At 31.9% G+C, this 56,119-nt stretch carries 60 protein-coding genes and 2 tRNA genes (1 of these 62 cut by a window edge); 44 read left to right on the top strand and 18 right to left on the bottom strand.

Annotated features, from left to right (window positions below; all coding sequences use genetic code 11):
* The 8 genes from EBF09_RS05405 to EBF09_RS05370 all read right to left on the bottom strand — a co-directional run.
* Positions 1-498 carry the 5' portion of an A/G-specific adenine glycosylase gene (locus tag EBF09_RS05405; RefSeq protein ID WP_121764116.1) on the bottom strand. It extends 480 nt beyond the left edge of the window, so 498 of the gene's 978 nt are visible here — the first part of the coding sequence; it begins with the start codon at positions 496-498; its stop codon lies off the left edge, out of view.
* Positions 492-1,496: an LLM class flavin-dependent oxidoreductase gene (locus EBF09_RS05400; protein ID WP_121764115.1), complete on the bottom strand. Its 1,005-nt coding sequence runs from the start codon at positions 1,494-1,496 to the stop codon at positions 492-494. Before EBF09_RS05400 ends, EBF09_RS05405 begins: the two co-directional genes overlap by 7 nt.
* 79 nt (positions 1,497-1,575) lie before the next feature.
* Positions 1,576-2,064, bottom strand: a complete 489-nt coding sequence (locus tag EBF09_RS05395; RefSeq protein ID WP_121764114.1) for an HIT family protein — start codon at positions 2,062-2,064, stop codon at positions 1,576-1,578.
* Between the two features lie 10 nt (positions 2,065-2,074).
* Complete coding sequence (locus EBF09_RS05390; RefSeq protein ID WP_121764113.1) at positions 2,075-3,544, bottom strand: Mur ligase family protein; 1,470 nt, start codon at positions 3,542-3,544, stop codon at positions 2,075-2,077.
* Complete coding sequence (locus EBF09_RS05385; protein ID WP_121764112.1) at positions 3,531-4,286, bottom strand: alpha/beta fold hydrolase; 756 nt, start codon at positions 4,284-4,286, stop codon at positions 3,531-3,533. Before EBF09_RS05385 ends, EBF09_RS05390 begins: the two co-directional genes overlap by 14 nt.
* Entirely contained in the window at positions 4,286-5,323 is a 1,038-nt protein-coding gene (locus EBF09_RS05380) for a D-alanine--D-alanine ligase (RefSeq protein ID WP_121764111.1), read from the bottom strand. The genes EBF09_RS05385 and EBF09_RS05380 overlap by 1 nt, the downstream gene beginning before the upstream one ends.
* A gap of 84 nt (positions 5,324-5,407) precedes the next feature.
* The gene (locus tag EBF09_RS05375; protein ID WP_121764110.1) at positions 5,408-6,478 is read right to left on the bottom strand and encodes an alanine racemase; all 1,071 of its coding nucleotides are present in this window, start codon (positions 6,476-6,478) and stop codon (positions 5,408-5,410) included.
* Between the two features lie 48 nt (positions 6,479-6,526).
* Positions 6,527-6,844 (bottom strand): c-type cytochrome, encoded by a 318-nt coding sequence (locus EBF09_RS05370; RefSeq protein ID WP_121764109.1) that lies wholly within the window; start codon positions 6,842-6,844, stop codon positions 6,527-6,529.
* Positions 6,845-7,028: 184 nt separating this feature from the next.
* Here EBF09_RS05370 and EBF09_RS05365 point away from each other — a divergent pair, with 184 nt between their 5' ends.
* The 5 genes from EBF09_RS05365 to EBF09_RS05345 are packed head-to-tail and all read left to right on the top strand — an operon-like array spanning position 7,029 to position 11,768.
* Positions 7,029-8,603, top strand: coding sequence for a sensor histidine kinase (locus EBF09_RS05365; RefSeq protein WP_121764108.1), 1,575 nt, complete (start codon positions 7,029-7,031; stop codon positions 8,601-8,603).
* A gap of 16 nt (positions 8,604-8,619) precedes the next feature.
* On the top strand, positions 8,620-9,297 hold the full coding sequence (locus EBF09_RS05360) for a response regulator (protein WP_121764107.1): 678 nt from the start codon (positions 8,620-8,622) through the stop codon (positions 9,295-9,297).
* Positions 9,297-9,908 (top strand): thiamine phosphate synthase, encoded by a 612-nt coding sequence (locus tag EBF09_RS05355; RefSeq protein ID WP_121764106.1) that lies wholly within the window; start codon positions 9,297-9,299, stop codon positions 9,906-9,908. The genes EBF09_RS05360 and EBF09_RS05355 overlap by 1 nt, the downstream gene beginning before the upstream one ends.
* A gap of 52 nt (positions 9,909-9,960) precedes the next feature.
* The gene (locus EBF09_RS05350; protein ID WP_121764105.1) at positions 9,961-11,475 is read left to right on the top strand and encodes a Na+/H+ antiporter NhaC family protein; all 1,515 of its coding nucleotides are present in this window, start codon (positions 9,961-9,963) and stop codon (positions 11,473-11,475) included.
* Entirely contained in the window at positions 11,472-11,768 is a 297-nt protein-coding gene (locus EBF09_RS05345; RefSeq protein WP_121764104.1) for a YciI family protein, read from the top strand. Before EBF09_RS05350 ends, EBF09_RS05345 begins: the two co-directional genes overlap by 4 nt.
* A 109-nt stretch (positions 11,769-11,877) precedes the next feature.
* Here the strand turns inward: EBF09_RS05345 and EBF09_RS05340 are convergent, their stop codons facing one another.
* The gene (locus tag EBF09_RS05340) at positions 11,878-12,165 is read right to left on the bottom strand and encodes a hypothetical protein (RefSeq protein ID WP_121764103.1); all 288 of its coding nucleotides are present in this window, start codon (positions 12,163-12,165) and stop codon (positions 11,878-11,880) included.
* A 96-nt stretch (positions 12,166-12,261) separates the two neighbouring features.
* On the opposite strand from EBF09_RS05340, the gene tatB reads away from it, so the two are divergent.
* The 13 genes from tatB (at position 12,262) to EBF09_RS05275 (ending at position 20,534) form a co-directional block, all read left to right on the top strand.
* Entirely contained in the window at positions 12,262-12,711 is a 450-nt protein-coding gene (tatB, locus tag EBF09_RS05335; protein ID WP_121764102.1) for a Sec-independent protein translocase protein TatB, read from the top strand.
* Positions 12,704-13,435, top strand: a complete 732-nt coding sequence (gene tatC / locus EBF09_RS05330; protein ID WP_121764101.1) for a twin-arginine translocase subunit TatC — start codon at positions 12,704-12,706, stop codon at positions 13,433-13,435. The genes tatB and tatC overlap by 8 nt, the downstream gene beginning before the upstream one ends.
* Positions 13,428-14,459, top strand: a complete 1,032-nt coding sequence (gene queA / locus EBF09_RS05325; protein WP_121764100.1) for a tRNA preQ1(34) S-adenosylmethionine ribosyltransferase-isomerase QueA — start codon at positions 13,428-13,430, stop codon at positions 14,457-14,459. Before tatC ends, queA begins: the two co-directional genes overlap by 8 nt.
* The gene (rsmG, locus tag EBF09_RS05320; RefSeq protein WP_121764099.1) at positions 14,456-15,007 is read left to right on the top strand and encodes a 16S rRNA (guanine(527)-N(7))-methyltransferase RsmG; all 552 of its coding nucleotides are present in this window, start codon (positions 14,456-14,458) and stop codon (positions 15,005-15,007) included. The genes queA and rsmG overlap by 4 nt, the downstream gene beginning before the upstream one ends.
* Entirely contained in the window at positions 14,995-15,210 is a 216-nt protein-coding gene (locus EBF09_RS05315) for a PP0621 family protein (protein WP_121764098.1), read from the top strand. The genes rsmG and EBF09_RS05315 overlap by 13 nt, the downstream gene beginning before the upstream one ends.
* Before the next feature lie 9 nt (positions 15,211-15,219).
* Positions 15,220-15,585: a hypothetical protein gene (locus EBF09_RS05310; RefSeq protein WP_121764097.1), complete on the top strand. Its 366-nt coding sequence runs from the start codon at positions 15,220-15,222 to the stop codon at positions 15,583-15,585.
* Complete coding sequence (locus EBF09_RS05305; RefSeq protein ID WP_121764096.1) at positions 15,573-16,223, top strand: Crp/Fnr family transcriptional regulator; 651 nt, start codon at positions 15,573-15,575, stop codon at positions 16,221-16,223. Before EBF09_RS05310 ends, EBF09_RS05305 begins: the two co-directional genes overlap by 13 nt.
* Complete coding sequence (locus EBF09_RS05300) at positions 16,220-17,497, top strand: type IV pili methyl-accepting chemotaxis transducer N-terminal domain-containing protein (RefSeq protein WP_121764095.1); 1,278 nt, start codon at positions 16,220-16,222, stop codon at positions 17,495-17,497. The genes EBF09_RS05305 and EBF09_RS05300 overlap by 4 nt, the downstream gene beginning before the upstream one ends.
* Positions 17,498-17,526: 29 nt before the next feature.
* Positions 17,527-18,528 carry a dihydroorotase gene (gene pyrC, locus EBF09_RS05295; protein ID WP_121764094.1) on the top strand — a complete coding sequence of 334 codons (1,002 nt, stop codon included), beginning with the start codon at positions 17,527-17,529 and terminating at the stop codon, positions 18,526-18,528.
* A complete protein-coding gene (gene coaD, locus EBF09_RS05290; RefSeq protein ID WP_121764093.1) occupies positions 18,525-19,022 on the top strand; it encodes a pantetheine-phosphate adenylyltransferase in 498 nt (165 codons plus the stop codon). The genes pyrC and coaD overlap by 4 nt, the downstream gene beginning before the upstream one ends.
* Positions 19,013-19,588, top strand: coding sequence for a dTMP kinase (gene tmk, locus EBF09_RS05285; RefSeq protein ID WP_121764092.1), 576 nt, complete (start codon positions 19,013-19,015; stop codon positions 19,586-19,588). The genes coaD and tmk overlap by 10 nt, the downstream gene beginning before the upstream one ends.
* Positions 19,576-20,148: a ComF family protein gene (locus tag EBF09_RS05280; protein WP_121764091.1), complete on the top strand. Its 573-nt coding sequence runs from the start codon at positions 19,576-19,578 to the stop codon at positions 20,146-20,148. Before tmk ends, EBF09_RS05280 begins: the two co-directional genes overlap by 13 nt.
* Positions 20,149-20,276: 128 nt before the next feature.
* Positions 20,277-20,534: a hypothetical protein gene (locus EBF09_RS05275; protein ID WP_121764090.1), complete on the top strand. Its 258-nt coding sequence runs from the start codon at positions 20,277-20,279 to the stop codon at positions 20,532-20,534.
* A gap of 2 nt (positions 20,535-20,536) precedes the next feature.
* On the opposite strand, the gene EBF09_RS05270 is transcribed toward EBF09_RS05275, so the two are convergent.
* The 3 genes from EBF09_RS05270 to gltX are packed head-to-tail and all read right to left on the bottom strand — an operon-like array spanning position 20,537 to position 23,813.
* Entirely contained in the window at positions 20,537-22,180 is a 1,644-nt protein-coding gene (locus EBF09_RS05270) for a lytic transglycosylase domain-containing protein (RefSeq protein WP_121764089.1), read from the bottom strand.
* 9 nt (positions 22,181-22,189) lie between these two features.
* Positions 22,190-22,480: a YggT family protein gene (locus tag EBF09_RS05265; protein WP_121764088.1), complete on the bottom strand. Its 291-nt coding sequence runs from the start codon at positions 22,478-22,480 to the stop codon at positions 22,190-22,192.
* A 1-nt stretch (position 22,481) separates the two neighbouring features.
* Positions 22,482-23,813: a glutamate--tRNA ligase gene (gene gltX / locus EBF09_RS05260; RefSeq protein WP_121764087.1), complete on the bottom strand. Its 1,332-nt coding sequence runs from the start codon at positions 23,811-23,813 to the stop codon at positions 22,482-22,484.
* 163 nt (positions 23,814-23,976) lie between these two features.
* On the opposite strand from gltX, the gene EBF09_RS05255 reads away from it, so the two are divergent.
* From EBF09_RS05255 to EBF09_RS05240, 4 genes are read left to right on the top strand one after another with little or no spacing between them, the layout of a single operon-like run.
* Positions 23,977-24,333: a hypothetical protein gene (locus EBF09_RS05255; protein WP_121764086.1), complete on the top strand. Its 357-nt coding sequence runs from the start codon at positions 23,977-23,979 to the stop codon at positions 24,331-24,333.
* 8 nt (positions 24,334-24,341) lie between these two features.
* Positions 24,342-25,007, top strand: coding sequence for a response regulator transcription factor (locus EBF09_RS05250; protein ID WP_121764085.1), 666 nt, complete (start codon positions 24,342-24,344; stop codon positions 25,005-25,007).
* The gene (locus tag EBF09_RS05245; protein ID WP_232817663.1) at positions 24,998-26,236 is read left to right on the top strand and encodes an ATP-binding protein; all 1,239 of its coding nucleotides are present in this window, start codon (positions 24,998-25,000) and stop codon (positions 26,234-26,236) included. The genes EBF09_RS05250 and EBF09_RS05245 overlap by 10 nt, the downstream gene beginning before the upstream one ends.
* Positions 26,236-27,156, top strand: coding sequence for a Ppx/GppA phosphatase family protein (locus tag EBF09_RS05240; RefSeq protein ID WP_121764084.1), 921 nt, complete (start codon positions 26,236-26,238; stop codon positions 27,154-27,156). The genes EBF09_RS05245 and EBF09_RS05240 overlap by 1 nt, the downstream gene beginning before the upstream one ends.
* Here EBF09_RS05240 and EBF09_RS05235 read toward each other — a convergent pair.
* Positions 27,139-27,354 (bottom strand): autotransporter outer membrane beta-barrel domain-containing protein, encoded by a 216-nt coding sequence (locus EBF09_RS05235; RefSeq protein ID WP_121764083.1) that lies wholly within the window; start codon positions 27,352-27,354, stop codon positions 27,139-27,141. The genes EBF09_RS05240 and EBF09_RS05235 overlap by 18 nt on opposite strands.
* A gap of 485 nt (positions 27,355-27,839) precedes the next feature.
* Between EBF09_RS05235 and EBF09_RS05230 the strand changes: the two genes are divergently transcribed.
* From EBF09_RS05230 to EBF09_RS05220, 3 genes are read left to right on the top strand one after another with little or no spacing between them, the layout of a single operon-like run.
* On the top strand, positions 27,840-29,009 hold the full coding sequence (locus EBF09_RS05230; RefSeq protein WP_121764082.1) for a 1-acyl-sn-glycerol-3-phosphate acyltransferase: 1,170 nt from the start codon (positions 27,840-27,842) through the stop codon (positions 29,007-29,009).
* On the top strand, positions 28,966-29,826 hold the full coding sequence (locus EBF09_RS05225; RefSeq protein ID WP_121764081.1) for a phosphatase PAP2 family protein: 861 nt from the start codon (positions 28,966-28,968) through the stop codon (positions 29,824-29,826). Before EBF09_RS05230 ends, EBF09_RS05225 begins: the two co-directional genes overlap by 44 nt.
* Positions 29,807-32,296 carry a PEP/pyruvate-binding domain-containing protein gene (locus EBF09_RS05220; RefSeq protein WP_121764080.1) on the top strand — a complete coding sequence of 830 codons (2,490 nt, stop codon included), beginning with the start codon at positions 29,807-29,809 and terminating at the stop codon, positions 32,294-32,296. The genes EBF09_RS05225 and EBF09_RS05220 overlap by 20 nt, the downstream gene beginning before the upstream one ends.
* A 27-nt stretch (positions 32,297-32,323) precedes the next feature.
* Here EBF09_RS05220 and EBF09_RS05215 read toward each other — a convergent pair whose 3' ends face one another.
* The 3 genes from EBF09_RS05215 to EBF09_RS05205 all read right to left on the bottom strand — a co-directional run bounded on the left by EBF09_RS05215 (position 32,324) and on the right by EBF09_RS05205 (position 36,631).
* The gene (locus EBF09_RS05215; protein ID WP_198672544.1) at positions 32,324-34,255 is read right to left on the bottom strand and encodes a motility associated factor glycosyltransferase family protein; all 1,932 of its coding nucleotides are present in this window, start codon (positions 34,253-34,255) and stop codon (positions 32,324-32,326) included.
* 61 nt (positions 34,256-34,316) lie between these two features.
* Positions 34,317-35,867 (bottom strand): flagellin B, encoded by a 1,551-nt coding sequence (locus EBF09_RS05210; RefSeq protein ID WP_121764078.1) that lies wholly within the window; start codon positions 35,865-35,867, stop codon positions 34,317-34,319.
* Positions 35,868-35,962: 95 nt separating this feature from the next.
* Positions 35,963-36,631 (bottom strand): MOSC domain-containing protein, encoded by a 669-nt coding sequence (locus EBF09_RS05205; protein WP_121764077.1) that lies wholly within the window; start codon positions 36,629-36,631, stop codon positions 35,963-35,965.
* Positions 36,632-36,788: 157 nt separating this feature from the next.
* Between EBF09_RS05205 and EBF09_RS05200 the strand changes: the two genes are divergently transcribed.
* The 12 genes from EBF09_RS05200 to EBF09_RS05145 all read left to right on the top strand — a co-directional run bounded on the left by EBF09_RS05200 (position 36,789) and on the right by EBF09_RS05145 (position 47,466).
* On the top strand, positions 36,789-37,907 hold the full coding sequence (locus tag EBF09_RS05200) for a pyridoxal-phosphate-dependent aminotransferase family protein (RefSeq protein ID WP_121764076.1): 1,119 nt from the start codon (positions 36,789-36,791) through the stop codon (positions 37,905-37,907).
* A gap of 1 nt (position 37,908) precedes the next feature.
* A complete protein-coding gene (locus EBF09_RS05195; protein ID WP_121764075.1) occupies positions 37,909-38,961 on the top strand; it encodes an NAD-dependent epimerase in 1,053 nt (350 codons plus the stop codon).
* A 13-nt stretch (positions 38,962-38,974) separates the two neighbouring features.
* Positions 38,975-39,259, top strand: coding sequence for a TFIIB-type zinc ribbon-containing protein (locus EBF09_RS05190; protein WP_121764121.1), 285 nt, complete (start codon positions 38,975-38,977; stop codon positions 39,257-39,259).
* Positions 39,260-39,261: 2 nt separating this feature from the next.
* Positions 39,262-39,993: a 3-deoxy-manno-octulosonate cytidylyltransferase gene (gene kdsB / locus EBF09_RS05185; protein ID WP_121764074.1), complete on the top strand. Its 732-nt coding sequence runs from the start codon at positions 39,262-39,264 to the stop codon at positions 39,991-39,993.
* A 15-nt stretch (positions 39,994-40,008) separates the two neighbouring features.
* On the top strand, positions 40,009-40,590 hold the full coding sequence (ribA, locus tag EBF09_RS05180) for a GTP cyclohydrolase II (protein ID WP_121764073.1): 582 nt from the start codon (positions 40,009-40,011) through the stop codon (positions 40,588-40,590).
* On the top strand, positions 40,587-41,807 hold the full coding sequence (locus EBF09_RS05175; RefSeq protein ID WP_121764072.1) for a molybdopterin molybdotransferase MoeA: 1,221 nt from the start codon (positions 40,587-40,589) through the stop codon (positions 41,805-41,807). The genes ribA and EBF09_RS05175 overlap by 4 nt, the downstream gene beginning before the upstream one ends.
* A gap of 63 nt (positions 41,808-41,870) precedes the next feature.
* Entirely contained in the window at positions 41,871-43,409 is a 1,539-nt protein-coding gene (locus EBF09_RS05170) for a phosphoethanolamine transferase (RefSeq protein ID WP_121764071.1), read from the top strand.
* A 3-nt stretch (positions 43,410-43,412) separates the two neighbouring features.
* Positions 43,413-43,772 carry a diacylglycerol kinase gene (locus EBF09_RS05165; protein WP_121764070.1) on the top strand — a complete coding sequence of 120 codons (360 nt, stop codon included), beginning with the start codon at positions 43,413-43,415 and terminating at the stop codon, positions 43,770-43,772.
* A 58-nt stretch (positions 43,773-43,830) separates the two neighbouring features.
* The gene (locus EBF09_RS05160; protein WP_121764069.1) at positions 43,831-45,255 is read left to right on the top strand and encodes an NAD-dependent succinate-semialdehyde dehydrogenase; all 1,425 of its coding nucleotides are present in this window, start codon (positions 43,831-43,833) and stop codon (positions 45,253-45,255) included.
* Positions 45,256-45,304: 49 nt separating this feature from the next.
* Positions 45,305-46,612 (top strand): glutamate-1-semialdehyde 2,1-aminomutase, encoded by a 1,308-nt coding sequence (gene hemL / locus EBF09_RS05155; protein ID WP_121764068.1) that lies wholly within the window; start codon positions 45,305-45,307, stop codon positions 46,610-46,612.
* Positions 46,602-46,919, top strand: a complete 318-nt coding sequence (locus EBF09_RS05150) for an AtpZ/AtpI family protein (RefSeq protein ID WP_121764067.1) — start codon at positions 46,602-46,604, stop codon at positions 46,917-46,919. The genes hemL and EBF09_RS05150 overlap by 11 nt, the downstream gene beginning before the upstream one ends.
* Positions 46,909-47,466: a hypothetical protein gene (locus EBF09_RS05145; RefSeq protein WP_121764066.1), complete on the top strand. Its 558-nt coding sequence runs from the start codon at positions 46,909-46,911 to the stop codon at positions 47,464-47,466. The genes EBF09_RS05150 and EBF09_RS05145 overlap by 11 nt, the downstream gene beginning before the upstream one ends.
* Positions 47,467-47,489: 23 nt before the next feature.
* Here EBF09_RS05145 and rpsU read toward each other — a convergent pair whose 3' ends face one another.
* A complete protein-coding gene (gene rpsU / locus EBF09_RS05140) occupies positions 47,490-47,702 on the bottom strand; it encodes a 30S ribosomal protein S21 (RefSeq protein WP_005020782.1) in 213 nt (70 codons plus the stop codon).
* Positions 47,703-47,814: 112 nt separating this feature from the next.
* On the opposite strand from rpsU, the gene EBF09_RS05135 reads away from it, so the two are divergent.
* From EBF09_RS05135 to EBF09_RS05120, 4 genes are all read left to right on the top strand, one after another.
* Complete coding sequence (locus EBF09_RS05135) at positions 47,815-48,648, top strand: SIR2 family NAD-dependent protein deacylase (protein ID WP_121764065.1); 834 nt, start codon at positions 47,815-47,817, stop codon at positions 48,646-48,648.
* A 119-nt stretch (positions 48,649-48,767) separates the two neighbouring features.
* Positions 48,768-48,845, top strand: a tRNA-Pro gene (locus EBF09_RS05130).
* A gap of 29 nt (positions 48,846-48,874) precedes the next feature.
* Positions 48,875-48,951: transfer RNA gene (locus tag EBF09_RS05125), tRNA-His, on the top strand.
* Positions 48,952-49,118: 167 nt separating this feature from the next.
* Positions 49,119-50,366, top strand: a complete 1,248-nt coding sequence (locus EBF09_RS05120; protein WP_121764064.1) for a Cj0814 family flagellar-dependent secreted protein — start codon at positions 49,119-49,121, stop codon at positions 50,364-50,366.
* A 31-nt stretch (positions 50,367-50,397) separates the two neighbouring features.
* On the opposite strand, the gene htpG is transcribed toward EBF09_RS05120, so the two are convergent.
* Entirely contained in the window at positions 50,398-52,284 is a 1,887-nt protein-coding gene (gene htpG / locus EBF09_RS05115) for a molecular chaperone HtpG (RefSeq protein WP_121764063.1), read from the bottom strand.
* Positions 52,285-52,464: 180 nt separating this feature from the next.
* Here htpG and EBF09_RS05110 point away from each other — a divergent pair, with 180 nt between their 5' ends.
* The 3 genes from EBF09_RS05110 (at position 52,465) to EBF09_RS05100 (ending at position 55,994) form a co-directional block, all read left to right on the top strand.
* The gene (locus EBF09_RS05110) at positions 52,465-53,448 is read left to right on the top strand and encodes a hypothetical protein (RefSeq protein WP_157978169.1); all 984 of its coding nucleotides are present in this window, start codon (positions 52,465-52,467) and stop codon (positions 53,446-53,448) included.
* A gap of 117 nt (positions 53,449-53,565) precedes the next feature.
* A complete protein-coding gene (ccoG, locus tag EBF09_RS05105; RefSeq protein ID WP_121764061.1) occupies positions 53,566-54,939 on the top strand; it encodes a cytochrome c oxidase accessory protein CcoG in 1,374 nt (457 codons plus the stop codon).
* The gene (locus tag EBF09_RS05100; protein WP_121764060.1) at positions 54,936-55,994 is read left to right on the top strand and encodes an AI-2E family transporter; all 1,059 of its coding nucleotides are present in this window, start codon (positions 54,936-54,938) and stop codon (positions 55,992-55,994) included. Before ccoG ends, EBF09_RS05100 begins: the two co-directional genes overlap by 4 nt.
* The last annotated feature ends 125 nt before the right edge of the window (positions 55,995-56,119 follow it).

The following is a 56,119-nucleotide window of genomic DNA, read 5'->3' as shown; positions in this document are numbered from 1 at the left end:
TTGTTCTAGTGTTTTTTGTGTTGTGCTAAGTGGAGGGAGTCCAAAAAGACGCAAGAGGATTCTTTTGATATTGGAATCTACAAAGCTAACAGATTCATCAAATCCAAAACAAGCAATCGCACCAGCAGTGTAAGCACCAATTCCGGGCAATTTTTGGAGTTCTTTTTTGCTTTGCGGGAGTTTGCCTTGTGTGATTTTGGCACATTTTAAAAGATTTCTAGCGCGCGAATAATAGCCTAAACCTCTCCATGCAAGAAGCACTTCTTCTTCACTTGCCTTGCTTAGAGCTAAAAGATTAGGAAATTTTTCTAAAAAAGGAAAATAGAATTTCTCTAATACGGGTTTAACTTGTGTTTGTTGGAGCATAAACTCACTGATTAATACGCGGTATGGCCTTTCTTTGTGTGTAGTGTCTCTCCAAGGAAGAGAGATTCTACCCTCCTTTTCATACCATGAGAGAAGGGTGGTGTGTAGTTTGCAAAGTTCCTCTTTTAGCATTCAATAAAAGGTAAAATTTCTTCTTTGTAAATTTTTAGTTGATTTTTTGCATCTTCTAGGCTTGGCGTAAGCAATTTAAGTGCTAAAGAACTAAAAGAGATGTCTTTTTGTAGGTTTTTAATCTGTTCAATGCAATCTTTTGGAGTTCCTACAATAAGGTTTTCTAAAATTTTATCCTTATTAAAGAAATCTGCTCTAAACTCTTCATAATCGCTCGTCTTAATAATCGATTCAAAAGTGGGATTTTCTTTGTTTGCTTTTAGCATTCTTTGTGTGAAAATATCTATACCTATTTGTGCTTTTTCTTCTGCACTTTTTCTATCTGTATCTACATAAAAAGCTCTTGCTAGTGTAAATTCATAAGATTTTTTATTGTGTGTTTTAAAGAGTGTATGGATTTCTTCTGCTCTTTTTTTGTTTAATGTTAAAGAACCAAGAAAGTTATGTCCTGCTTTGGCTGATTTTATAAGTGTTTCTTCATGATCGCTTGCGACAAAAAATGGAACAATATTGCTAGGGTGCGGACAAATACTGATATTGTTGATTTCAAAATATTTTCCATCATAATTTACTTGATTTTTATATAAAAGCTCATGGATAATCTCTGCACTCTCTAGCATAATCTCACGGTTTGTTTTTGCATTTGCTCCCATAGCAATATCAAAAATAGGAAAAGCCCCTCTAGCAAAGCCAAAAAGAAATCTTCTTTTTCCTAAAATATCTAAAGTAGCGATTTCTTCACTTAGCTTTATGGGGTGATAATGAGGGAGCAAGATAGCAGCACTACCAATTTTAATATTTTTTGTAGTGGCTAATGCATAGCTTAAAAGGGGTATAATAGAAGCACAAGTGGTAAAATTATTAAAATGATGTTCTCCAATCCAAGCTTCTTCTAAACCTATTGCATCGCAATATTTAATAAGCTCAAAAGTGCTATGAATTGCATTTTCTTCATTATTATTCCAATTTTCCATAAGTGTGAAAATACCGCTTTTCATTTTGTTTTCCTTAAGTTTTTGGTTTGGATTATCTTAGCAAGAATTCCTTATAGCTTCGCTTAATTTAAAGGAGAATCCTTTATTTAAAATGCTTTTTTGCTAATGTTTTTATTTTTTGAAAAATTTCTTCAAAATTTACTCCATAAACTCTTCCCTCATTAATTGTGGTAAAAAAGTTTGTATCTCCTATAAAGCGAGGAATAAGATGTAAATGCAAGTGATCTGGGATTCCAGCTCCTCCTGCTTTTTTGATGTTGATGCCATAATTTACTCCTTGAGCCCCAAATTCTTCTAAAAGCAAAACTCCTTTTTGCCCAAAAGTTTGCAAATGTAGCCAAATTTCACTCTCTAAAGTAGCAGGGGAATTGGTGTGAATATGGGGAATAATTAAAAAATGTCCGGGAGTATAGGGATATTTATTCATTACGCAAAAAATTTTGTCATCGCGATAAAATACTCTATTTTTTGTATCGTCTTCTTTGTGTTGTGAAAGATTGCAAAAAATGCAACCTTCTTCTTTGGAGTCACCAAAATAATCTGCCCTCCAAGGTGCATAAAGATATTCCATTGTTTCTCCTTTAAATATAGCTTGGTGCATCGTTGGCAAAAAGTATTAAATCTCCTTCATGTGTGAGTGATTTTAAAAGATTTTCTATATGGTTTTTATCTTTTAGGACAATTTTTTGTGGATTATGGATATTGCTTTGGAGGATTTTAGAGTTTAATTCCCCTGTGATAATTGCAATATCAAAAACTTTATCAATGGCTTGTGCTAGTTTTATGTTAGATTCTTCATTGCTTTCTACAAGCCCTGGTGTTACGATGATTTTTTTATCTTTATGCAAAGAAGAGAGGCGAATGGCCTCTAGCATTCCATCAAGATTGCCATTATAACTATCATCTAGGATAAGTTTATTATTTACATTGATTTTACTTAGGCGATGGCTTGTTGGCTCTAGTTTAGAAACTAATTTCACAATTTCTTTTGTAGGGATTCCTAAGTCTTTTGCGACTGCAATAGCAGCACTAATATTAATTACATTAAAAGCCCCTAAAATCTTTGTGCTAAATTCTACTTGTGTGGAATCTAATTCTAGGCTAAAAGTAGTTCCATCAAGTGTTGCGTTAATGTTTTTAGCATTATGAGGAAAATAGAAAATAGGAGCATTACAAGAAGTAGGAGGGGTATTTTTCTCATAAATATAGGCTTTTTGCAGATAAGGGCTTTGTAAAATTTCATATTTTGTTGCATAGATGGTTTGTATATCTTTAAAGTATTCAATATGTGCTTCGCCAATTTTGCCTACTACTACAATTTGCGGAGAAACTAAATCTACAATTTCTTTGATATTTCCAATAGCTCTTGCGCCTGCTTCTATGATATAAATATCAGTAAGAGGGGATAGGTTTTGGTTAATATCTGCAATAATCCCTGCAAGCGTATTGACACTTCTTGGAGTGGTATAGACTTTAAAATCTTCATGGAGCATTTGGAAAAGAAAGTTTTTAAGGCTTGTTTTGCCATAGCTACCTGTAATTGCAATCACTTTTAGATTTGGCATAATTGCTAATTTTTCTTTAGCTAATTTTTTGTAGCGGTTTAATAAGATTTTTTCTAAAAGATTGGATAAAAACAAAGAAATAGGTAAAGGTAAAAGATAAACACATTCAACTAAAGGGGTATGGGGATTGTCTAAACCTACATTTAAAAATAATAAATCATTAAAAAGGATAAAAGAAATATATATAAAGAAAAATCGTAAAACTCTACCTGTGAAAATTAGCTTTTTGCTAAGATTGAAAGCCCAAATTGCAAGAGCAATCACATAAAGATATAAAACAATGTAAGAATAAACATTATCAGGGATAAAAATAAAATAAATCACAGGCAAAATAAAATAAATAATATGCCATCTAAATTTGTGGTGTTTAAAAACTACTCTTAGAAATTTATAATGATACCATTGAAAGTTTGTGATAACATAATAGCCAAGAGCTACTAAAAAAACCCAATGCGTCAGCATTAAAAAATAATCAAGTGTTTGCATAATTATCCTTTAGAATAGATTTTTGGGAATAGAGTTTAGCGATTTCCTCTCCTTGTTGTAAAAAAAAGAAATGATCTCCCCTTAGTGCATAAAAGTTAGAATCTTTAATTAAAGTTGCGATAGTTTCACCACAAAATAGAGGAGTGGTAGTATCTTCTTTGCCCCAAAAAATATGTGCTTTATGGGGAAAGTTTGCAAAAAGTGGGCTAAAATCTTCATTCACTACATTTTTAAAGGTTTGATACATCATTTCTGGCATATTTTGCACATCTTTAGAACGCAATAAAGTGCGGAACTTTTGTGAGATAAAAGGAAAGGTTTTATTGAGTATTTTTGTAAGTAAAATTTTAGATTTTACTTTAAAACTTTTTTTAGGCACAATTCCTGCACTACTTAGCAAAATAAGTTCTTGTGGTGCAAGTAAAATACTTACTTTACCACCAAAACTATGCCCCATAAGAAGATCTTTGTGAGCTTTAAGTTTATTTAAAAAGATTTCTATGATATTGGCATAATCTTGAGTAGTTAAAGCAATGTTGGGCAAAGAAGAAGCACCAAAACCTGGTAAATCTATGTAAATATGCCTAAAATCTAAAAAATAATTACCAAAAGCTTGTTTCATAAGGTTTTTGTTAGAACCCCAACCATGCAAGATAATGAGATCTTTTGTATTTGTGGGGTGCAAAATCTCATAAGAGATTTCAAAAGGATTGTTTTCATAAATAAGAGATTTTAATGCCACTATTTTCCTTTGGCAAATTGAATTTTGTGTAAAAATTCATAAGCAATTCTTATATCTTTTGGTTTAGGCAATGCTTTGCTTAAGTCTTCTAAAGCACTTTTAAAATCGCTAAAAAGGTAGTTTGCTAAACTTCCTGGAATTGGATTAATTTCGTTTAAATAGCATTCTTCATCTTTTATGAAAAAATCACATCTTATTAATGCACCTTCAAATAAATGGTTATAAATCTTAGCAAAGCTTTCTTTTAGTTTTTCTTCTAAATGTGGGCTAAGAGAGGCTTTTTGAATTTCTTTAGTGCGAGAAAAATCAAGATATTTTTTATCAAAATCTAAAAATTCCTTTTTTTGTGGTTCTTCAATAATTGAAAATACTAAGCCATCTTTGCCTTTAAAACCGGCTAGATTATATTCTTTTATTCCGCTTATAAAGGGTTCTATTAAGACTTTTTCATCAAACTCAAAGGCAACTTCTAGTGCATATTCTAGCTCCTCTTTATTTTTTGCAAGAGAGATACCTATGGAGCTTCCAAGTCGTGCAGGTTTGATGATTAGAGGAAAGCTAAGATTAGTTGGGATTTCTTCATTTTTATAAAGGATAGAGTAGGGGAGGGATTTTACATCTTTATTTTGGCAAAGGAGCTTTGTGAGCTCTTTGTCAAAACTTAGCACACAAGCGGCATTGCGTGGTCCAATAAAAGGAATTTTGAAAAAATCCAAAAGAGAAGCGATTTTACCATCTTCCCCATCTCCTCCATGGACTAAGCAAAGAATTGTTGGGAGTAATAGGGGCTTAAAGCCTAAAAAACTTTTTTGATAAAAACCGCCAGATTGTAAATATAATTTTGTGCATTTTAAATAGTTTTTTTGTGAAAAAAAGGTAGATTGCATTTTATCTTTTGGGATAAGATAAAAATCTCCTTTTTCATCTAAAAAAATAAAATGCTCTAAGTTTGGAAGTAGTTTTTTAAGGGAAATCGCACTTACAATGCTAATTTCGTGTTCATAAGAGTTGCCACCAAATAAAATACAAAAATTCAAAATCTATCCTTTAGTGTTATTTTGTAAAGAGAGTTTAGAATAATACCAAAACTTACAAAACTCTTTACTAAAAGTTTGAAAATTTTAAATAATTTTTTTGGGAATATAAGAATGTAAATGCACTAAGATTTCATAGGGAATGGTGTTAAAAGCTTTTGCAAATTCGCTTACATCTTCAAAGATGCAAACTTCTTCTTGTGTGCTTTGTATGCTGATGCAATCCATAGAAGCACGCGCAAAGATTCTATAACCCTCTTTTGTAAAAAGCTCCATTCCTTCTTTTATTCTAAAAAGCCCATCTCCATAGCCTATATCATAGGTAGAAATTTGCATATCTTCTAGTGCCTTAGAAGTTCCGCTATATCCTATGGTTTGTCCTTTTAGCAGTTTGCAAGTAGAGATTTTTTGCGCCCATAATGATGCTATGGGCTTTAGATTGTGTTGAAAGTTAAAGACAGAATCTGCACATAAATAGCCATAAAAAGCAATTCCAAAGCGGTAAAAACTATCTTCTAAAAAATCTTGTTTGTCTTGTGTGGTATTATCCCTAAAAGCACCTGAAGAGCTAAGAGAATGAAAGCGAGGCAAGGGAAGATTTAGGCTTTTTGTGAAACTTAAAACCTCTTTTTTAATTTGTGAGAAATTTTGGTTTTGACTAAAAAACTCTGCACCCAAATCATCACCATAGCCATTGTGTGTAAAAACACCTATTAATTTTAAATTTTTTTGTGTGATAATGTTAAAAGCTTCTTTTAATTCTTCTTTGCTAATGCCATTGCGATTCATACCACTATTTACTTTGAGTTCAATTTGTGTGCCATTTGGGAGAGTTTTTAAAAATTCTAAACTCGCTACACAAAAAAGAATGTTGGGCGTTTTTAAACATTGTTCAAAATGGTTTTGTAAAAAACAGCTTTGTGGATATAAAATAGAAATATTTTCAAATAGATGTTGGATACAAAGAGCTTCTTGCATATTTTTTACAAAAGCATTTTTGATAGATTTTTGATGTGCTAGTTTTGCGATTTCTAAAATCCCGTGCCCATAAGCATTGTCTTTTAGCACAATGGCAATTTTATTTTCATCTTTGGTGAGATTTTTTAACACTTGATAATTATTAAAGAAATTATTTTGATTGATTTTTAAATAAGGCATTGTTTTTCTAAGAAAGAGAATCTAAAAGCATAAAAGCTTTTAGATAAGTTATTTTTTTGGTAGTTTTGAAATATAATCAGCTACTGCTTCAATATCATCATCTGTTAATTTCCAGTTTTTCATATTTGCATACATAATAGCTTTAGCACCACCATTGTCAGCAGTTCCTGCTCTATAACCTTTAAGTTGTTCCATGATTCTATCTTTAGCCATACCACCGATAGTGATACCACCTACGCTTCCTGGAGCTACTCTTTCACCATTTGCACCATGACAAGCAATACATTTTTTAAAAATTGCTGCACCATCAGCTGCCATTAAACAGCCACTAGCAATTACTAAACTGAAAAGAACTTTCTTTAACATTTTTAAACTCCTAATTTAAATGATATAATTTCATAAGCAATATACCTTGAAAATCATTAAAATATGCTTTAAGGCAAAGAAATTTAATCATTGATAAGAAAAAGTGAGTAAAATTTTGCAATAAATTTTTGATTTTTAAAAGTTTTATGGTTTTAGATAAAAGTTTTTTAGATAAAGGAATAATGTGGCTTTAAGATTTTTTGGTGCGTCTTTAGAGGATAAAGCAAGGATTTTAGTCTTTAATATCGCTTGTGGATTGCTTTCTTTGGCGGTTGTGTCTTATGTGTTTTATTTTAGTCTGAAAAATGATTTTGATATTTTGTTTTCAAGTTATAGTCAAAATACAATCTATTTAGAAAAAATGCGTAAATTTATTGTTTCAGATTCTAAAGAAATGCCAAATAGGGAGAATTTGGATAACAATATAGAGCAAATCAAAAAGCTTTGGGAAAAAGCCGAAGGAATAGAGCTAAAATATCAAGAAAATTTTATTATAGAACAAGTAAGAAAAGCTTATTTGTTTTTTCTAAGTCAAGAAGAAAGTGGTTATTATCATAAAATTTTAGATAAAGAGAGATATTATTACCAAAAGTTACACCAAAAACTCATTTCCTATCTTGATTTTTTAAAAACTTATTCTTTAAAAGATACAGATTTTAATAATCGTTTAAAAAATATTTCTAAAGAATTAAATGTAGAGATTTCTAATGTGATTACAAGCTCCCTTGAAGTGGCAATTTATCAAAAAGAACGCAGTGATTTGTTGTATAATATTTTGCTAGTAGTGGTATTTGTGATTATGTGTTTGATTATGTTAATTACTCTTTTGCTTAGTTTTGTGATTTTAAAGCATATTAAGAATCTCCATGCGGTGCTAGAAATTAAGATTAAAGAAAAGACAAAAGAACTTCAAGAGCTAAATGATTCTTTGCAGGACACTATTGCAAAAGAAGTATTGGAAAGTAGAAAAAAAGATCAAATTATGTATCAGCAAGCAAGACTTGCGAGTATGGGAGAGATGATACAAAATATCGCACATCAATGGCGACAGCCCTTAAATGCTTTAATCTTGCTTATACAAGCCTTTAGGGTAAAATCCCAAAATGGAAAGCTTACACAAGAGTTTGTAGAAATGCAAGTAGAAGATGGTATGAAGATAGCCAAGCAAATGTCAAGAACCATAGAGGATTTTAGAAGCTTTTTTCATCAATCCATTCAAAAAGAGAGATTTAATCTAAAAGAGCTTATGGAAGAAACCATAGCACTCATTAGTCCTCTTTTAAAGCAAAATGAGATAAATATTCAAATTGAATGTTTTAAAGATATTGAAATTTTTGGGCTTAAAAGTTCTTTATCGCAAGTTATTTTAAATCTAGTGAAAAATTCTCAAGATGCTTTAAAAAGCAGAGAGATAAAACCAGCAGAAATTTATATTAATGCCTATGAATTTAAAGAAAATCTCGTTAAAATTGAATGTTTGGATAATGCAGGTGGAATAAAACTAAGCGATATTCATAAAGTTTTTGAGCCTTATTTTACTACCAAGCATAAATCTGTTGGCACAGGAATTGGGCTATATATGTCTAAGCAGATTATTGAAAAACAGATGCAAGGTAGCATAGAAGTGCAGAATATGCAGTGGAAAGGTGGTGAATGTAAGTTTTGTCAAGAGGGAGCTTGTTTGAGAGAATGTGAGAGTGAAGTAGGAGCTTGTGGGGCACAATTTACTATCACAATACCAAAAAATGCTGAAATTTGATGTTTAGGAGTATTGAATGTTGAGTAAAAATGATGAAAAGATGCTCAAAAAAATAAGAGTATTGTATGTAGAAGATGAGGAAGATATTTTAAAATTTGCCAAAATGGTATTAGAAGATTATGTAGGAGAGCTTTATGTTGCAAAAAATGGCAAAGAGGCCTTAGAGATTTTAAAAGAACATAATATTGATGTAGTGATTAGCGATATTTTGATGCCAAAATTAAATGGGATTGAGCTTGTGAGAGAGATTAGGAAAAATACTCTTTTAAATGTAGCAGTAGTGATTGCCACAGCTCATACAGAAACGCAATATTTGCTAGATTGTATAGAGTTAAAAGTAGATGGTTATGTGCTAAAGCCTATTGATGTTAATGAGCTTTTAAACACTCTTTTAAAGGCGGTTTTGCCTAAATTTCAAGCAGTAGAATTGCATTCTAAAAATGTGCTTTTAAATGCGATTTCTGTTTTTGTGGGTGGAAAGAAAATTGAAATTATTAAATATTTAATAGAACACACAGATAAAGAAAATATTTTTTATGGTTCTTATGAAGATATTGTTTTAGAAGTTGGCGTGAGTAAGCCTACTGTGGTAAAGACTTTTAGACAGCTTATTGACACAGGGCTTTTAGTGCGTTTAAAAAACAAGATTTACAAGCTTCAGCCTGATATTTCCCAATATAAAGAAGAATCTTAATGCTAAAAGGTATTTATGCAATTAGTGATGATAGACTAATCCCTTATTCTAAAATCTTTGCTTCTTTAGAAGAAGCTATCAAGGCAGGAATTAGCATTTTTCAATTACGCGATAAAGTAAGCAAAGATATAGAAATTAAAAATTTAGTGCTAGAATTAGAGGATTTTTGTAAAGAAACTGGAGTGCAATTTATCCTAAATGATAGGATAGATTTGGCAATTAGATTAAAAGTAAGTGGTTTGCATATTGGAAAAAAGGAGAATGAAGAGCTTTATAGCAAGGAAGAACTAAGAAAGATTAGACAAGAATTTTTGGGAATTTTGGGAATCTCTTGTTATGATAGTTTAGAAACCGCAAAGAGAGCCTATGAAATAGGGGCAGATTATGTGGCTTTTGGAGCCTGTTTTTCTTCTAGCACAAAACCTCATGCAAAAAAGCTAGATTTAGAAATTTTTAGTAAATTTGAAGCTTTACCAAAATGTGCTATTGGTGGGATTAATGCACAAAATGTTTCGCAAATTAAAAATGCTCAAATGATAGCTTGTATTCAAGGGATTTGGGAAGGAAATATCACGCAAAATATAAAGGCATTAAAGCAAAATTTTGTGTAATTTTGTTAAAATCCCCACTATTTATGAATAATTTAAATAAAGAAAGGTAAAGATGTATAGCGATTCTGCTTTAAGTTTGCTAGTTCCCATTGTTGTAATTGCAATGGTTTTAATTACTAAGCGTGTAGTTTTGTCTTTGTTGGTGGGGATTATCTTAGCTGGGATTATGCTAAAGAGTGATTTGTATTCTATGATGGAGTATGTTTATAATGCAATATCAAGCGTCTTTTATAGTGAAGAGGGGATTAGTCTAAATACTTTTTATATTTTTGGCTTTTTGATATTGCTAGGTATTTTGACACAACTTATGCAGTGTTCTGGTGGGATTAATGCTTTTGTGCATTGGGCTAGACAGAGGATTAAAAGCCCAAAAGGTTCGGAATTTTTAGCTTTTATTGCTGGAATTGTGATTTTTATTGATGATTATTTTAATGCTTTAAGTGTGGGACAAATCGCAAGACCGCTTAATGATGCAAACCATTCTACAAGAGAAAGATTAGCCTATATTATTGATTCAACTTCAGCGCCTGTATGTATTTTAATGCCAATTTCAAGCTGGGGAGCTTATGTTTTGGGTTTAATGAGTGGACTGATTGAGGGGCAATCTGCTTTTAGCGTGTTGGTAGAGAGCATTTTTAGAAACTATTATGCTTGGTTTGCCTTAGCAGGGGTGTTTTTTGTGATTTATTGGCAGATTAATCTACCCATTATGAAGAAAAATCAAAATGTGGGTGCTGAATCTTTTGATGAGATTAAACCCCATACAAGTGGAAGTATGTGGCTACTTATTGTGCCGATTGTATCTTTGATTTTTTTGGTGGCATTTTTTATTTTTTATAGTGGTTATAAAGAAGTGCAGACTTTTGATTTTATTGCAATGCTTGGAGAAGCACAGACGGGATTTTCACTCTTTTGGGGTGGATTTTTTGCGCTTTTGATTGCACTTTTTATCTCTTTTAAGCATATCAATGGAAGAGATTTTTATCTAATTTGTAAAGATGGTTTTTTGTCCATGCTTCCTGCAATTTTAATTTTAATTTTAGCATGGGCGATAGGACCAGTGATTAAAAATGATTTACAAACAGGAGTATATCTTTCTAATCTTAGTAAGGATTTTATTTTAGAGGCAAATTTATCTCCTAATTTAATCGTTCCGCTTGCTTTATTTTTAAGTGCAGGATTTATTGCGTTGTGTATGGGGACAAGTTGGGGAACTTTTGCGATTATGCTTCCTATTAGTGTGAGTGTTGCTAGTGCAAATGGAGCAGATGTTATGCTTGCTATTGCAGCAGTTTTAGGGGGGGCTGTGTATGGAGATCATGCCTCGCCAATTTCTGATACTACGATCCTCTCAGCAACAGGTGCGGGCTGTTCTGTGCAAAGTCACTTTATTACACAATTACCTTATGCTAGTATGATTGCGGTTGTGGCTTTTATAAGTTATGGAGTTGCAGGAGCATTCCAATCTTTTGTGATGGGATATGTGGTGGGTTGGATTTTGCTTTTTAGCTTATTTTTTATATTAAAAAGATATTATGGAGAAAAAATATTAAGGGAAAAAGCATGAGAAATTTGTTTTTAATACTTGTAAATTACACAAAACCTTTGGAGGTAATTGATGAGATTTTACCAGCACATAGGGAATTTTTAAAAGAAAATTATAAAGAGGGAAAATTGCTTACAAGCGGACCTAGAGAGCCACGCGTAGGGGGAATTATTTTAGGGAAATTTAAAGATAAAGAAGAAGCACTTAAATTTACAAGGCAAGATCCTTTTTATCAAAATCAAGCAGCTTCTTATGAGATTATGGAGTTTAATCCTGTGTTACATGATGAGAGTTTGAAAAACTTTTTAGCATAAATAAATGTAGAGTTAAGATCAAAACTCTACATTTAGAGTTTTTGTGAGAGTGTAAGGAGTTTATACTTATAAGAAAATTGTATGAAATTAGGCAATGTAGTTTTTATGATTAATTAAAGCTAGAATTTTGTTCTCTTTTTAAATCTTCTTCAAAATAATACCACTCTAAATCTGCGGGAATGGAAACATCTTTTGGCTTTTGTCTTTGCATTTGTGATTGGATTCCGCTTTTGCTATAACCAAAGATTTTTCCATCATTCATAAAATAATAAGTAGCACCAGCACCGATGCCTGCTCCAAGTAAGAATGCATCTGTTTTGTTGGAAATGCAACCATTAAAAATCAAAGATACACTCATTAAAACAACACCAACTCCTAAGGTTTTTAAGATTTTCATAACATTCCTTTGTTGAATATTTTATAAACTCTAAGCACACTTTATTCCAAAATGGGATAAAATCCTAAAAATTAAAATAAATTTTAAAGGTAACCAATGTTTGGAATGGGTTTTTTTGAGATCTTAGTGATTGCAGTGGTTGCAATTATTTTTTTAGGACCTGAAAAACTACCTAAGGCATTAGTGGATATTGCGAAATTCTTAAAAACTTTAAAAAGAACCATTGATGATGCCAAAGAGAGTTTAGATAGGGAAGTGAATTTAAGTAAAATAAAAGAAGAAGCACTCGCCTATAAAAATAGTCTAACGCAAGGTGTGGATAATATCACAAAAGATTTAAATTTGAAAGAAATAGTTTCTTTAGAAGAAGATTTTACACACACAATGCAAGCTCAAGAGAAAAATGAAACAAAATTGCAAGAAACTAAAAAAGAGCAATTAAGTTTTAAAAATTATTCACTAGAGCAAGAAAAAGTAGAAACTAAAGAGCAACAAGAAGTTTCTTTTAAAAAAGAAGAAGCGATAAAAAAGGAAGTAAATGTTTGAAGATTTAAAACCCCATATTATTGAGTTAAGAAAATGTTTAATTATTATTACACTTGCTTTGATTATTTCTTTTTTGTGTTCTTTTTATTTTTGGGAAGAGATTTTAGGGTGGATGAGTGCGCCTTTGGAGAGTGCTTTGCCTAAGGGCAAAGAGAGTATTATTTTTACACAAGTGGGAGAAGCATTTTTTACTGCATTAAAAGTAGCGTTTTTTAGTGGCTTTATTTTTGCTTTGCCTATTATTTTTTGGCAGATTTGGTCTTTTGTTGCGCCTGGGCTTTATGAAAATGAGAAAAAGCTTGTTTTGCCTTTTGTGATTTTTGGGACATTTTTCTTTATTAGTGGTTGTGCTTTTGCTTATTATGTGGCATTTCCGATAGGCTTTAGTTATTTGATTGGTTTTGGAAGTCAATCTTTTACAGCTTTACCAGCCATTGGGGATTATGTGAGCTTTTTTGCTAAACTTATGGTAGGATTTGGAATCTCTTTTGAACTTCCTGTGATTACATTTTTTTTAGCAAAACTCGGATTAGTGAGCGATAAAACACTAAAAGATTATTTTAAATATGCGATTGTGTTTATTTTCATTTTAGCAGCTATTTTAACGCCTCCTGATATTTTATCGCAGTTTTTAATGGCAGTGCCTTTGACGCTTTTGTATGGTTTATCTATTTTAATTGCTAAAATCATCAATCCTTATAAGGAAGAAAAGCTTGATGAATGAGTTAAGTTTAAGTGCATATGATTATGATTTGCCAAGCCATTTAATCGCTTTAACACCTCTAAAGAATAAAGAGGATTCTAAGCTTTTAGTTTATAATAGACAAGATAAAAGCATTACTCATAGCACTTTTTTAGAATTTGCAAGTTTTTTACCTAAAAATACCTTGCTTGTTTTTAATGATACCAAAGTAATTCCTGCTAGAATCTATGGTAAAAAAATTCATTCTAATTTGCAAGAGGGTGCTAAGATTGAGGGGCTTTTTCATAAGATTTTAGGGGAAAATTTGTATCTTTTTCAATTTAGAGGGAAGTTAAAAGAGGGGGATAGGATTGATTTTTATGGGAAGACTTGCAAGATTTTAAAAAATCTTGAAATGGGCTTTAAAGAAGTGGGGTTTTTTAAAGAAGAAAAAGCTTTAAGTTTGGAAGAATTTTTGGGGTTTTTAGAAGAGTTTGGGCATATACCTTTGCCTCCTTATTTAAAAAGAGAAGACACAAAAGAAGATAGGGAGGATTATCAAAGTGTGTTTGCTAAAAATATCGGTGCAGTCGCTGCTCCTACTGCTTCATTGCATTTTAGCAAAGAATCTTTTGAAAATTTAAAAAGAAATTTTAAAACCGCCTTTGTAACTTTGCATGTAGGTGCAGGGACATTTTTGCCTGTGAGTGTTGAAAATATTTTAGAGCATAAAATGCATAAAGAAAGCTATGAAATTACTAAAGATATGCAAAAAAGAATAGAAGAAGCAGAGCATATCACAGCTATTGGCACGACTGCTGCAAGGACAATAGAGTTTTATGCAAGGACAAAACAGATAAGCGGTGAATGCGATCTTTTCTTGCATCCTAAAAATCCCCCTTTAAAAACTAATGCACTTCTTACAAATTTTCATCTTCCTAAAAGCACGCTTTTAATGTTGGTGGCTTCTTTTGTGGGTTTAGAAGAGATGAAGAGGATTTATAAAGAAGCGATTTTAAAAGAATATCGTTTTTATTCTTATGGCGATGGAATGTTGATTTTATGAAAAGATTAGAAAAATATATAGAAATTTTAGAAAAATGGAATAAGATTCATAGCTTAAGTGGTGCTAAGAATAGAAAAAGTATAGAAGAAAATATAAAAGATTCACTCAAACCTTTAGAATTTCAAGAGCTAGAGTGGGAGAAGCAAAGACTGATTTTAGATGTAGGAAGTGGGAATGGATTTCCTGCTATTCCTTTGGCTATAATGCTGAATGTGCCTTTTATTTTGTGTGAGCCAAATGCCAAAAAAGCTGCATTTTTGCATACGCTAAAAGTTGAGTTAGGCTTAGAAAATGTAGAAGTTATGCGCTCTAGAGTGCAAGATTTAGAGTTAAAAATAAAGCCTAGTTTAATCACTTCTCGTGCGCTTTTGGGAACTTTGGATTTGCTTTTATTGTGTGAGAATATTAAAGAGCCTTCCACTTCTTTTTTATTATTTAAAGGTTCTAAGGTAAAAGAGGAGTTAGAAGGATTAATAAAATATAAAATTTATAATTATTCTTATAGAAATTATCTTTTTTTACAAGGAGAAAGTTTATGCAATGGTTAGTCGTAATTTTGCTGATTGTAGCGGTGTATTATCTGTTTATTAGAAAACCAAAAACAAAAGAAAAAGCTAAAAATACACATAAAAAACCAGAAGAAATTATGGTAGAGTGTGAAAAATGTGGAGTTTATGTTTCTAGTAAGGAAGCAATTATTAAAGATGGTGCATATTTTTGTTCGCATGAATGTGCTAAGATTGCGCATTAGGTTAGAGCAATGATTGTTTTAAATCATCCTTTGCTAGAGATTTTAAAGATTAAGCAAATTAATACCAAAGAGGAGCTAGAAAATACGCTTCCTAGTGATTTTTTAGTGATAGGGGATTTAGAGCTTGCAAGATTTGCAAAGCTTCAAGGGATAGAATATGCTTTTTTGAGTAATGAGATTACAAAAAGCATAATGGCATCTAGTTTGGGAGCAAAGTTTCTTTTGTGTAAAAAGCTCACCTTTGCAAAACAAATGCAAAAGATTGCGGAAAATTACTTGCTAGATATGAAGATTATTTCTATTATCCACGAGGAAAAGGAAATAGAGGAAGTTGCGCTTGATGGGATTGATGGGGTTATTTTTTGGCAAAGCTAGAAGAGTTTGAAATTTTTAAAAATTTACCACAACAAGAAATTGACAAATTGCAAGAAATTGTAAAAATAAAACATTTTAGCCAAAAAGAAATTATTGCTTATGAGGGCGATATTTCTAAAGAAGTGCTTTTATTGCTTAAGGGAGAAGTGAAGCTTTATAAAGTGAATAGATTTGGCGGAGAGATATTTTTATGCCAATTAAGAGAAGGGCTTTTGAATACACCAAAAGAAAAGGAGCAATTTATTTTTGCAAATTTAGAATGCAAAAAAGATTCTAAAGTGGCATTTTTTTCTAAAGATTTACTCTTCTCTCTTTTTTTAAAATCTCCAAGTTTAATGCACTTTTTCTTTATTCAGTTGCAAGAAAAGTTACAATTTTTTGAAGATGTGATTAGAAGAGAATTAGTTTTTGATAGCACAGCAAAAATTGCTTATTTTTTGGTGCATGATTTGGAGGATTTTAATCATAATAAAAAGCAAGATATTGCAGCCTTTTTAAATATTCAGCCAGAAACACTTTCAAGAATCTTAAAGAAATTAAGTAGAGATGGAATGATATTGCAAGACAAAGAGGGAAGGGTGCAAATACAAGATTTACAAGCTTTAAAACAAATTTATAAGAAAGAAGAACATATATGAAGAAGATTATTACGCGTTTGGTGGTGGTTGGTATTTTGATAGCCTTTTGTGTGGGTGTTATGATGGCATCAATTTTACTTATAAATCAAAGAAGTATTCAAGATGGAATAGTGATAAATATCGTAGGAAAGCAAAGAATGCTAAGCCAAATGATTGCAAAAGAAGTATTTATGAATTATTTTCAAGATAATGAAAATTACAAGACTTTAAAAGGTGCAATAGAAGAATTTGAAGCAAATTTAGTATTTTTAGAGAGTAATGATTATAAAAATGCGATTAAAACATCTAGCAGGGAAGAAATTAATAAAAAGTTAGCCAAGATTAGAAAGATTTGGAGCGATTATAAGCAACAAGTGGAAGATTTTATGCGATTAAACAAGCAAGTTTATGAAAGTAAAGAATTTGTAGATCAAAATAAAATTGCAATTTTACAAAAAATCAAAATAGAAACTCTAAGAATGATGATTGAAAATATGTGTTCTGCATTAGCACATTATATGGTGAAGTGGGATGAGCGATACTATGAGGCTTTTAAGCGAGATTACAAGGCAATGGAAGATTTTATGCAAGATTTGCAAAAACGCTCAAAAACTGAAAAATTTGAAAAAGACTTTGAAGAAAGCAAAAAAGCATGGGAAATTTTAGCATTGCATTTAAATAATGTTGCTAAAGTGCAAAAAGAGCTAAGCATAGTTTTAAAAGATATAACAAAAACTAATATGGAACTTTTAGCAAAAATAGATGAAACGACAAATTATTATTCTAAAATTTCTGTGCTTAAGCGGGCATATCTTGAGAAATTTCAGTTTGTTGCATTTTTGATTATGCTTATTTTGGCAAGCTATGCGTTAAAAATTATTTTGGATATTAGAGCGCATCTTAAGCAGTTTGTGGATAAAACACAGCTTTTGGCCAAAGGAAATATCACACAGGATTTAGCACAAAAGATAAGGTTAGAGGGAGAGAGTGAGCTATCTATCGCATCTTTAAATCTTTCTACTTTTATTAATAGATTAAGTTTAACCAAAGAAACTTCAGATTATGCAAGAGAGCTTAGCGTGCGTTTAAGCGATGAGATTTTTAGGCTAAGTGAAGAGATAAAAGAGCGTCTAAAGGTGGCAAATTTATCCAAAGAGAAGCAAAAAAGTATAGAAGAAGCAATTAATTTAAGTGAAGATATTGCGATACAATCTAGCGAACAGCTTATTGTTACTGCAAAATTATTAGAAAAATTACAAAAGATTTTAAGAGAGATTGAAGAAGATTGTAATTAAGATACATTTAAAATTTTAAAGGAGTTAAAATGGAAATAATACTAGATACGCCTTGTGATATGCATTTGCATTTGCGAGATGGAGAGATTTTAGAGAATGTTTTAAACTACACCACAAAAAGTTTTGGTGCTGTTCTTGTTATGCCAAATTTAAATCCTCCTATCACTTCATTAAAGAGTGCATTAGAATACAAACAAAGAATTTTAGATAAAAATAAAAATGCTAATTTTACTCCTTTAATGAGTCTTTATTTGCATGAAAATTTAACTAAAAGTGAATTGCAAACTGCTAAAGAAAATAGGGTAATGTTTTTAAAGCTTTATCCAAAAGGTTCTACGACTGGGAGTGAGAGTGGAGTAAGTGAGATTTTAAATGCTAGAGTTTTAGAGATTTTAGAAATGGCACAAGAGATAGGACTTTTTTTAAGCATTCATGGGGAGAGTAATGGTTTTGTAATGGATAGAGAAGTGGAGTTTCATGCTATTTTTGAAGAGTTAGCAAGAAGCTTTCCAAGATTAAAAATATTTTTTGAACATTTAAGCGATAGACGCTCCATAGACTTAGTAGAAAAGTATTCTAATTTATTTGCTACTCTTACTTTGCACCATATTACTTTAAGCTTAGATGATGTGCTAGGAGGTGCATTAAATCCGCATTTATTTTGTAAACCTACTTTAAAGACTAAAAAAGACAAAGAAGCACTTTTAGAAGTAGCGTTGAGGGCGCATTCTAAATTTTCTTTTGGGAGTGATAGTGCACCGCATTTAAAAGCATTTAAAGAGAGTAAAAAAGGAGCTGCAGGGATTTTTAGCGCACCTATTTTACTTCCTGCATTAGCAGAGCTTTTTGAAGCACATAATGCGCTAGAGAATTTAGAAAAGTTTGTATGCAAAAACGCACATACAATTTATGATTTAAATTTGCCACAAAAATTAGTAAAACTTATTAAAAAACCTATGAAAGTGGAGGAAGAATACCATAAAATCGTGCCACTTAGAGCAGGGGAAGAAATCTCTTGGAGTTTAGCTTGAAACCAAAAATAGCAATTTATCCGGGGACTTTTGATCCTATTACTAATGGACATTTAGATGTGATAAAACGCGCCTCTTTTTTATTTGATGGGATAATCATTGCAGTGGCAAAATCTGAACTTAAAAAGCCTCTTTTTAGCGTTGAAGATAGAGTAAAAATGGTGAATTTAGCAATTTGTGATGAAAAAGAGATTAAAAAAAGCATATGCGTGCATAGCTTTGATAACTTAGTAGCTGATTTTGCCAAAGAGCAAGAAGCTAGAGTGCTAATCCGTGGGCTTAGGGCTGTGAGTGATTTTGAATATGAATTGCAAATGGGCTATGCAAATGCCTCTTTAAATAGAGAGTTAGAAACAATCTATCTTATGCCTTCTTTGCAAAATGCTTTTATTAGCTCTACTGTGGTGCGTTCTATTTTGTTGCATGGAGGGGATATTTCTCATCTTGTTTCACCGCTTGTATATGAGTTTATCAAGGAGAAAAGATGTATGTAGCGATTGAAGGGATTGATACTTGTGGTAAAAGCACGCAAATTAAGGCTTTAAGGGAAGTTTTTAAAGAAGCTATTTTTGTAAATGAGCCAGGAGGTAGCGAGCTTGGAAGTGAGCTAAGAGAGATTTTATTAAACAAAGAAGTAAAAATTAGCAAAAGAGCAGAAGTTTTACTTTTTTTAGCAGATAGAGCACAGCTAGCTGATGAGGTTTTATTAAAATCTAAAGAAAAGCTAGTAATTAGTGATAGAAGTTTAGTTTCAGGTATGGCTTATGCAAAAGATTTTGACTGCACACTTTTAAAGGAATTGAATTTATTTGCATTGAATGGAATATTGCCAAGTAAAGTTGTATTTTTGGAGCTTAGTAAAGAGGAGTTAAAAAGACGCCTAGATAGTAAAACGCACGATAAGATTGAAAAAAGAGGTATAGAATATTTGCTTCTTTTACAAGAGCGTATAAAAGAGGTTTTGGAATTTTTAAAATTAGATTATCTTATAATTAATGCTGATAACAAAGAAGAGCAAATCACACAAGAAATTATTTCTTATATAAAATGCGATGCTTAATATGTGGAAAATTTTCTTTTGGAAGTGTTTGTAAGGTTTGTCAAGATTCTATCTCTTTAAATCCTAGAATGCGAGAGTTGGAGAGTGGCTTTAGAGTGTATAGCTTTTATGAATACTCTTCTAATTCTATGTTGTTTTTAAGCAAATATCAGCCAATAGGTAGTAAGATTTATAAAATTTTAAGTAAAAAAGCTATTTTTTATCTTAGAGATAATTTGGAGTTTTCTTTAGAATGCTATGGTGTTGGGATAGATGAAGATGTAAAGAAGGGCTATGCGCAAAATTCTATTTTTCTAAAGGAGCTTCAAAGGATAGGTATTAAGCCTTTGTATAATGCACTAGAAGCTAGAAATAAAGTTACTTATGCGGGAAAAGATTTAAAATTTAGATTAAAAAATCCTAGAAATTTTAAGGTAAATCGCAGTCTAAAGGATAAAAGAGTAATTTTGGTAGATGATATTATCACCACAGGAACAACACTTAAAGAAGCTAAAGTTGCAGTGCAAAACAATGGCGGGGAGGTAATTTGTGCCTTTACTTTAGCGGATGCAAAAGAATAAGGAGTAAAAAGGTTTTTAAAAATTGTGGGAGTAATTGATTTGAAAGATTAATCAAATTTAATCTTGATTTATGGGGGCAAATCATAACCCCTTAAAACAAAAGAGAGGATAGAGAAAATAAAAAAGATATGATTAAGGTCTTTAACAATAAAGAAGAAAAAGAAAAACGCCCTAAATTTGTAGGCAGACTAGCAACCACTATAATCATGAAAGATGGCTTACACATAGCTTTAAATAAGTTTGAAACTTTAAGTAAATTTGAACTTATAAAGATTTTAGAAATACTAGCTATGCATAATCTTGCTACCTTGCTAATAGATAGACAACAACAAAAAGAATATAAAAATATAAGTAATTTTGTGATGAATCTAAGGCTAAAAGCCTAGATTTAGTAAATGAGTGTCTGCTCTAAAAGAGGTAAAAGGTTGCTCTCAAAGCCAAAGATTCTTTTGTAGATTATGTAGTTTGCAAGAACCTTTTTGCCATAGATTCTTGATTCTTCATAGGGAATCATCTCTATGCTATACCAAGGATCTAGCGAATTATTCTTTTTAAAAAGATAGTTTTTGGCTAAAAGTCGTCTTGTAAATCCGGGTCCTCCATTATAAGCATAAGAAATAAATAAAGGATGTTTAAACTCTCTTAAAAGCGGTCTTGTAAAATATTCTGCATAACGCACATTAGTGTTTGGATCAAACATATCTAAATAGCCGACCTTTTTGTCTTCTTTGAAGTCTTTTGCGATAGCTTCTACATTAAAGGGCATAAGCTGCATAATCCCTAGTGCATAAGAAGTAGAAATCGCAGTGGGGATAAAAAGGCTCTCTTGTCTGCCTAAAGCATAAAGAAGTGCTTGTGTTTCTTTGCTAAATTTAGAAAAAATTTCAGGATAAGGGGTTAAAAAATATTCTTCTCCTGTTTTTTTGCTAAGCCACACAAAATGTGGAGTTGTGTTTGTGTGATTAACCTTTTCTAGAAGTTTTGGATTTTTTGTTTTTTTATAGTTTGCTAGAATCTTTTCCCATTCAAATGGATCTTTTATATCCCAAGTTGCAGGAGTGGGCTTGGTGTCTATCTTTTGGATAATGTTGAATTGTGGTTTGCTATGAGTTAGCTCAAGGGCTGCAAGGGAGTAAATATCTACATCTTTTTTTTCTATGAGCTTGGTTAAAAATTTTGTATCTTTAGAAGCTAGATACATCCAAAAAATTGCTCTATTTTGATCTAAGGATCGGTAGGATTTTTGTAAAGAAGTTTCTAGTAAAGGAAGGGCTTTTGCAGAATCTTTTTTAATAAAAAGAAAATTCATTCCTAAATAAAAAGAGCTTTCATAATCTAAAAATTGCTTAGAATTTGTATAATCTAAATCCAAAAAAGAATGGCTAAAAACGCTCATATTTTGAGAAATTATAGCACTTTTTATCATTCTTAAAAAGGTAGAATTTTTTTCTTTTAAAAGTTGTGCTAATCTTTTTGGGGGAATTGGTTTGTTTAGGTGGGTATTTTTGAAACTTTGTGAGAGATTGAAATAAAAATTTCCTATAAAATTAGCATTTTCTTTTAGGAGTTCATTAAAAGGATTCTTGCTAGCCATTATAGCAAGGCTTCTTGAAAGAGTTGGATTAACTTTTGTGAGTTTTTTTGAAAGCATGGCAAGAGTTCTCTTATCAAGTGTTTCAGCCTTTTTTAGAGTAAGTGCTTTGCTAATGCAGTTTGTATCTTGTTTGATAAGTTTTGAAGTAGGCATTCTCTCGCAGATTGTTTTTAAAGAGAGGTTTTTGTTGTCGCCTTTTTTAAAATAAAGTCCAAAAAGTTTAGTGTTTTTGTTTTTAGCAAGTTTATAAGCTTCACTGGCTTCTTTTGGGCTAATTTCTTGTTGCAAGAAAAGCCAAATATAAAAATCACGCGAAATACCTTTGGGTTGCTGTTTTAAATATTCTAAGGTTATGGGTTTGTGTGTAGGGGGTTGTGTGGTTTTAGCTTGTAAACAAGCAAAAGAGATGAAAAAAAGTAAAATGAGTTTTTTAAGCATAAGAAAACCTTATAAGTTTGAAAAGTTTAAAAGAAGTCTGATGATAAAAAGATCAATAAACTTTAAGCACAAAAGAACAATCAGTGGGGTTAAATCTACTCCACTAATAACCGTTGGGATAACACGACGGATTTTAGCATAAAGGGGCTCGGTGAGCTTGTAGAGGATTTGCACGATTGGATTATAAGGATCAGGACGCACCCACGAGATAATGGCTGCTATAATAATCACCCAAATATAGAGATTGATTACCATGCTTAAGATTTGTGCAACTGCTTGAATAAATGTGCTTAAAACCATATTATTTCCTTAAAATATCTGTTAAAAAATTGCGTAAATATAAGAATAAGTCATTTAGCTCTGGACCATGTTCAAAGCCTGTTAGTAAATAGCGTAAGGGTTTAAAAAAGCGTTTTCCTTTGAGATTGGATTCTTGCATAGCTTTTGTTTTAAATTCTTCATAGCTGGTATTTTGTAAATCTAGGTTTTCTAAAAGCTTTAAAAGAGTATTGTGGAGTGTTGTAAATTCTTCTTTAAGCTCTAAAATCTCTCCATTTTCTTCTTGTTCTAGTAATTTGGCTTTATTAAAGAAGATGCGATCTATTTTTTCTTTTAGTTCATTTAGGGTGCTAGATTCTTGTAAATAGAGCTTAGCCAAGCCACCGATGCTAGAATCTTTATAGCCTAGAAGAGCGGCTAAATCCAGTTCGTTTAAGCGTTTAAAATGCTCTCTATTTAAAAATCTTAATTTATCAATATCAAATCTAGCAGGGGCTTTTGCAATTTTTTTAATATCAAACCAAGAAATTGCTTCTTGCATTGTGAAAACTTCACAAGGAGTGTGGTTGCCTATTAAGATTAAATAATTTGCAATCGCTTGAGGCAAAAACCCTTCATTTAAAAGCCATTGCACGCTAGAAGCATTATCTCTTTTGCTCATTTTTTTACCCTCTTCATTGAGGATTATTGGCAAGTGGGCAAATTGTATTTTTTTATCGTAATTTAGCCCTTGGTGGATTAGGATTTGTTTTGGAGTGTTGCTTACATGATCTTCGCCCCTAACGATAAAATCCACATCATAAAGCATATCATCAACCGCACAAGCAAAGTTATAAGTGGGTATGCCATCTTCTTTAATAATCACAAAACTATCTACTTCATTGGCATTAAATTCCACTTTGCCTTTAATCTCATCATAAAAGCTCATAGGCTCACTAGAACCTTTTAGTCTAATTACTGGATTTTTGTTAGTATCTTTTTCCAAAAGTGCCCAAGAATCTTGGTATCTAAAAGCTATTTTATTCTCTTTGGCTTCTTCTCTTTTTTTATCCAAAAATTCTTTTGTGCAATAGCAATAAAACGCCTTACCTTGCGTAATAAGGTATTCTGCTAATTGTCTGTGGCGTGGAAAATTGTTGCTTTGATAGACAAGACTATCCCAAGAGATTCCAAAAAGCGTAAGTAAAAACATAATATCTTTATCTTTGCCTTCTATATTTCTTGAAGTATCGGTATTTTCAATTCTTAATAAAAAAGATTCATTTTTTTGTTTTGCAAGAATGTAATTAAAAATTGCTGCCCTTAAATTTCCTGTGTGCATATCGCCAGTGGGGCTTGGTGCAAATCTAAGCATAAAAAACCTCATATGTTTTATTTTTTAGTTGGAGATTTTAGCATATTAAAATTAAATCTCTTGTGAAATCTAATAAATTAAAAGTTTTTGATTTTAGTTTTTACAAAGAGGAAAGTTTATAAAATTCTTTGTAAAGAGAATTCAATCTTAAAGAGTGCTAAAGATGATTAAAAAGTTAAGTTGTGTAATTTTTTTGTTGGTGGGTTTTGTAGAAGCAAAGGATCTTTTAAGGGTTTTGGATAGTATGCACTTAAGCCAAAAGGAGAGGGCGGATATTAAGGTTGTTTTAGAAGATTATCATCAAGAAAAAAAGGTGTATTATAAAAATATTAATCGCACAGAAGAGCTAATGCTTTTAGAAATCTTGCAAGAAAAAGATGTGGATTTTGAAAAGTATAGAACCATTATGGACGCAATTAGTGAGGATTATATAGAAGCACAAATAGAATTTTATCAACTTTTAGCCAAAAAACTTAGCAAGGAGCGAATGAAAGAACTAGCACAAGAAATGTTAAAATAGGAGTTTTGATGTATAAGATATTGATTGTAGAAGATGATTTAGAGATGCAAAAATTACTTGTGGATTTTTTAGAGCAAAGCAATATGGAAGTTTTTGCCACACAAGATCCAGAAAATGCTTTAGAGATTTTAAAAAAAGAGAGATTTCATCTTGGAGTGCTTGATATTATGTTGCCAAAAATGAATGGCTTGGAGTTGTGTCAAAAGATAAGAGAGTTTAGCGATATGCCTTTGATTATTTCATCAGCTAGAGGGGATATTTCTAGTAAAATTTTGGGCTTTGAGAGAGGGGCGGATGATTATTTGGCAAAGTCTTATGAGCCTATTGAGCTTGTAGCTAGAATCAATGCGCTTTTGAAGCGTTATACAAATAATGAAATGTTAAATTTTGCTAATTTAAGCATTGATGTGAGTAAAAGGCATGTGAGCTTAGGGGGGGAGAGTTTGGAGCTTACACCTGCAGAGTATGAGATTTTAGTATTGCTTTTAAGCAATAAAGGGAAGCCTTTTTCTAGGGAGAGTTTAGCACAGGCTATTTCTACAATAGCTCCTGATTCCTCCCTTAGAAGCATTGATACGCATATAAGAAATTTGCGAAATAAACTAAAAGATGATGCCAAAGAGCCTAAATTTATACAATCTATTTGGGGCATAGGATATAAATTTTGCGATTAAGAAGCTTTTACCCACCCTTATTTTTGCAAATTTATGGGTTATTTTTATTTTCTATAATTTTGGTTTGTGTGGTTGCTTATTCTTTTAATATGTCTAATTTAAAACACAACAAAGAAAGAACACTAAATAGCATTCTTTCTTTTGCACAGCAGTCTATGATTGAGTTTGTGGGGGGAGATGTCAAGAGCTTAGAGAGATATTTAAAAACAAATGGATTTGTGATTTTAGAAGAATTGCCAAAAGATTTTAAGATTCTTTATGAAAATAAAAATTCTCTTGCAAAAATAAAATTGTATAAATCTAAGCAGTTTTATGGCTTTTTGTTGGATTATTTAGGGGATAGATTTATAGCACAAAAAGATGTAAAAGAAGAGATTTTTTATGACAATTCTATAAATTTTTGGTTTATTTTGCAGATAATTTTATTGCTTTTAATTTTTGGGTTTTTGCTTACGATGTTGCAACCCCTTAAAGTATTAAAAAACGCATTAGAAGAGTTTTCTAAAGGTAAATATGACTTAAAAATTCCTATCCCCAAAGAGCCACAGCAAGCAACACTAGCACTTAGCTTTAATAAAATGGCAGGTAAAATTTCGCATTTATTAAAAGTAAGGGAGCTTGTGCTAAAAAATATAGGACATGAGTTAAAAACTCCTATTGCAAAGGTTAGATTAAGCTTAGAGCTTATGCCTAAAAGTTCTCATAAAGAGCAAATGGTGCGTTCTATTAATGATTTGGATAATCTCATTACAAAAATTTTGACTTTTGAAAAGATACAAGAGGGCAAAGATTTGCTTGATTTTAAGAGTTTTGGGATAGATACATTGATGCTAGAAACTTTGCAAAGCCTAAAAATTACGCAAGAGGATTTAGAACTAGAATTAAATGAAAATTATAAGATTAATGGGGATTTACATTTTTTATCTCTTGTGGTTAAGAATCTCATTGAAAATGCGTATAAATATAAAAGCAAAGGAAAAATTTTAGTAAAAAGTGTAATCTTAAGCAATAGAAAAATTTTAAGCATTAGTAATTTTGGAGAGCCTTTAAGCAAGAAGATTGATTATTATTTAGAGCCTTTTTATAGGGATAGTAAGCATGAACATATTTTAGGATATGGGCTTGGGCTTTGCATTGTTAAGGGTATTTTGGAGTTGCATTCTTTTAATCTAAGCTATGAATACAAAGAAGAGCAGCATTATTTTTTAATTGATTTTGGAGGGATTTAGTGGATTATGTTGGGATTGATTTAGGTAGTAACTCTTTGCGTGCAGTTAAAATGGATGAAAATTTGCAAATAAAAGGAGAATATGAACGCACAATTCGTATTTCAGAAGAATTGCAAAGTAAAGGCATTATAGGAAAAAGTGCAATAAATAGGCTTTTGGAGGCTTTGTGTGAATTGAAAAAAGTTTTAAATATTACGCAAAATGATAAAATATTAGCTATCACCACAGAAGCTATGCGTAAGGCAAATAATAAAGAAGAAGTGTTAAGCTTGTGTATAAAACAATGCGGTATTGCCTTTAGAATAATTAGCGGAGAGGAGGAAGCAAGACTTAGTGCTTTGGCTTCTAAGAGAGCGATAAAAGAGATTTCTAAAGTAAAAAGAGAATTGAATAAAGATTGTTTTTTAGTGGTGGATATGGGGGGTGCGAGTAGTGAATTTATTTTTTGTAAGAATGAAAAGATATTTTCTAAAAGCTTTTCAATAGGAATTGTAACTGCAAAAGATAAATATAGTAATTTGCAAACTTTATTAAGGAATAAAGAAAAGATTCTAAAATCTCTTAAAGAATTTGCAAAAGAGGCTAGGGCAGAAGGTTTTGATGCAAAATTTATGGTAGCAAATAGTGGTATCCCAACAAGTGTGTATGCTTTTAAAGTTGGGTTGGATAATTATCATCAAATTAAAACTTTAGGGGGAGAGCTTACAAGAGAAGATTTTTTGGAGCAGTTAGAAAAATTTTCAAATTTAAGCTTAGAAGAAAAAATTAGCCTTGTAGGAGAGTATAGGGCAGATGTAATGGATATTGGAATTTATCTTTTTTTGTTTTTTATGGAAGCTTTGGATTTTACTAGAGTGCTTGTCGTAGATGAGGGCTTAAGAGAGGGCGTGATAATAGACGCCCTAGAAGCTGTATCTTAGATTTGCATTGAAACTCCAATCAATATTTAAATCCCCATCAAAGCTTTTTTCATAATCTAAACTTATGCGTGTATTTTGACTAAGATTATAAGAAGTATTAAGATTGATAAAAGCTCTATCATCTTTTAAACCTTTAAAAATATGCACACCTGCACTATCGCCAAAACTTTTTGTTCCAGATTTTCTTAGATCGCTCATATATCCAACTCCATCCCTAAGATTTAAGTTGGAATTTTTTTAAAGATTATTTATTTAAGAGAATAAATTAGTTTTCAAAACAAAGACATACCTATAAGGATTGAAAGTTGGTATATTAATTGAGTGATAAAGCTTAAATTTTAATTTTTTTAAATTGTTAATATGAACTTTTTTAAAGTATCTCTTAGGATTAGAGAAGGATGAGTTAATGATAGAGGGTTTTTAAGAATAATTGATTTGTTGGAAATTTTGACAAGGAAACTGATATTTTTTGTCTATTTTAAGCTTTGCTTTATTGAGGACAAAAACAAGATAGTTTTGATAATGAAATTAGAATCTACTGCGAAAATAAAATATATGTGAAGAAGAGAGAGTGAAAGAAAAAGTAAAAAACATTAAGTAAATATTTAAAAAATAATTTTATGGTATGATAGGAATTTTATCTATAAATTTAAATAAGACTTATGGTTTGAAAAGGAGGGATAATGTATAAAATTAAGCAAAAAATAGGAAATTTTTTAGTAACTTTGCTTGTTTTTGCTTATTTTAGAAAGGTTGTTTTTTTGGATTTATCTAAAAATGATACTTTGGGGCAGATGGCAGTTTTATCTCATAGAAATGGTGCTATTGATGGTTTTTTATATGGTTTTATTTTTCCCAAAATTCAGTTCTTACTAGCTAGAAATTTAAGACGCAATTTTTTAGGTAAAATTTTCTTTTGGGGTATTGAAATTACAAGAGAAAAAGATAAAGAAAAGGCTTTAAAACAAGGTTTAAAAATAAAAGAAAACGATAATTTTAGTGCCTTAAAACAATGTTTAAAATTAATGCAAAAAGGTGGCACTTTAGGGATATTCCCAGAAGGTACAAGTGCTTTAAAACCAAAGCATTTAAAATTTGCAAATGGTGCTTCTAAAATAGCATATTTAATGTTGCAAAAAAATGCTTTAGAAATCACGCCTCTAAGTATTTTCTATGATGATCCTACTAGAATGGGCTCTAAGGTTTTTATTGTTAAGGGTGAGAATTTAAAGTATCATTGTTTGCAGGATAAAGAATTTTTGCATACTCAAATTATTATGGCTTTAGAAAACATATTGATAGAATTTAAAAATGAAAAGGAGCAAGAAATTTGTGAGAAGATAGCTATTTTTGCTTCTTTATATCAAGAAGATTTATATTTAAAAGCGCTAAAGAATTCTAAAATTGCAAAACTGCAAGAAAAATTAAAATCTTATGAAACTAAAAGCTCTAGAGCTTTTTTATATAAAAATTGTGCTATTTTTCCTAAATCTTTTTTGCTTAGTCTTTGGGTATTTTTAATCACGGCTATGATTGTAATCCCTACTTTTTTATTTAATTTACCTGTTATGATAAGTTCTTTTGTGGTGGCAAAATTTTCTAAAGAAAAACACACCATAAGTCTTTATAAGATCTTAGCAGGAACAAGTGTTTTTGTGGTTTTTTATATGATTTTAGCTTTATTTTTTCCTCTTATAGCTTTTTTGGGTTGTATTTTTAGTTTGTGGGGTTTTCATCTTTATGGCACTTTTAAAAAGCATGGAATCTCTTTGTTGAATGCTATATTTTTTAACAAGTTAAAGCAAGATTATGATTTTTTGGGAGAAGAAATTTATGAATGTCTTAAAAACTAAAATTCAACTTTTTGAAATTTTATGGCTTTTATTTTTTGGAGTTATGTTTATAAGGCTTGTTTTTAATGCATTTTCTAGTATTTATACTTTAATTGTTTTGGGTTATTTAGTGGTTAGTTTTGCACTTTTATTTCTTAAAAGTTATCGTTTAAAATTTGTTGTTTATGTGCTTTTTATGAATAGTATTTTTACTTTGTTAAGAGAAATATCGCCTTTAATAAATATAGATAAAAAAGATTCTTATCTTGCTTTAATGGATGCTTTTATTTTGGGAAATATTAAAAATCTGTCCTTGTTTTTTGAAGATTTTTCTAATGTCTATTTTACAGAGCTTTTAAGTATTGCTTATTTGCTTTTTATGGTGCAACTTGCATTTTATTTTATTTTTTATCTCTGTGTGAATGAAAAAATTTCAAAAGCTTTTTATAATGGAATTTTAAGTCTTTATGCTATTGGATTTTTAGGATATATTTTTGTTCCAGCCATAGGACCTTATTTTTATTATGCAAGTGAATTTAAAAGTTCTCTTAATGGATTTTTCTTTAGGGATTTTCTAGATAAGGCTTATCCAACTTTTAGTAATTTTAGCGATGTTTTTCCAAGCTTGCATTGTGGAATCTCTTTATTTATTTTGCTTTTTTTAAAGCGTTTTAATAAAAAACATTTTTATTTTTGGCTTATTCCTTGTATTTTGCTTTGGTTTTCTACAATTTATTTGCGCTATCATTATTTAATTGATTGTATTGTTGGTTTTGTTTTGGCATACTTTTCTTATCGAATTGCAAAAAGGACTTTGAATGCAAATTTTAAAATTTAGTGATGAAAAAGCTATAAATTTAGAGCTTTGTGGGGGTAAAGGAGCAAATTTAGCTAAGCTTACAAGAGCAGGCTTTAAAGTGCCTCAAGGTTTTATTGTTAGTATAAAGGCTTATGAGAAATTCATAGAAAGTAATGAAAATATTAAAAATTTGATTGAAAATTTTGGTTATACTTTTGATTATCAAGATTTAGACAAATTAGAAAAACAAAGCAAGATTTTAAGAGAGGCTTTTTTAGAGCTTGATTTTGGCTTGGAATTTTTAAAAGAACTGGATGAAAATTTAAAAGAATTTAATGAAAATACAGCTTTTAGTATCCGTTCTTCTTCTACGATGGAAGATTTAAATTCTGCAGCTTTTGCAGGGGCTCATGATACTTTTTTAAACATTTATGGCAAAGATGAAATTTTAAAACATATCAAGCATTGTTTTGCTTCTTTATGGCAAAGTCGTGCTATTTTATACCGCGAAGAAAAAAACTTTTCTCAAATTGAGGCTTGTATGGCTGTTGTGGTGCAAAAAATGGTGAATGCAGATTTTGCAGGAGTTAGCTTTTCAATTAATCCTATCAAAAACCGCAATGATGAAATTTTAATCAATGCAAATTATGGTTTGGGTGAAAGTGTGGTAAATGGTGAATTTGAGGTGGATGAGTATTGTGTTTCAAAGAGTGATTTTTCTTTGCGTTCTAGTCATATAGCTACAAAAGAATTTTGCATTATCCAAGATAAATTTGGCACAAAAGAAGAAAAAATAAGCAAAGAAAAGCAAAATATTCCTTGCCTTAGTAAAGAAAAGCTAAAACAAATTGCAAAGTTAAATTGCGATGTGGAAAAATATTATACTTTTGCACAAGATATAGAATGGGCTATAGAAAAAGATGAGCTTTATTTGCTTCAAGCAAGAGCAATTACGACTTTAGCTGAGAGATGGACGCGTGATGAATCAGCAGAGCGTTATCCAAATGTGATCACACCTTTTACTTGGGATTATGTAGATAAAGCTTTTCATATCTCTTTAGAATATTCTTTTAAAATGATGAATTTACCGAGTTTTAAAGGTAAATGGTTTGCAAGTTTTAATAATTATATCTATGGTAATCAAAATGCAGTTTGGCTTTATATGCAAAGCGGAAATTTGGGCATAGATTTTCAAAATTTAGATACAGCATTAGAGCAAATTTTGCAAAAATATCCTCATATTTATGAGTTGCCAAAGCAATGGATGAGAGATTTGGATGATTACTTAAAAGGTGTGGGAAGGTTAGAAAATGAAATATTATTAAATGATGAACAAGCTTTTAATTTTTTAGATGAAGTTGTAAATCTTGGCACAATATATTTTCGTCCAAATATCGCTATATCTATAACTCAAAGCTTGCTTTATAGGGTTTTAAAAACATTTTTAGAAAAATTAGTAGGAGAAAAATCGGGCTTTTATTTTGATATCTTAACGCGTTTTGATGAAAGCAAAACAGCACAAGTAAATGAGGACTTACTTGCTTTAGCAGAAATTATATCTAAAGATCCATTTTTAAAGAGTGAATTTGAAAAGTATAGCGGAAAAGAGCTTGAAGAAAGAATGTTTGGATATACAATTAGGCAGAAATTTTGGAGATTTTTAGCCAATCATGGACATAGAGAAATAGATTTTGATCCTTATCATCCTACTTGGATTGAAGCACCTAGCGTAGTTCTTGATAATATTAAGCTTTTATTAAATAGTGATTTTGCAAAGCTTGCAAATGAAAAACTTCATAAGAAAAAATTATATTTTGATACTAAAAATGAACTTTTAGCATTGTTACCAAAGCAGTGGCATTTTGGTTTTGATGAGCTTTTAAATTTGGTAAAAACTTATACCCTTTTAGATGATTTAGAACACTATGAAACAACGCGTTTGAGTATTTTAGTGAGAAAAGCTACCAAAGCTATAGGCGATTATTTTGTAAAATTAGGTATTATAAAAGATCCTATGGATGTGTTTTTTACTCATATGCAGACAATTTTAGATTATAAAGAAGGCAAGATAACAAGTCAAATGGTGCGTTTAGAGATAGAAAAAGAAAAAGCACAATATCTAAAAAATTCTAAAAAAATCCCTGCTTGGAATTTAGGCGAAGAGGATGAAGTTTTTGAAGGTGAAAATGAGATTTTAGAAGGAGTAGCGGGAAGTATGGGAATGGCTATAGGAGAAGTTTATTTGGTGCATTCTAAAGATGATTTTGCTGCTTTTCCAAAAGATGCGATTTTAGTTGCACGCACAACCAATCCAGCTTGGACGCCACTTTTTTACACTGCAAAAGGCGTAATTACAGAAAGTGGAGGGGCTTTATCGCATGGGGCGGTTACTGCAAGAGAGATGAAGCTTCCTGCTGTGATGAGTGTGAGGAATGCAATGCAAATTCTTAAAAATGGAATGAAAGTAAAAATAGATGGCACCAAAGGAAGAGTGTATCTTTTGGAATAAATTTACAATGCAATAAGCATTATAAATTTATTTTTGTTCTTGGTATTTTTTGGGTAATACCATCCATTCACTTGCAGCTTTTTTGACTACTTCTAAAGTAGCGTCCATTCCTCCTGCTAGTGAAAAGAGCCAAAATTTATGTGCATAAAGCCAGTCAATTTGTTTGACTTGTTTTTCAATGATTGTGGTTACAGGACGCACCACGATTTTAGCAAGTTCTAATTCTTGATGCACGATATAAGACTGCACCGCATCTGAAAAAGTTTTAATAAATAAATCCTCTTGAAAATAAAGCTTAATATCATCTACTTCATCTAAAATCTTCTCCATTTTGGGAAAATTGATTTTTTCTAGCTTATTTTCTCTATTTAGTCTTTCTAGCTCTTCTGTCATTTTGACTACTTTTAAGAAAGCTTTTTCAATAATCTTTTTCTTTTTGTAGCCATAGTCAAGATATTCTTTAACTTTTGTTTTTATGAGTTTTTCATACTCTTTAACTTGTGCCTTTGTGGGCTCTGTTAGTTTGATGGGTTTTTTTACTTTGTCTTTACTAAGCTCTAGTGCTTCTTTAAAACTCATTTCTTTTATGCCATTAATCCTTGCTCCACCCTCTGTTGCATTGATTATTTCTAAAGGATAAGGAGTTTCAGCAATATCTTTTTCAAAGAAATTTAAAAACATTTTCCATACGCTGGTGGTTTCTACATAGCCTTCACCCCCATAAGCTGGAATTAGAATCTTATTTGCGATATTTTCTTGCACTTTGTATTGCTCTTCTTTTTCTCCAAAAATTGCATCTTTAGAGTGGGTTTTGCCATCGGGTGCGAAAGCTAAGTCTTGACCTATAAAAATACAGCGTTCAAAGCGCGCATATACTACAAGCTCATAAGCCATATTTGCAGCACTCATACCAATCCCTGCATAACCATAATCTTTTAAGTCAAAAAATCTTGTATAGCCAAAGGGACGCATACTAAAGCTTTTTACTCCTTTAGTGATTGCATCGCTTGTGGCTTTATGGACGATGCTAGTGAGTGCAAAAATCACTCCTTCTTGTGCTTCTTTTGGAGTTTTAAGGAAAAATTCAGCTGTGGGTTCAACTCTCTCTAGTGTTGCTACAATATCGGGCTTTATGCCGTTTTTATAAAGAATAGGAAAAGACGCATCTACGCTAATGATAGTAATATAAGGAGCATATTCTTTTAAGAGTTTTAATTGCTTATGCAATGAAGGGCCCGTGGATACAATGACTGCTGTTTTTGTATTGGGTGCATTCTTTAAAAGCTCTTGCAAGCTAGGAGAAGTGATGAGTTGTGGCAAGTTTTGAATATGGTGACGCAGACCAATGAGTGCATCTGTTGAATCATTACCCACAGCAGTTACATGGTGTTCCATACTTCTTGTTAGAATATTATTAATCTCTAAGCATTCTTGTGAATAACGCCCATAGTAGTTATTATAAAGATGTAGATTATAAATTCTAGAATAAATCCATTGTCCCTCTTGCACAAGGTATTGATCAATCTCTCCAAAACTTACTATTTTGCTCCAAAAAATAAGTAGCCGATCTTCTAGGATTTCCTTTTCAAAATCTGCAAAATTAAGTGCAATATAAATAATTTCTAGCTCAGGTTCAAAGATAAAAAGCTTCTTTAAGCCCTTGATACCCAAAAGATATTTGTGAAAAATACCATTTCCAAAACCAAAAAAGTATAAAAAGGGATAGAGCCTAAATTTTTCAAATTCTTTGATTTTTTGAGAAATCTCTACCAAAGGCTCTTCTTTAAAAAGTGCAATTTGTGCTTCTTTATCATAGATATTAATGTTTAAAGGATCAGCCCCTACAAAAACTTCATATTTTTTATTAGGTTCTAATAATCTTAGTTGTCCTGCTAAAAGGGGATTTTTTTGTTCAAGTGCTTTTAGGTTTTTTTCTAAGCGTGGGTTTAGATTAGACATAATGATTCCTTAAAAATAATGAGGGTAAAAGCCTCTTTTTATTAAGAGGCTTTATTAAGTGTTATTGTAGCAGTTTTAAAACATTTTGTTGCACTTGGTTAGCTTGTGCCATTGCAAAGCTTCCAGATTGTGCTAGAATGTTTGTTTTGGAGAAGTTTGCAGATTCTTCGGCAAAATCCACATCACGGATTTGAGATTCTGCTGATTTTACATTCACTTGTGTAACGGTGATATTGTTGATGGTTGCTACAAGTTGTTGTTGCACAGAACCTAAGTCTGCTCTAATTCTATCTAAATGCTCTTGTGCACTTTGTGCCATATCCATTACAGCCATTGCACCTTGTAAGCTTGTAACACCTGCTCCAATACCATTTGCATTTGTATTAGCTACTGCACCATTTGCATTTGCACCAATCGCAGAAGCAACATTTGCATCAAATTCTCCATTTACACTTCTTAGATTCACAGTGTATTGCGCTAAACCAGCATTAGGATTAGTGTTTGCAGCACCTGAATGAAGTCCTATAGTAGAGAAATTTACACCAGAAACCACAATATCTCTAGCATTCAAGCGGATAAGCGTAAGTCTTCCGATAATTGCATGATCTGTCCCTGAAGTTCCATTAAATGAACCTCCACCAAGCAAGGCAGCACCGCTTGTAGTTTGCACAGAAATAGCTCTACCATCTACACTTGTAAGTCTTAATGCACCAGAAATTGTTAAAGAAGCTTGAACCCCTGTTCTTTCTTTTTGTGCATTGATTGCATTAATTAGTCTTCCATCGCCATCATTTTTTTGAACATCTTCAATATCTCCAATCATAATACCATTAATCATCAAGCCTTTAATAGTTCCTGATTGAATAGGTTGTGCACCTTGTCCTTCTACATTATAAGTTGCCCTCACACCAAGCTTATCAGAGTTTTTATTGATAGCTTCTGCTAAAGCACCAATACCTGTTCCTGCTGAAGTGGAGATTTTAATCTCTTCAATACCATAGTTTGTTGTTCCATCTGTATTTAGGAATCTTAAAGTAGTAGTTGTTAGACTGCTTGCACCCCCACTTGCTAGAATCTCAGCAGCAGTTTCATATCTTACATGTCCGATTTTGTGTGAGTTTGTTGGCTGAATGGAAGCTTTTACGGTTGTGTTTGAATAAGCACCGATTTGAAATTCTTTGTTAGTAAAAGCACCTGAAAGCATTTGTTGGCCGTTAAAACTTGTAGTGTTTGCGATATTATCAAGTTCCTCCATAAGGCGTAAAATATCACTTTGAAGTGCATTTCTAGTAGCAACTGTTTGTCCATCTTGAGCTGCTTGAGTAGCTTTAGTTTTAATGGTATCTAGGATTTTGATTTGTTCATCCATAGCTTTATCAGCAGTTTGGATAATCCCGATAGCATCGTTTGCGTTTTTTGTAGCTTGTCCTAGTGCAGCAGCTTGTGATCTAAGGCTATCAGCAATCGCCATACCTGAAGCATCGTCTGCAGCTTTATTGATTCTTAAACCTGAGCTTAGCTTTTCTAATGATTCTGACATATTGCGGTTATTTACTAGCCCTGAAGTGTGAGCGTTTAACGCATTGACATTTGTGTATATCCTATAACTCATTATGCATCCTTTGCAAAAAAATTAAGTTCAAGTGAGTTATAAGCAAATGGTGTTCCAATTTTTATTTTGCTAAGTAAAGTTAATCAAATTTTTGATTAAAGTTTTTGCATATAGCTTATATCATAGGTATTGTTTAATCGTTTTTGTATGCAATCATGCCAATTTTTGCTAAGAAGTGTATCTAGTTTTTCAAGCTTTGAGAGTATATTTGGATTTTGTTTTACGGAATTTTTAGGATTAAAAAATAAAGCATTAAGTTCTAAAATACTTAAATTTACTTCATTTTTTTCTAAAATTGTAATGTTGGCTTGTGCGTGGAGTTCCCCAGTTTCTAAAACCTTATAATACCAGCCACTTAATCCACTTCTAAAAATTTCTTGTGTAAAGCCTTTATGGTTGTGGATTAAAGAGATTTTTATACAGGGCTTTCTAGGTTCGCTTACTTGCAAAATTACATTATTGATTTTATGAATATCGCCAATACATACATTGCACTCATGCATTCCATTAAGGCTTAGATTTTCTCCCATTGCACCAAAATTTAGCTTTTTATTGAGGAATTTTTCCCATAAAGGATAGTTTTGGCAAGAATTTGCAAAAATAGCTTTATTAAATCCTCCATGATGCTTTGTATCGGCAATTTCATCTCCTTGTATTTTTAGGGTTTCTACTTTGGCATATTGCAAGTAAATATCTTTTAAAAAAGCACTTTGAAAATTTTTATAATCTTTGATGTTTCCTATTTGTAAGCTTTGTAATTTCAAAAATCCCTCTTATAAAAAGTTTATTTTATTAAAGAGTATTGTAGCATAGTAAAAACTAAAGAGAGAGGGAGTGGAGCTAAAAAGAGATTCTATTTACAAAATATTGGTAAATTTTTGTTATAATCTCTTAAAATTTTTAAGATAAAGGATAAAGTCAATGTTGCTTTTTACGCCCGGACCAACACCTGTTCCAGAATTTGTGCGTGTAGCTATGAGTGAGCCTACAATCCATCATAGAACCAAAGAATTTGAAGAGATTTTTGCAAAAACTAGAGAGCTTTTAAAAGAAATGATAGGACTTCCTGAAGTTTTAATGCTTGCAAGTTCGGGGAGTGGAGCTATGGAGGCAAGTTTAAGAAGTTTGTGTAAGAAAAAAGCACTCACCATTAATAGCGGTAAGTTTGGAGAGAGATTTTCTAAGATAGCCAAAGCTTTTAATATCCCTTATGTAGAGATTAAAAATGAGTGGGATACACCTGTGAGCCTAGATTCTGTTATGGAGATTTTAAGAAATGATCCAGAAATTGATACTTTTTGTATTCAAGCTTGTGAGAGTGCAGGGGGATTAAGACATTCTTATGAAGTGATTGCTAAGGCTATTAAAGAATACAATAAAGAGATTATGGTGATTGTAGATGGAATTACTGCAATGGGAGTAGAAAAGCTTGATATAAGCTGTGTAGATGCACTCATTGGCGGCTCACAAAAGGCATTTATGTTGCCTCCGGGAATGAGTATTGTAGGGCTTAGTGAAGATGCTATTAAGATTATAGAAGAACGCAATATTGGTTTTTATTTTAATTTAGCAACGGAGCTTAAAAATCAAAGAAAAAATACCACTGCTTGGACAGCTCCTACTACTATTATTATAGGGCTTTGTGCATTCTTGCAAAAGGCTAAAGAGATTGGATTTGATAAAATCTATAAGGAAACTAAAGCAAGATCCCTAGCTACAGATGCAGCAATGGAAGGGATTGGACTTGTGATTTATCCTAAGATTCCTGCTTTGTCTATGACTGCTGTGTTTGATAAAGAAGCAGAAGAGATTAGAAAAATCCTAAAAAATGAATTTGGTGTAAATATTGCAGGGGGGCAAGACGATTTAAAAGGAAAGATTTTTAGAATTAACCATATGGGATTAATCCCGCTTAGTGAGATTTCTTGGGTGGTAAATGCAATAGAACTTAGTCTTGATAGATTAGGAAGAAGAAAGTTTAATGGACTTGCTAATCAAATCTTTTTGGAAAAATATTATCTTAGTATGAACGGAAAATAATATGAAAATCTTAGTTACTGGAACTGCGGGATTTATTGGTTCGTTTCTTGCATTACGCTTATTAGAGCGTGGCGATGAAGTTGTGGGATTAGATTGTATCAATGATTATTATGATGTGAATATTAAATATGGTAGATTAAAAAATGCTGGAATTAATAAAGAAGAAATTGCCTACAATCAACTAACACAAAGCACAAAATATAAAAATTATCGCTTTATTAATTTAAAGCTAGAAGATAAAGAGAATCTCTTTAAGCTTTTTGAAAATGAGAAATTTGATAAAGTTTGCAATCTAGCAGCACAAGCTGGGGTTAGGTATTCGCTAGTTAATCCTTATGCTTATGTGGATAGCAATATTGTAGGATTTGTGAATATCTTAGAAGCTTGTCGCCATAATAGCATTAAACATTTAGCTTATGCTTCTAGCTCTTCTGTATATGGATTAAATGAAGCAATGCCTTTTAGCACAAGCGATAATGTGGATCACCCTATTAGTCTTTATGCAGCAAGCAAAAAGAGCAATGAGCTAATGGCACATACTTATTCCCATCTTTTTAATCTTCCAACAACAGGACTTAGATTCTTCACGGTTTATGGCCCATGGGGGCGTCCTGATATGGCTTTATTCCTCTTTACAAAAGCAATTTTAGAAGGAAAGCCTATTGATGTGTTTAACAATGGAGAGATGCTAAGGGATTTTACCTATGTGGATGATATTGTAGAAGGAGTTGTAAGAGTGATTGATAATATCCCAACTCCTAATCCAAATTGGAGCGGTAAGAATCCTGACCCACATAGCTCCAAAGCTCCTTATAAAATTTATAATATAGGAAATAATAATCCTGTAAAATTAATGGATTTTATTAATGCCATTGAAAAAGAAATCAGAAAAGAAGCTAAGAAAAATCTTCTTCCTTTGCAAATGGGAGATGTCCCAGCAACTTATGCAAATGTTGATGATTTAGTAGAGGAGCTAGGCTATAAACCAAATACTTCCATAGAAGTTGGGATTAAAAACTTTGTGGCTTGGTATAGAGAGTTTTTTAAAATTTAAAAAAGGAGTAAAGATGCTATGTCCTGTGTGTAATGTGGATTTGGTAATGAGTGAGCGAAGTGGAGTTGAGATTGATTATTGCCCTAAATGTAGGGGCGTATGGCTTGATCGCGGAGAGCTAGATAAGATTATTGAGCGTGCTTCTAGTGTAGCACAGCCACAGCAACAAAACAGAAACTATCAAGAAGATAGAGGCTATCAAGAAAGAGGTAATGTTTATAGAGAGCATAAAGATAGCGGATATTATCATAAGCCTAAAAAGCGTGAAAGCTTTTTTAGTGAATTGTTTGATTTTTAGAAATGATTATTATCCCTGCTAGATTGAAATCTACAAGATTTCCTAATAAGGTTTTAGAAGATATTGGTGGTATCCCTATGATTATTAGGGTTGCAAATATTGCTAAAGAAGTCGATGAGGTTGTGATAGCCACAGATGAAGAAAAAGTAATAGAAATATGTAAAAATTATAAAATACAAGCTATCCTTACTTCAAAAACACATAATAGTGGAACCGATAGAGTAGCAGAATGTGCGAGAATTTTGCAGCTTTCTTCAAATGAACTCCTTATTAATATGCAAGGCGATGAGCCTTTTTTGGAAGTGGAAGTGATTGAAGCTTTAAAAAAGGCTATGTTAGAAAAGAGAGTTGATGGGAGATTACCATTTATGGGGACTTGCATTAAAGAAATCACAAGCAAAGAGGCATTGGACCCAAACTTGGTAAAAGCAATTATTAATACTAATGGAGAGGCTATTTATTTCTCTCGTGCTAAAATCCCTTATGATAGGGAAAATGTGTTTAAAGATGAAGATAAAAAATATTATGGACATTTAGGGATTTATGCTTTTAGTAATGCTAGTTTGCAAGAGTTTTGCACACTTCCTAAATCCAGTTTAGAAGAAATAGAAAAGTTAGAGCAATTAAGAGCGATTGAAAATAATAAAACAATTATAGTAGCAAAAGTACAAAGTAGATCTTTTGGGATTGATACCAAAGAAGACTTAGAAAGAGCAAAGAAAATATTTTTATAAAAATTAGGAATAATAATGAAAAGTATAGAAATATCTAATGAAGCAAATTTACCCACAAAATATGGAAATTTTAAAATAAGGTCGTTTAGAGAGATAAAAGAAAATGGAAGTTTTTTGGAGCATTTAGTCATTAAAACAAAAGATTTACCACAAAACCCTCTTGTTAGGGTGCATTCTGAATGTTTAACAGGAGATGCTCTGGGTAGCTTAAAATGTGATTGTGGTGGTGAGCTAGAAACTGCGTTAAGAAAAATACAAGAAGAACAAGGTATGGTAATTTACTTGCGACAAGAGGGTAGAGGCATTGGACTTTTTAACAAGGTAAATGCTTATGCTTTGCAAGATAAAGGCTTGGATACGGTTGAGGCAAATTTAGAATTAGGTTTTAAAGAAGATGAGAGAGATTATGGTGTTGTGCGTGAGATTTTTAGTTTTTATGGGCTAAATAGAGTGCGACTTTTGACGAATAATCCTAGTAAGATTGAAATTTTTTCCAAAATGATAGAAGTGCAAAGAGAGCCTATTATTGTAGAATGTAACAAACACAATAGCCATTATTTAGCGGTTAAAAAAGAAAAAATGGGACATCTTTTATGAGAGAAAAAATTGAATTTTTTGAAGCTTTAGAGATTTTGCAAAAGTCCATAGTAAAGGAAGTTGGCAAAGAGAGGGTAATTTTATCTGATTCTCTTTTTAGAGTTTTAGCACAAGATATTTTTGCACCTTGTGATATGCCAAAGATTCCGCTTTCTAGCATGGATGGTTATGCGATAAACTCTAAATTTTGTAAAGTCAAAGAATTTAAACTTTTAAAAGAGGATAATCCAGCAGGAAATTGCGAGATACCTACATTATCACTAGAAGCTCCTTATGCGATTAAAACTTTCACGGGGGCGGCGATCCCTAAAAATGCGGATATTTTAGTGCCTATTGAGAAAGTAGAGATTTTAGGAGAGAGTATAAGGATTATAGAGTGCACGCAAATAGGGGAATTTATAAGAGGAGTTGGTGCAAATTATAAAAAAGGTGAAAAGCTTTTAAGTAAAGGAACTTTGATAAATGCTAATCATATAGGATTGTTAGCAAGTTTAAATCAAGTATTTATAGAAGTGTATGAAAAGCCAAAAGTGGGTATTTTAGTCAGTGGTGATGAGATTTTAGAGCTTGGAGAAGAGGGGAGTGGGCTAAATCAAATCTATAATGCAAATGGGCATTTATTGAGTGCTAAGATTAAAGAGTATGGAGGGATTGCTAAGCTTTATCCTATTTTAAAAGATGATAAAAATTTAATTGAAAAAAGCTTAGAGGATGCACTTAATTCTTGTGATTTAGTTGTTTCAACAGGTGGAGCGAGTGTGGGGGATTATGATTTTATTGCAAAAATCGCACAAGAAAGAGAAGAAGAGGTTGTATTTAAGGGGGTAAAGATTAAACCTGGACAGCATGTGCTTTATGCAAGATTTTTTGGGAAACATTTTTTTGGTTTGCCAGGATTTCCAAATTCCACTTTGGTAACTTTTGAACTTTTTGTAAGTGAGATTTTAACTAGAATGTGTGGATATTGTGCTAAAAAAACTAAAATTAAAGTTCCGCTTGGCACACAAATTTACAAAAAAGATAAAAGAGTAGAATTTCGCGTATGCAATGTAGTAGAAAATGATGGAAAATTTAGCATTAATTTTGAAGGTAAAAAAGATTTTTTAAGTGCAATTTTAAATAATTTTTGTCCGCTTGGAAATGTAAAAATAGGACTTGTAGTTTTAGAGAAAGAATATCATAAAGAAGATGATGAAGTTTTAGTAATACTTTTATAAATTTATTATTTATTTATTTTTAAAATATACAATGGCACATCAAAAAATATTAAGGATTTTATGATGAAAAAAATAAAAATATCATGGCTTAATTTTGTGCTTTTTAGTGCATTATTCATTACTTTTATGAATTTTAAATTATTTAGCTATATTTATTTTAATTTGATAGAAGAAAAGGCAATGGAATATTTTATTTTATTTCCAATAATTTATTTTTCCTTGCTCGTAGCCATTTTTTCTTTATTATTTTTTAATTATACAAATAAGATTTTATTATCTTTGTTTGTGGTGATTACATTTTTGAGTGTGTATTTTATGCAAACTTATGGTGTAATTATTGATAGTGATATGATAGCAAATGCTATGCAAACAGATTTTAAAGAAAGTAGTGAGTTGCTTGGATCTTGGAAGTTTTTGGGTTTATTTTTGGTGGGTGTTGTGTTGCCTTTAATTTTTATTTTTAAATTAGAAATCGCAAAAACAAAGATTTGGATTAGGGGTGCTACTTGTGGAATCTCTTTGCTTGTTGCGCTTATGGTTTTAGTTATTTTTTCTTCTAAGCTTGTGCCATTTTTTAGAAATTATAATGACACTAGAATGTATAATGCCCCCTTTTATCAAATTTATTCTGCAGTGAAATATTTAAAAAGAGAGATAGAGCCTCAAGGAGAATTGCGTCAAATTGCACTTGATGCAAAAAAGCAAGCAACCAAAGATAAAAGCATACTTGTGCTTGTTGTAGGGGAAACAGCAAGGGCAAACAATTACTCTTTAGGAGGATATGAAGTGGATACAAATCCTTATACTAAAGAGGAAAATGTGATTTTTTTTGATAATGTGTATTCATGTGGCACGGCGACTGCTATTAGTCTTCCTTGTATGTTTAGTTTGTCTAAAAGAGTGGAATTTTCTAATAAAGAATATCAAGAAAATATTTTAGATGTTTTAGCAAGAGTGGGTGTTAATGTTTCATGGTATGGAAATAATTCTGGAGGTTGTAAGGGTATTTGTGATAGATTGGCTACAAAAGAGATTTTGCGTGAAGATTTTGATGGTATTTTGCTAGATAAATTAAAGAATGAATTAAATAATTTACAAGATGAAAATTTAATCGTGTTGCATTTACAAGGATCTCATGGGCCAACTTATTACAAAAGATATCCTAAAGAATTTGAAAAATTTTCCCCCACTTGTCAAACAAATGATCTAGCAAAATGTTCCATAGAAGAAATCAAAAATACCTATGATAATACCTTGTTTTATACAGATTATTTATTAAAAGAGATGATTGCACTTTTAAAACAAAAGGGCAAAGATTATAAAAGTGCTTTATTGTATGTTTCAGATCATGGAGAGAGTTTAGGGGAAAATGGAGTATATTTGCATGGAATGCCTTATTTTATTGCTCCTAAAACACAAAAGCATATTCCTATGATTTTTTGGAGCAATAATGAAGATTTAAATAAAGAGGCATTAAATGATCAAAAAACTGATCTTTCTCACGATAATCTCTATAGTATTTTATTGGGTTTTTTCAAAGTAGAGAGTGAAACCTATGAGGCTAGATTTGATATTTTAAATGCGGGGGGGGGGGCAAATTAGACCATGAAGCCAAAATATCATTTAGGTAAAAATGCAATTTATGCCCTAGAGGGCGTAAAATATATGCTACAAAAAGAGAGGGCATTTCAAATAGAGCTTTTGTGTATTTTGCCTCTTTTAGTGCTTTCTTTCTTTTTGGAAATTAGTGTTTTTATGAGGATTGTGTTAGATTTTTCTTTGGTATTGATTTTGATTGTAGAAAGTATTAATAGTGCTATTGAATCTTGTGTAGATTTGATAACGCAAGATTTTCACCCATTAGCAAAAATCGCTAAAGATTGTGCTTCTGGTGCTGTGTTTTTAAGTGTTATGTGGGCTGTGATATTGTGGTGTTATGTATTGGGGGATTTGTATTTATTTTAGTTTAAAACAAACATAAAAGAATTTGTGCTAATATGGGTAAAAGCCATAAGGAGATAAGATGCGTTTAGATATTTTTTCACATCCACATATTAGCAAAGAACCTAAAGAAAATTACTATGCTTTAAACAATCCTGCAACCTTGCAAACCATTGCATATATTAAAAAAACAAATAAAGAAGAGTTAGAAGAGATGTGCAAAAGGGCTAGTTTAGCACAAACTAAATGGGCGAGTGAGTTAGTAGAAAAAAGAAGTGATATTTTATATAAATTTTATGAATTGATTTTAGAATACAAAGAGGATTTAGCACAAATTATGACGCTAGAGCAAGGAAAAGTTTTAGCAGAATCAAGAGGTGAGATTTTATATGCAGCTTCTTTTGTGAAATGGTTTTCACAGATTATTAGGGGAGTTTGTGGCGATGTGCTTCTATCTAAAAAAGAAAACGAGAATCTAATTGTGTTAAAAGAGCCTATTGGTGTGTGTGCTGCAATCACTCCTTGGAATTTTCCATCCTCTATGATTACGCGTAAAATGGCACCCGCACTTGCAAGTGGTTGTGCTATGGTTTTAAAGAGTGCTTCACAGACGCCTTTGAGTGCTTATGCACTAGAGCTTCTAGCACAAAAGGCTGGGATTCCAAAAGATTTATTTGTGGTGGTAAATGGTAATGCAGAGGAGATTAGCGATGTATTTGCAAAATCTTCTATCATTAGAAAGTTAAGTTTCACAGGCTCTACTGAAATAGGGAAAAAGCTTTATGCAAAGAGTGCAGAGAGTGTTAAAAAGCTAAGCTTGGAGCTTGGAGGAAATGCACCTTTGATTGTATTTAATGATGCGGATATTGAAGTGGCAATAGAAGGGATTATGGCTTCTAAGTTTAGAAATAGTGGGCAAACTTGTGTATGTGCAAATAGAATCTACGCACAAAGTGGGATTTATGAAGAGCTATGTAAGAGGTTAGCTCTAAAAATTTCTAGCCTAAAAGTAGGTAATGGAATGGAAGAGGGGGTAAATCAGGGACCTTTAATTGATGAAAAAGCGCTTAAAAAGGTAGAAGATCATATAGAAGATGCACTCTCTAAGGGTGCAAAAGTTTTGAGTGGGGGCAAAAGGCATTCTTTAGGGGGGAATTTTTATGAGCCTACGCTTTTAGTAGATGTTAATGAAAAAATGCTTGTTGCAAAAGAAGAAACTTTTGGACCTTTAGCGCCTATTTTCAAATTTGAAAGTGAAGAAGAAGCGATAGAGAGGGCAAATAATACAGAATTTGGCTTAGCAAGTTATTTTTTCACACAAGATTATAAAAGGCAATGGCGTGTCGCTAGGGCACTAGAATATGGAATGGTGGGGATAAATACAGGGATTATTTCTAATGAAGTGGCACCCTTTGGAGGAGTGAAGCAAAGCGGACTTGGTAGAGAGGGCTCTAAGTATGGAATAGAAGAATATTTAGAGATTAAATATCTTTGTATGAGCCTATAAAGAAAAATATAGTATAATTGCCCAAATTGCATAACTTTTAAGGAAAAAAATGGAACAGCTAAACAATCTAAATAGTATTAATGATTTTAATGAAGCCAAACAAGTGATAGTAGGGGGAGTGAATTCTCCTGTGCGTGCTTTTAAAAGTGTGGGGGGCACACCTCCTTTTATTAGAGAGGGTAGGGGGGCGTATTTAATAGATGAAGATGGGAATTCTTATATTGATTTTGTGCAAAGCTGGGGACCTTTGCTTTTTGGACATTGCGATAAAGAGATTGAAGAGAGTGTAATACAAACTTTAAAAAAAGGGCTTTCTTTTGGGGCGCCCACGACTTTAGAAACCGTTTTAGCTAAAGCTGTGATTAGTATGTATGAGGGGATTGATAAGATTCGCTTTGTATCAAGTGGGACAGAAGCTACGATGAGTGCTATTAGACTTGCTAGGGCTTATAGTGGGCGTGAGGATATTATTAAGTTTGAGGGTTGTTACCATGGGCATAGCGATAGCCTTTTGGTGCAAGCTGGAAGTGGTTTGGCGACTTTTGGGAATCCTAGCTCTCCGGGAGTTCCAGAGGATTTTAGTAAGCATACGCTTGTAGCTAGATATAATGATATACAAAGCGTTAAAGAATGTATCAAAAAAAGCAAAGGGGTAGGAGCGATTATTATTGAGCCAATTGCGGGAAATATGGGTTTAGTGCCTGCAAGACAAGAGTTTTTAAAAGAGCTTAGAGAGCTTTGCACTAAAGAGGGGATTGTGCTTATTTTAGATGAAGTGATGAGTGGTTTTAGGGCAAGTAGTAGCGGAAGTTTTGGGGTTTATGGGATTAAGGGAGATTTAGTTACTTTTGGTAAGGTTATAGGTGGGGGAATGCCTGTGGGTGCGTTTGGAGGAAGTGAAGAGATTATGAGCTTGTTATCCCCAAATGGTGCGGTTTATCAAGCAGGGACATTAAGTGGGAATCCTGTGGCAATGAGTGCTGGACTTGCTTCTTTATATAAGATTAAAAATAATCCAAAACTTTATGAAAAGCTAGAAAGCTTAGCCCTAAGACTAACAAATGGCTTAAAAGAGATATGTAAAGAGGTAAATATTCCTTTGCAAACTTGTGTTAGGGGGAGCATGTTTGGATTTTTCTTTAATGAAAAAGAAGTGCAAAATTTTGAAGATGCGCTAAAAAGCGATACAAAGATGTTTGCAAAATTTCATCAAGGAATGCTAAATAAGGGCGTTTATTTTGCTTGTTCGCAGTTTGAAACAGGATTTATTTGTGATTGCATGGATGAAGTGATGATTGATAGTGTGTGTGAGCGAGCAAGAGAGGTGTTAAAGGAGATTAGCCTCTATGGAGAGTAAGAATAATAAAGATATTGCTACTAAAGAGGAGCTAAAATACAAAGACGCACTTTTAGCATATTCAAATGCTACACTTGGAATCTCTATGGTGATAGCTGTGCTAATTGGTGTTTTAATTGGATATGGATTAGAAAAGCTTTTTGGTTATGCGTGGCTTTTTTGGCTTGGAGTTATTTGGGGGATTTGTGCGGCAATTTTAAATGTATATAAAGCCTACAAACGCCAAAAAAAAGAGTTAGATGAGCTAAGTAAAAATCCAAAATATACCTATCAAAATAAGCAAAATTGGGAGGAAGATGAAGAGTAGAAACTTTATTAATCTGGTTATTTTTTTAGGAAGTTTTTTTACTCTTTGGGTTTTTTTTGGAAAAATTTTTGTTTTAAATTTTGCGTTTGCATTTTTGTCGTTTTTGTTTGTTGTTTTAGCGGTATTTTACACGCAAAAAAGAAAAATAAATGCTTTAATCTCTAATGCAAGCAATGAAGAGCTTGAAGCTTTAGCAAAAGTGTATGAAACAAAGGCACAAAGGCTAGAAGAAGAACTTTGGGAAGAGGAAGAAAAAAAAGAAGAATTAAACTTGCAAAGCAATCAAAGTGATAATCAAGAAAAAAAGGAAAGCAAGGAAGTGCCATTGCCTAAAAAAAGAAGGTTTTGGCATAACTTTGATAAAACTTCAAGCAAGCTTGGAATGAAAATGTTTTTTGTTCCTTTACGATTATTGGCTTATGCTTTTTTGGTGGTTGGATTTTTAGTGTTGTTAAAAAATGAAATGCTTGATTTATGGGGATTTTTTAGTGGGCTTATCTTAGCAAATGTACTTGTAGTGCTAAATCTAGTTGTAAAAATAAAATAGAGAAAAAATCTCTATTTTAAGTATTAGAGCCTTGATTCGTAGCGTCTTAGCATATAAAGGCGTTTAAGCATTTTTTTGCGAGCGCTAATTTTTTGCTTTTTACGCTTTTCAGTCATTGGTTCAAAAAATCTTCTAGCTCTGCTTTCAGTTACTACTAAGTTTCTATCCGCTTGTTTTTTAAACTTTCTGTAAGCATCATCAAAAGATTCGTTTTCCCTTACTTTGATACCGGGCATCTAATCACCACCTTTTTTATAAAATTTTGCTTTAAAGCATTGGATAATAGCATAATCTTTATAAAATTTTGCTTTTTTGCGATATAATTTTTATTTTGTAAGGAAAAATTAAGTGGAATTAAAAAGAGCAAAAAAGTGCATTCAAGAAGCAGAAATTTTAATCATCACAGCAGGGGCTGGAATGGGTGTGGATGGTGGGTTGCCTGATTTTAGGGGTAAAGAGGGATTTTGGAGGGCTTATCCGCCCTTAAAAGAGCTTGGGATTTCATTTGAAGATTTAGCAAATCCTAAAAGTTTTCGCAAAAATCCCGAGCTTGTTTGGGCGTTTTATGCACATAGATATAAGCTTTATAAAAACACGCCTAGCCATTTTGGATATGAATTGCTTTTGAGATTGGCAAAACAAAAGAAAGAGTATTTTATAGTTACTTCAAATGTAGATGGGCATTTTCTAAAAGCAGGATTTGACAAAGATAGAGTCTATGAATACCATGGTAGTATCCATTATTTACAATGTGCTTTTTATGATTGTAAAAATTTTGTGTGGGAAAATGAAGATATAATTAAAATTAATACAAAAGATTTTAGGGCATTGAGTCTTCCTTTGTGTTTGAGGTGTAGAAGATTAGCAAGACCAAATATTGTGATGTTTGAAGATTATGAGTTTAAAGATAAGAGAATTAATAAGCAAGAGGCTGCCTTTAATAAATGGAAAAAGAAGCAGATTAACAAAAAGGTTGCTATCATTGAAATAGGAGCAGGAAAGGCTGTGCCTAGTATGCGGATTTTGGGGCAAAATTTATGTAAAAAAATACCGCAAAGCACTTTAATTAGAATTAATCCAAATGAAGCAGATTTTCCAAAAGATTTTAAAGAAGAAAAGGCTATTTCTCTGAATATGGGAGGTCTTGAAGCTTTAGGGGAGCTTTTGGGGGATTTAAAATAGCTTTTTGGATTCTTAAGTGTAAAATTAAAGTGTTTTTGAAATTTTAGATAATTTTTTTTAAATACTTGACAATTAAGTTTTAAAAGATTATAATTCCGCCTTTATTGATTAACTTAAGTCGGGGCGTAGCGCAGTCTGGTTAGCGCACTTGGTTTGGGACCAAGGGGTCGAAGGTTCGAATCCTTTCGCCCCGACCATTTTTATTTCTACATTTTTATTTTTAGTGGTGGGCGTAGCTCAGTCGGTTAGAGCATCAGATTGTGGTCCTGAGGGTCGTGGGTTCGATTCCCATCGCCCACCCCACTTAAAAGCTTTTTTGAAAATCAACTTATTTTTGCAAAACTACACAAATCAAAAATCTTTCAAAATTTATTTTTAAAACCTGCTAAACTTTTCTAAAAATTTTACGATATTATAAAGATAATCTATTTAAGAAAATAAAAAGAAATAAATTTTGTAAGGTGGCAAAGATGATTAGTAGCATAAATTCTTATTCAAACTATAATTACGCAAATACTTTCAGTCATACTGCAAATACAAAATCATCTAATATCATAAATGAAACTTTAAACCTTGTAAGCAATAAATCACAAGCAGTTAATAAAGTCTTAGGCTATGGCGTAGATAAAGATGGCTTTTTTACAAGCGATTTTAACGAAGCTGCAGGATTACCACAAGATTATAAGATTTATGCTAAAGGTTTAGAGGAGATGAGAGAGCTTTATACAAATATGGATTTTTTAACAATGTATGTGGATATAGACATCGCTAAAAGTATAGGAAATGCTTATGAGGCTTTTTCTAAGATAGTAAAAGATAAGGATTTTGGAGCAAATTTCACACAAGAAGATTTGCAAAGCCTTGAAGAGTATAGAATGGATTTTTGGAAAGGATTGCAAAGTGGAGAAATATTTGTGCTGGATATGGGTTCTTTAAATAGAGCGGATTTTGGGGCAAAAGTTTATGAGATAAAAGAGGGGGAAATTTCTAAAGGAGGGGCTTTAATGGCATTTTTAAGAGGGGCAGGGTTTAAAATTATAGAGGGAAGAACTACGATATTAGGCAAGATGGCTGGAGTAGATAAGGATATAAGCAAAGAAGAGCTTAAAGAGCTTCAAGAGTTTATGAATGCTAATCGCACACAAAGTTCTTTTGCAAAGAATCCTTTTGGAGAGGTGCATGATTGGAGCAGTATTGAAACTTTTTTATCCATGCAACTTTTTGTAAAAAGGGCTTATCATGTGGATACACAGCTAGGCAAACAAGCAGAAAATTTTTCTAAAGAGTTTCAAGAGCTAACCAACAAACTAGATTTAAGCTTAGATGAATTTAAGAGAAAATATCTTGATTTTAAACAAAGGCATGATAAGTTTGTAGAGGAGTTAAAAGAAGCAGAAAGGGCGGTGGGGTTAGATTATGATAAATATCCCACTGGAAAACCCGTAGATGATACAGAAGCTATCAAGGAAGCACAAGAGAAAAAGGAAAAGAAGAAAAAAGAAGCCTTTAAGCCTATACAAGGCGAAAGTGAAAACAAAGAAACCTACAAAGATGATAATAAAAGAAATGAACTTTTAAGAGAGCTTTTAAAAACTAAATTTGGCAAAAGTGAAGAGCTAGAAATTCTTTTTGGTGTGGAGTTTAGCAATGATACTTTAGAGGAGTTTAATAAATTTCAAACTTTAAATTCTACAAAAAGTATAGAAATTAAGGCATAAAACAATAAAAGGGCAAAAGCCCTTAAGGAAATTAGAAGCTATTTTGCAAAAGTGAATTTAGGCGTTTTACAAAGGTATTTACATCTTTTAGCTTGCCACCCTCTAGGAGTTTAGCCTCTTCTAAAAGCAGATGTGCTACTTCTGTCTTTTTAGCTTCATCATTGCTTTCTAGGAGCTTTTGTAAAATGATATGGTTTGGATTTAGCTCTAAAATCGGCTTAGGTTCTGGCATATCTGCACCCATTCCCATAGCACCCATTTGCTTCATCATTTTCATCATAGCTGCATTTGGATCATCAGCATCAGCTACTATACATGAAGGAGCATCTACCAATCTTGTGCTTAGACGCACTTCTTTAACCTCTGCTTCTAATGTTTTTGTGAAACTATCTAGCAAAGGTTGGAATTTAGTTTTGATTTCTTCATTTAAAGAATCTCCACCCATTTCTTCCATTGCCTCTTTGCTTGTGATGCTTCTAAGTGGAGTTTTATCAAATTCATGCACCATAGGCATTACGATTCCATCAATTTCATCGCTAAAGAATAGCACTTCAATATCTTTTTGCTTATAGCTTTCTAGTAATGGAGAGTTTTTAAGAAGCTCTAAATCCTCGCCTTGCAAGAAATAAATTGACTTTTGATCTTCTTTCATTCTCTCTTTATAGGCTTTAAATGAGATTTCTTTACCCTCGCTTTTGCTTGAAGTAAATCTTAAAAGCTCTAGCAATTTTTCTTTGTTTTCAAAATCACTATAAACACCTTCTTTTAGACATCTTCCAAATTCTTTATAGAATTTTGAATATTTTTCTTCATCTTTTTGTAGTAATTCGATTTCACTCAAAATTTTCTTTGTAGAAGCCGATTTGATAGTTGCTAGAATCTTGTTTTGTTGTAAGATTTCCCTACTTACATTAAGTGGTAAGTCTTCACTATCTATAATCCCTCTTATAAAGCGTAAATATGGAGGTAAAAGTTCTTTGTCATCATCTGTAATAAATACTCTTTTTACATAAAGTTTCACTCCAGATTTATAATCTACTCTATATAAATCAAAAGGTGCATTTTGTGGGATATAAAAGAGTGTTGTATATTCTAAGCTACCTTCTACTTTTGTATGAATCCAAGTGAGTGGATCAGCACCATCATAGCTTAGAGATTTGTAAAACTCTTTGTATTCTTCTTCTTTTAAATCCTTTTTAGAAACTCTCCAAAGAGCAGAAGCTTTGTTGATTTGCTCGTTTTTCTCTTCTATGATTTCTTTTTTAGAATCTCCCTCTCCTTCGGTTTTTGTTTCTGTATAGTGCAAGAAAATAGGGAATGGAATGTGATCGGAATATTTTTTGATAATCTCTTCTATTCTCCAGCGACTTGTAAATTCTTTTTCCTCTTCTTTTAAATAGAGTTTTATTTCGCTTCCGTGCGTTTCTTTTGTGCATTTTTCAATCTCAAACTCACCGCTACCATCGCTAATCCAAGCATAAGCTTGCTCTTCTCCTGCCTTTTTTGTAGTAACAATAATCTTACTTGCCACCATAAATGCTGAATAAAATCCAACACCAAACTGCCCAATAAGTGCAGAATCCTTTTTCTTGTCTCCACTTAGTTTGGATAGGAAGTTTTTTGTGCCACTTTTTGCGATTGTTCCTAGATTTTCTATCAAATCTTGCTCATTCATTCCTATACCGCTATCGCTGATTGTTAGCGTGTTTTTCTCGCTATCAAAGCTAATATCAATCTTTGGGGTAAAAGAAAATGATTTTAATTTTTCATCAGTTAATGTCAAGTATTGAAGTTTATCTAATGCATCTGAAGCATTGCTTACAAGCTCACGCAAGAAAATTTCTTTATTAGAATATAAAGAATGAATCATTAAGTCTAAAAGTTGATTGACTTCTGTTTGGAAAGTATGTTTTGCCATAAAATCTCCTTAAAATTTTTGCAAAATTATAGCAAATAAAGTTTAAAAATGCAAGAAACTTTATATTAATACACTAAAGTTTATTGATATTATTTAATGTAGATATTATTTGAGTTATGTAAAATAAATCATAAAAAATTTATGGAATAAAAAATGCTTGTGCTTTTTAAAGGAGTCAAAATGCGTTTAGAAAAAGAAATATCCTTAAGTAAGCCTGCCTACTTTAAAGAAAAGCAAACTATAAATCCTTTAAATTCTTTTGAAGATTTTTTTGCCTTGCAAAATGCACTTAAAGAGCGTCAAGAGCCTAAAAAGATTCTAGAAGATTTTAAACCTAACAAAGAAGTTTTAGAAAATATTTTAGGAGAAGAGCCAAGCTATGAAGCAATAAAGGCTAGAACATATGATATAGCAACTTCTTTTTTGCAAGATGAAAAGAGGGGGATTAAGCTAAGCAATGAGGAGCAAAACCCTTTTTCTTATCCTAGAAGTTTTGAGGTTTTAAAAGATTTAATGGAAGAAAAAATTGATAAGTATTTTGCAAAAAACCAAAAAGAAGACGATGAGAAATTGCAATTAATGTTAGCCTATAAGCAAGAATTTGAGAATTTTCCTAAACTTATGGAAGAGCTAAAAGAAAAAGCCACGCAAAAAGTAGAGCTTTTTGCCTCTTTAGCGCCTGATAAGCTAAATAGCCAAAAAGATATTTATTTTAAAAGGGCACAAGAGTTGCAAAGCAGTGTGGCAGAATTTAGTATAGAAGCTATGGGGGGCATTGCATTTATTGATGGATTTTTTGGGCTTATTGAAAAGGATCTTAGCTTAAGAGAAAAAGAGCTTTTATTTACACACGCACAAACTTTTCAAAACTATTGGTATAAGCAAACAGGAGGAGAAGAGGGCAAGTTTGTATTAAATAATGGTATGGTGTATGAAAGTAATGTAGGAGAGGGAGTGGGCGGATTTAATCTAATTACGCAAAATTTGCTTTATGCTTATAGGGAAAAAACACTAGAAGATGGCACAAAGCAGTATGTTTTAGCAGTGTATGATAAATTAGCAAAAGAGGGAGAACAACTCCCAAAAAATATCCATCCAAGCATTGCAGCAACTTTAGATTTTAGTGATAGGGGATATAAGCTTGTAGGTGCTGTGGTGCAATAAATGTGATAAAATCACAAAAAGAACAATATTTAATTAATAAAAAAGTTTGGTTTTATTTTTTTTTTGGATTATATGAGTATCATTATGGCAAAAATACTTACGATTGGAGTTTAAAAAATGTCTTCTTCATTGCAGAAGGTGTCTGTTTATTTTAAAAAGCGTTATGTGGTGTATCTTATCACAACTCTTATGGTTTTTTGTATTCCTTTTATACAAATCAATGGGAATCAAATTTTTCTTTTATCTTTTGATCATCAGCAGTTGCATTTGCTTGGTGTATCTTTTGATATGCAAGAATTATATTTAATGCCCTTTTTATTGATTTTAATGTTTTTGTTTATCTTTTTTATTACCACGCTAGCAGGGCGTGTATGGTGTGGTTGGGCTTGTCCGCAGACAATTTTTAGAGTAATTTATAGGGATTTAATTGAAACTAAACTTTTAAAACTTAGAAAAAGAAGAGAAAATAAGCAATTAGAACCTGATATGAGTTTAGGGATTAATAAGCTTAAAAAGGGTGTTGCTATGCTTATTTGGGTGGTACTCTCTTTTTTAGCAGCTTCAAATTTTATGTGGTATTTTGTGCCACCTGCTGAATTTTTTGCATATCTAAAAGAGCCATTAGAGCATGAATATTTATTGATTTTTCTTTTTGGAATTGCGATTTTTTTGATTGCAGATATTATATTTATTAAAGAGAATTTTTGTATTTATATGTGTCCTTATAGCCGTGTGCAAAGTGTGTTGTATGATAATGATACAATTATGACGGTGTATGATTATAAAAGAGGTGGAGCTGTATTTAACCCTAAAGGGATTAAAATGTGGAAAAAGCCAGAAGTGCCAAATGCTGAATGCACCGGCTGTGAAGCCTGTGTGAAAGTGTGTCCTACGCATATTGATATTAGAAAAGGAATGCAACTTGAATGCATTAATTGTCTTGAATGTGCAGATGCTTGCACTAAGGTTATGGGAAAACTTGGTAAAGAAACGCTAATCTCTTGGACAAGCCCACAAGCGATTGATACAAGAAATAAAGTAAAATATTTCAGATTTAAAACCATAGCTTATTTAGCAGTTATGGCGATTGTTTTTGTAGGGCTTGTATTTATGGGTTCTAAAAAGGAAAATATGCTACTAAATATCAATCGTGGCAGTGCGCCTTATGCGATTAAGCAAGGTGTAGTTGAAAATGCTTATGTATTTTATGTGCAAAATACTAACAAAGAAGCCTATGAATTTTATTTTGAAGTGGATAATGAAGCAATTAAAATCAAACGCCCCACAAAGCCTTTTAAAGTAGAAGCAGGAGCAGGAGAAAAAGAAATTGTTGTGTTATATACAGATAAAAATCTAGCCGAGGATAGTAAAAAAGACACTCCTATTCCTATTAAGATTAGAGCTTATGCACTCGATTCTAAAGAAAAGATTGAGGTAATAAGAGAGAGTGTGTTTGTGTATCCACCTAAAGAAATTATGGATAAACAATGAGTTTAGCAAGGAAAAATTACTTTTTTCTCATTGCTTTTCTTTTAACATTTTTGGCACTTTTTAAGCTTTATTTGCCTTTTTTGGCAAATATGCTTGTTGCTTTTTTGCTTCTTATTGCTACACAGCCTTTGTATAGATATTTGTTGCAAAAGTTTAAAAATAACCTTATCACATCTTTTTTACTAACCTTTTTGCTTGTGTTTTTGTGTTTTTTGCCTTTGGCATATGTTGGAATGAATTTTGCAAATTTTGCTAAGGATTTTGATTTTGGGAATTTGCAAAATTTTTTTATGGATAGTCGTTTAAAAGTCGTTGCATTTTTTAATTCAAGCTTAGAGTTTTTGCCCGATGAGGTAGGTAAGCAAGTCCAAATTTGGATTACTAAGATAAATGAGCTAGATTATTCGCAAATTTTTAAGCAATTTTTAAATTTTTTTGCAGGTTTAGGGAAAAATAGTGTTTCTTTTTTAAGTGATGCTGTGATTGTGGTGGTATTTTTATTTTTCTTCTATTTTTATGGGGATAGGGTGGGGAGATTTATTTTAAGTCTTGTGCCTTTTAGTGCTGGGGAAGTGAAATCTATTTATGAAGAAGTGAGTGCGGTTATTAGTATTGTTTTTTATTCTTCTATTGTTTCTATGATGTTGCAAGGATTTTTATTTGCTATTTTAATGTTTTTTTATGGATACAATGCACTTCTTTTGGGGATTTTTTATGGGTTTGCTTCTTTGGTGCCTGTTGTAGGGGGAGGGCTAGTTTTTATACCTGTTGCTTTGTATGAGCTGTATCTTGGAAATGTGGCAAATGCGATTATTATTTCTTTGTATTCTATGATTGTGATTGCAACTTTGGCTGATAATGGCTTAAAGCCTTTGATTATTGCATTTATTAATAGAAAGCTTGTTAAGACTCCTGTGATGATTAATGAAATGTTGATTTTCTTTGCGATTATTGCAGGGCTCTCTAGCTTTGGTTTTTGGGGGATTATTATAGGTCCTGCGATTACTGCACTTTTTATAGCACTTTTAAGGCTTTATCAAAAGTATTCACATTAAAGATTTCCATTGTAAGCTTTTATTAATACTTTGAAATAGCTTTTTGTAAAAAAATAATAAATAAAAATTTAAAAAAACATATAATAAAATTTCAAAATAAAATTAAGTATTATTTATGTAAATAA

It is taken from the genome of Helicobacter burdigaliensis (genome assembly GCF_003670295.1).
Taxonomy (GTDB): domain Bacteria; phylum Campylobacterota; class Campylobacteria; order Campylobacterales; family Helicobacteraceae; genus Helicobacter_D; species Helicobacter_D burdigaliensis.
Note: the sequence above shows the minus strand (reverse complement) of the source record. Positions and strands in the feature narration are given on the sequence as shown.

Excerpts from the sequence above, each read along its gene's own strand:
- EBF09_RS05400 (WP_121764115.1), bottom strand. The coding sequence starts at position 1,496 with ATGAAAAGCGGTATTTTCACACTTATGGAAAATTGGAATAATAATGAA.
- EBF09_RS05395 (WP_121764114.1), bottom strand. The coding sequence starts at position 2,064 with ATGGAATATCTTTATGCACCTTGGAGGGCAGATTATTTTGGTGACTCC.
- EBF09_RS05390 (WP_121764113.1), bottom strand. The coding sequence starts at position 3,544 with ATGCAAACACTTGATTATTTTTTAATGCTGACGCATTGGGTTTTTTTA.
- EBF09_RS05375 (WP_121764110.1), bottom strand. The coding sequence starts at position 6,478 with ATGCCTTATTTAAAAATCAATCAAAATAATTTCTTTAATAATTATCAA.
- EBF09_RS05370 (WP_121764109.1), bottom strand. The coding sequence starts at position 6,844 with ATGTTAAAGAAAGTTCTTTTCAGTTTAGTAATTGCTAGTGGCTGTTTA.
- EBF09_RS05360 (WP_121764107.1), top strand. The coding sequence starts at position 8,620 with ATGTTGAGTAAAAATGATGAAAAGATGCTCAAAAAAATAAGAGTATTG.
- EBF09_RS05355 (WP_121764106.1), top strand. The coding sequence starts at position 9,297 with ATGCTAAAAGGTATTTATGCAATTAGTGATGATAGACTAATCCCTTAT.
- EBF09_RS05350 (WP_121764105.1), top strand. The coding sequence starts at position 9,961 with ATGTATAGCGATTCTGCTTTAAGTTTGCTAGTTCCCATTGTTGTAATT.
- EBF09_RS05345 (WP_121764104.1), top strand. The coding sequence starts at position 11,472 with ATGAGAAATTTGTTTTTAATACTTGTAAATTACACAAAACCTTTGGAG.
- EBF09_RS05340 (WP_121764103.1), bottom strand. The coding sequence starts at position 12,165 with ATGAAAATCTTAAAAACCTTAGGAGTTGGTGTTGTTTTAATGAGTGTA.
- tatB (WP_121764102.1), top strand. The coding sequence starts at position 12,262 with ATGTTTGGAATGGGTTTTTTTGAGATCTTAGTGATTGCAGTGGTTGCA.
- tatC (WP_121764101.1), top strand. The coding sequence starts at position 12,704 with ATGTTTGAAGATTTAAAACCCCATATTATTGAGTTAAGAAAATGTTTA.
- queA (WP_121764100.1), top strand. The coding sequence starts at position 13,428 with ATGAATGAGTTAAGTTTAAGTGCATATGATTATGATTTGCCAAGCCAT.
- rsmG (WP_121764099.1), top strand. The coding sequence starts at position 14,456 with ATGAAAAGATTAGAAAAATATATAGAAATTTTAGAAAAATGGAATAAG.
- EBF09_RS05315 (WP_121764098.1), top strand. The coding sequence starts at position 14,995 with ATGCAATGGTTAGTCGTAATTTTGCTGATTGTAGCGGTGTATTATCTG.
- EBF09_RS05310 (WP_121764097.1), top strand. The coding sequence starts at position 15,220 with ATGATTGTTTTAAATCATCCTTTGCTAGAGATTTTAAAGATTAAGCAA.
- EBF09_RS05300 (WP_121764095.1), top strand. The coding sequence starts at position 16,220 with ATGAAGAAGATTATTACGCGTTTGGTGGTGGTTGGTATTTTGATAGCC.
- pyrC (WP_121764094.1), top strand. The coding sequence starts at position 17,527 with ATGGAAATAATACTAGATACGCCTTGTGATATGCATTTGCATTTGCGA.
- tmk (WP_121764092.1), top strand. The coding sequence starts at position 19,013 with ATGTATGTAGCGATTGAAGGGATTGATACTTGTGGTAAAAGCACGCAA.
- EBF09_RS05280 (WP_121764091.1), top strand. The coding sequence starts at position 19,576 with ATGCGATGCTTAATATGTGGAAAATTTTCTTTTGGAAGTGTTTGTAAG.
- EBF09_RS05275 (WP_121764090.1), top strand. The coding sequence starts at position 20,277 with ATGATTAAGGTCTTTAACAATAAAGAAGAAAAAGAAAAACGCCCTAAA.
- EBF09_RS05270 (WP_121764089.1), bottom strand. The coding sequence starts at position 22,180 with ATGCTTAAAAAACTCATTTTACTTTTTTTCATCTCTTTTGCTTGTTTA.
- EBF09_RS05265 (WP_121764088.1), bottom strand. The coding sequence starts at position 22,480 with ATGGTTTTAAGCACATTTATTCAAGCAGTTGCACAAATCTTAAGCATG.
- gltX (WP_121764087.1), bottom strand. The coding sequence starts at position 23,813 with ATGCTTAGATTTGCACCAAGCCCCACTGGCGATATGCACACAGGAAAT.
- EBF09_RS05255 (WP_121764086.1), top strand. The coding sequence starts at position 23,977 with ATGATTAAAAAGTTAAGTTGTGTAATTTTTTTGTTGGTGGGTTTTGTA.
- EBF09_RS05250 (WP_121764085.1), top strand. The coding sequence starts at position 24,342 with ATGTATAAGATATTGATTGTAGAAGATGATTTAGAGATGCAAAAATTA.
- EBF09_RS05235 (WP_121764083.1), bottom strand. The coding sequence starts at position 27,354 with ATGAGCGATCTAAGAAAATCTGGAACAAAAAGTTTTGGCGATAGTGCA.
- EBF09_RS05230 (WP_121764082.1), top strand. The coding sequence starts at position 27,840 with ATGTATAAAATTAAGCAAAAAATAGGAAATTTTTTAGTAACTTTGCTT.
- EBF09_RS05225 (WP_121764081.1), top strand. The coding sequence starts at position 28,966 with ATGATTTTTTGGGAGAAGAAATTTATGAATGTCTTAAAAACTAAAATT.
- EBF09_RS05220 (WP_121764080.1), top strand. The coding sequence starts at position 29,807 with ATGCAAATTTTAAAATTTAGTGATGAAAAAGCTATAAATTTAGAGCTT.
- EBF09_RS05215 (WP_198672544.1), bottom strand. The coding sequence starts at position 34,255 with ATGTCTAATCTAAACCCACGCTTAGAAAAAAACCTAAAAGCACTTGAA.
- EBF09_RS05210 (WP_121764078.1), bottom strand. The coding sequence starts at position 35,867 with ATGAGTTATAGGATATACACAAATGTCAATGCGTTAAACGCTCACACT.
- EBF09_RS05200 (WP_121764076.1), top strand. The coding sequence starts at position 36,789 with ATGTTGCTTTTTACGCCCGGACCAACACCTGTTCCAGAATTTGTGCGT.
- EBF09_RS05195 (WP_121764075.1), top strand. The coding sequence starts at position 37,909 with ATGAAAATCTTAGTTACTGGAACTGCGGGATTTATTGGTTCGTTTCTT.
- EBF09_RS05190 (WP_121764121.1), top strand. The coding sequence starts at position 38,975 with ATGCTATGTCCTGTGTGTAATGTGGATTTGGTAATGAGTGAGCGAAGT.
- kdsB (WP_121764074.1), top strand. The coding sequence starts at position 39,262 with ATGATTATTATCCCTGCTAGATTGAAATCTACAAGATTTCCTAATAAG.
- ribA (WP_121764073.1), top strand. The coding sequence starts at position 40,009 with ATGAAAAGTATAGAAATATCTAATGAAGCAAATTTACCCACAAAATAT.
- EBF09_RS05175 (WP_121764072.1), top strand. The coding sequence starts at position 40,587 with ATGAGAGAAAAAATTGAATTTTTTGAAGCTTTAGAGATTTTGCAAAAG.
- EBF09_RS05170 (WP_121764071.1), top strand. The coding sequence starts at position 41,871 with ATGAAAAAAATAAAAATATCATGGCTTAATTTTGTGCTTTTTAGTGCA.
- EBF09_RS05165 (WP_121764070.1), top strand. The coding sequence starts at position 43,413 with ATGAAGCCAAAATATCATTTAGGTAAAAATGCAATTTATGCCCTAGAG.
- EBF09_RS05160 (WP_121764069.1), top strand. The coding sequence starts at position 43,831 with ATGCGTTTAGATATTTTTTCACATCCACATATTAGCAAAGAACCTAAA.
- hemL (WP_121764068.1), top strand. The coding sequence starts at position 45,305 with ATGGAACAGCTAAACAATCTAAATAGTATTAATGATTTTAATGAAGCC.
- EBF09_RS05150 (WP_121764067.1), top strand. The coding sequence starts at position 46,602 with ATGGAGAGTAAGAATAATAAAGATATTGCTACTAAAGAGGAGCTAAAA.
- EBF09_RS05145 (WP_121764066.1), top strand. The coding sequence starts at position 46,909 with ATGAAGAGTAGAAACTTTATTAATCTGGTTATTTTTTTAGGAAGTTTT.
- rpsU (WP_005020782.1), bottom strand. The coding sequence starts at position 47,702 with ATGCCCGGTATCAAAGTAAGGGAAAACGAATCTTTTGATGATGCTTAC.
- EBF09_RS05120 (WP_121764064.1), top strand. The coding sequence starts at position 49,119 with ATGATTAGTAGCATAAATTCTTATTCAAACTATAATTACGCAAATACT.
- htpG (WP_121764063.1), bottom strand. The coding sequence starts at position 52,284 with ATGGCAAAACATACTTTCCAAACAGAAGTCAATCAACTTTTAGACTTA.
- EBF09_RS05110 (WP_157978169.1), top strand. The coding sequence starts at position 52,465 with ATGCGTTTAGAAAAAGAAATATCCTTAAGTAAGCCTGCCTACTTTAAA.
- ccoG (WP_121764061.1), top strand. The coding sequence starts at position 53,566 with ATGTCTTCTTCATTGCAGAAGGTGTCTGTTTATTTTAAAAAGCGTTAT.
- EBF09_RS05100 (WP_121764060.1), top strand. The coding sequence starts at position 54,936 with ATGAGTTTAGCAAGGAAAAATTACTTTTTTCTCATTGCTTTTCTTTTA.